Raw genomic sequence first — 57,204 nt, forward strand, 5'->3', positions numbered from 1 at the left:
CCGAGGATTACGTGCACCGCATCGGGCGTACCGGGCGGGCGGGTAACAAGGGCGAGGCTATCTCGCTGGTGTGTGCCGATGAAGTGCAGCTGCTGGCGGCGATCGAAGTGCTGACGCGGCAGACCCTGCCGCGTCATGAAGAGCCGGACTTCATCCCTGACCACCGGGTGCCGATGACCGACGCCAGTGGCCAGGTGATCAAGAAGCCGAAGAAACCCAAGAAGCCGAAGGAAAACAGCGCCAAGCGCGGGTTGGGGCGCTGGATGGACAGCGCTGAATCAGGCAGTGCGGAGCCGGCGGTGAAGGCAGTGCGCAAGGTGCCGAGCTTCAATGGTGGGGCGCGCAAGCGTAAGCCTTGATTGCCTGACCTGGCCTCATCGCCGGCAAGCCGGCTCCCACAGGTACTGCGCTGCTCTCAAGGCCACTGCTGTACCTGTGGGAGCTGGCTTGCCGGCGATGGGTTGCAAAGCAGCCCCGACAATCTGTCAGGAAACCCGCATAACCCAATTCGCCGCCGCCCGTCCGGCGCGCAAGCCGCTGGCAAAGCACGCTGTCAGCAGATACCCCCCAGTCGGCGCCTCCCAGTCCAGCATCTCGCCTGCACAGAACACCCCCGGCATCCCCTTGACCATCAAGCCTTCATCCAGCCCCTCGAAACGCACCCCACCCGCGCTGCTGATCGCTTCATCCAGCGGCCGCGTGCGTACCAGTGTTATCGGCAAGGCCTTGATCGCTTTCGCCAAGGCATCAGGGTTGGCAAAGGTCGCCTGATCGGTCAGCTCGCGCAGCAGCGCAGCCTTGACCCCATCGATACCCAGCTGGCTGTGCAGGTGCTTGGCCATGGAGCGCGAACCCCGTGGTTTGGCCAGCGCCTGGGCAATCTTGTCCACAGGCTTGTCCGGCAACAGGTCGAGCAGCAACACCCCGTGGCCCTCACGGTTGATGGCCTCGCGCACCGGCGCTGACCATGCATACACCAGGCTGCCTTCCACACCCTGCGCGGTGAGGATGAACTCGCCCTTGCGCGGCACGCTGCCAGGAACGCTAAGGGCAATGTTCTTCAACGGCGCACCGGCGAACTTGTCCTTGAGCAGCGCGCTCCAGCCTGCCACTTCAAACCCGCAGTTGCTGGGCTGCAAGGGCGAGATATCCACAGCCCGTTCGGCCAGCAGCGGCTGCCAACTACCGTCCGAGCCCAGTCGCGCCCAGCTGCCGCCACCCAGCGCCAGGACCACCGCGGCGGCCTTCACCAAGCGCTCGCCTTGTGGATAAGCAACCCGCAATGCACCTTCGGCATTCCAGCCCAGCCAGCGGTGACGGGTGTGGATAACTACTCCGTTGTCGCGCAGGCGCTTGAGCCAGGCGCGCAGCAGTGGCGCGGCTTTCATGTCGGTGGGGAACACCCGGCCCGAGGTGCCGACGAAGGTTTCGATGCCCAGGCCGTGAATCCACTGGCGCAAGGCGTCGGCATCGAAGTCGTGCAGCAGCGCGGCGATTTCGCCCTGGCGCTCGGCATAACGGCTGACGAATGCCGAGTAGGGCTCGGAATGGGTGATGTTCATGCCACCGACACCCGCCAGCAGGAACTTGCGACCCACCGAAGGCATGGCATCGAACACCTCGACCGCCAGGCCCGCCTGAGCCAGTGCTTCGGCGGCCATCAGGCCGGCTGGGCCGCCGCCAATGACGACTGCGAGGGGAGGGGAGGCGGGGCTCAGATCAGGCATGGTGGGCAGCAGGCTGTGGAAAAGAGGCGCATTCTAGCGCAGCGCGGCCTGTGGAAGCACTGCTCAAAAAATGATCAGAGCTTTGCAGGCCTTGCCTGTAAAGGGCTGCAGCGCCTTTCCCGCAGGTTATCCACAAGCGGTTCCACAGTCATTGTGAACAACCGATGACGCGTGCCGCGCTGTGATGAAGGATGCCATGGCGCCTGGCCAGGGCTGCGCGGTCCTTGCTGTAGCCACCGCCGATCACGCCCACCACCGGGATGTCGCGGCCCAGGCAGTGGCGCAGCACCGCTTCGTCACGGGCGGCAACGCCTGCATCGGTCAGTTGCAGATAGCCCAGGGCGTCGTCCTTGTGCACATCGACCCCGGCGTCGTACAGCACCAGGTCGGGTCGATAGAGTGGCAGCAGGTAGTTGAGGGCGTCGTCCACCACCTTCAGGTAGGCCATGTCGCCCATGCCGCGGGGCAGGGGGATGTCCCAATCGCTTTGCGCCTTGCGCGCCGGGAAGTTCTGTTCGCAGTGCAGCGAGACCGTGATGGCGTCTGGTGTGTCGTGCAGGATGCGCGCGGTGCCGTCACCCTGATGCACATCGCAGTCGAAGATCAGCACCCGGTGTACCCGGCCAGCCTCCAGCAGGTAGCGGCTGATCACGGCCAAGTCGTTGAAGATGCAGAAGCCGGCAGGGTGGTCGTAATGGGCGTGGTGGGTGCCGCCGGCAAGGTGGCAGGCGATGCCGTGCTGCAGCGCCATCTCGGCGCTCAGCAGCGAGCCGCCTACGGCGCGCACGGTACGCTGGGCCAGGGCCTCGCTCCAGGGCAGGCCGAGGCGGCGCTGGTCCTCGCGTGACAGGTCACCGTTCATGTAGCGCTCGATGTAGCTGCGGTCGTGGGCCAGGGCGAGGATGTCGTTGGGGCAGATGTCCGGGCGCAGCAGGGCTTGGTCGGTGGTCAGCCCGCTGTCGATCAAGTGGTCGTGCAGCAGGCGGAACTTGTCCATGGGGAAGCGGTGTTCGGCAGGGAACTCCGGGCTGTAGTCTTCGTGGTAGATCAGCGGCAACGGCATGGGTGGGGTCGCAATCGGGGCCAGTGCTGATCTTGCCATGAGCTTGCTGGCCGATCACGTGTAGGAGCAGCCTTGTGCTGCGAAAGGGCCGGCATGCAGGACAATGTTCTGTGGCGGCTATGGCCTCTTCGCAGCACAAGGCTGCTCCTGCACGGAGTAGCGACAACCTGGACGATTGGCGTGTTATTTCGTGGTACTGGCCAGCACCCGTTGCCAATCCGGCTCGTTCAGGCGGCCGAGGATGCGCGTCTTGCCATTGCCATCCACCGAAACGAACAGCGCACTGGCATAGCCGCTCTCACGCTCACCCCCCGCAACTTTCTGCTGGCGGGCAAAATGGTCGATGCAGCCGTTGTGGGTCACCAGCACCAGGTTATGCCCCGGTCGTTTGTGTGCCAGCGCTTCGCTGGCGAACTGGCTGTCACAGCTTTCCAGCCAGCCCTCACTGGCCACCGCCTGGCCAAGGATGAAATGCGCGGTTTGCCGTGTGCGCAGTTTCGGGCTGCTGAGCATATCGGCGGTGTTAAGGCCCAGCTGGTGCAGCCCTTGGCCAACACGTCCGGCGGCCTGGCTACCGGCCACGGTGATGCCGGTGGGGTCGCCCAGGCACGGGCCGGGGGCGCTGTCGCAGCGCTCGGCGTGGCGGATCATCACGATCACCGCACCGTCGGCCCAGTCCTGCAGCAGGCCGCTGTCACTCAATTGTCGTTCGTTGCCAAGGTCCACGATGTGCGTCCTCGTCGCCAGCCAGGTGCTCAACGCCGCCACGACCATGCACAGGCCAAGGGCGGCACCGAGGGCTTTGCGGGTCAGGCGTCGCTTGCGCCGGGCGTGGATGGCAGGGTGCCCCAGGGTGTTGCTCGATAGCATGCGTTGCTCCGTTGGCATGGTCGCGGCTGGCGCGGCGGTGTTGGCTGGCATCCTGCCAACAGGCCTGTCGGGGGGCGGTGAAGGGCGTGTGAAAATTGCATTCGGGCACGCCGGCTAGGTGAAACCTGCACCCGCGCCTACGCTGTAAACTGCAAGACGGTAAAACCGGAGCACGCCCGATGACCCCTATCCTGCAACTGGAAAGCGCGCGGCTGGTACTGCGCCAATGGCACGACGACGACCTGCGCGAGTTCGCCGCCCTGTGTGCCGACCCGCAGGTGATGCGCTACTTCCCGGCGCCGCTGACACGCCTGGAGGCAGCCGCGCTGATCGGCCGCGTGCGCGGGCATTTCAATGAGTACGGCTTTGGCCTGTGGGCCCTGGAGCGCAAGGACAGTGGTGCCTTCATCGGCATGACCGGGTTGTTGCACGTGGGCTTCGATGCCGATTTTGCGCCGGCGGTGGAGATCGGCTGGCGCCTGGCACGCCGCCACTGGGGCCTGGGTTTCGCCAGCGAGGCGGCGTGGACATGCCTGCGCTGTGCTTTCGCCCAATTGCGCCTGGAGGAAGTGGTGTCGTTCACTAGCGAGAGCAACCTGCCCTCGCAGAAGGTCATGCAGGCCATCGGTATGCAGCAGGACCTGAATGGCAGTTTCGAACACCCGCGCCTGCCCGTGGGCCATCCGCTGCGCCCGCATGTGCTGTACCGCATCGATCGAGCTCACTGGGAGCGTACCCTGCGCGCCTGAATGCATGGCCATGCCCGGCGCGAATGACAAACCCTGTATCATTTCCCTAATGGAGGGCGCTTGCCGCAAGATGTTCAGCGCCTATGAGATCGAGCGCCGCCTGGACGGCGCATCGCGAGCAAGACTCGCTCCTACGGAGAACCCCCGATGAGTCATGTGTTGGACGACCTGGTCGACCTGTTGAGCCTCGAGTCCATCGAGGAGAACCTGTTCCGTGGCCGCAGCCAGGACCTGGGCTTCCGCCAGCTGTACGGCGGGCAGGTACTGGGCCAATCGTTGTCGGCGGCCAGCCAGACGGTCGAGGATGCACGCCATGTGCATTCGTTGCACGGCTACTTCCTGCGCCCTGGCGATGCCAGCCTGCCGGTGGTGTATTCGGTGGACCGCGTGCGCGATGGCGGCAGCTTCAGCACCCGGCGGGTGACTGCGATTCAGAAGGGCCAGCCGATCTTCACCTGCAGCGCTTCGTTCCAGTACGACGAGGAAGGTTTCGAGCACCAGGCGCAGATGCCCGAGGTGGTCGGCCCGGAGAACCTGCCCACTGAAGTCGAGCTGGCCCGGGCCATGGCTGACCAGTTGCCTGAGCGCATTCGCGACAAGGTGCTGTGCGCCAAGCCGATCGAGATCCGCCCGGTCACCGAGCGCGACCCGTTCAACCCCCAGCCTGGCGACCCGGTGAAGTACGCCTGGTTCCGCGCCGACGGCAACCTGCCCGATATCCCCGCCCTGCACAAATACATGCTGGCCTACGCCTCGGACTTCGGCCTGCTGACCACTGCGTTGCTGCCCCATGGCAAATCGGTGTGGCAGCGTGACATGCAGATCGCCAGCCTCGACCATTCGCTGTGGTTCCATGGCAACCTGCGTGCCGACGAGTGGCTGCTGTACGCCACCGACAGCCCCTGGGCGGGCAATGCCCGTGGCTTCTGCCGCGGCAGCATCTTCAACCAGGCCGGGCAACTGGTGGCGTCGTCGTGCCAGGAAGGCCTGATTCGCCACCGCAAGGACTGGGCATGAGCCTGGGCGAGGTGCGCAACTGGGTGTTCGACATGGACGGCACCCTGACCGTGGCCGTGCATGATTTTGCCGCTATCCGCGTGGCGCTGGATATCCCGGCCGAGCACGACATCCTCACCCACCTGGCAGCCTTGCCGGCGGACGAGGCGGCGGCCAAGCATGCCTGGCTGCTGGAGCACGAGCGTGACCTGGCGATTGCCTCCACGGCGGCCACCGGGGCGGTGGAACTGGTGCGCGAGCTGGCCCAGCGTGGTTGCCGGCTGGGCATTCTGACCCGCAATGCCCGTGAGTTGGCGCATGTGACGCTGGAGGCCATCGGCCTGGCGGACTGCTTCCCGGTGGAGCACATTCTGGGGCGTGACGAAGCAGCGCCCAAGCCAAGCCCGGATGGGCTGCTGAAGATTGCCAATGCCTGGGGTGTGACACCGGGTGAGTTGGTGATGGTGGGGGATTACCGGTTTGATTTGGACTGTGGGCGTGCCGCAGGGGCGCGCACGGTGCTGGTGAACCTGCCGGACAATCCGTGGCCGGAGCTGGTGGATTGGCATGCGGCCGATTGCCGGGCGCTGAAGGTGATGCTGGGCTGAATCTTGTGTTGGGAATGTGGGCCCTATCGCCGGCAAGCCAGCTCCCACAGGGACACCACTAGAGCTGAGACTTGTGTAATACCTGTGGGAGCTTGCTTGCCGGCGATAGGGCCGGACCTGTCTATGCTGAACCCCAATCTTTTCCCTGAACGGAGACCTATCCATGACCAGCAAGGCCATCTACGTAAAACCCGGCGGCGGCTACGACAAGGTCGAGGTCGGTACCAGCGAGGCCTCTTCACCCGAGGCCGGCGAGATCACCGTGCGCCTGCACGCCAGCTCTCTCAACTACCACGATTTCGCCGTTGTCAGCGGCATGTGGGGCCCGAGCGAGCGGCGCATCCCCATGGCCGATGGCGCTGGCGAAGTGGTCGCGGTGGGGAGCGGCGTCACCGAGTTCCAGGTCGGCGACAATGTGGTCAGTACCTTCTTCCCCGACTGGCTCGACGGCCAGGCAAATGTGGAAGGCTTCGCCAAGGTGCCCGGCGACGGTATCGATGGTTACGCCCGTGAACAGGTCACTGCTCGTGCCAGCGCCTTCACCTTGGCGCCCAAGGGCTTCAGCCATGCCGAAGCTTCCACTCTGACCACGGCCGGTCTCACGGCTTGGCGCGCGCTGATGTGCGACGACCACCTCAAGCCCGGCGATACGGTGTTGGTGCAGGGCACCGGCGGTGTGTCGATCTTCGCCCTGCAGTTTGCCAAGCTGGCCGGCGCGACGGTGATCGCCACCTCTTCCAGCGACGCCAAGCTGGAGCGCCTGAAGGCCCTGGGTGCCGACCACCTGATCAACTACAAGAGCGTCCCGGCGTGGGGTGAGAAAGTGCGCGAGCTGACCGGCAACCGCGGCGTCGATCATGTGATCGAAGTGGGTGGCCCGGCGACGCTGGAGCAATCGATGATTGCCGCGCGCATTGGTGGGCACGTGTCGTTGATCGGCATCCTCACCGGCGTGGCCGGGCAGTTGCCGCTGGTGCAGGCGCTGGTGCGGCAGATACGCCTGCAAGGCGTGCTGGTGGGCAGCCGCGCCCAGCAGCAGGCGATGGTGCGGGCGATCGATGCCAACGGCCTGCGGCCGGTGGTGGACAAGCATTTCGAGCTGGAGCAGATCGTCGAGGCGTTCCGTTATCAGGAGAGCAACCGGCATTTCGGTAAGATCTGCCTGACCTGGTAATGGCTGGGGGCTGCTTTGCAGCCCATCGCCGGCAAGCCAGCTCCCACCTCGACCGCATCGGCCTCGAGCCATTCGCTACCCCTGTGGGAGCTGGCTTGCCGGCGATCGGGCCGCGTAGCGGCCCCTAGTCCGGCAACAACCGGTCGCGGCTATTGGACAGGTGCAGGCACACTGCCGCCCGCGCCGCGTCCGGGTCCTGCCGGCGGATGGCATTGAGGATCGCCTCATGCTCGAGGTTGGCCAGGTACGCCTGCCGCGCCAGCTTCGCCCCGCTGCGTTCGGCCAGGGCCATGCGGTTGCGCGGGATCAGGCCGTTGCCCAGCTGCAACAGCATTTCAGTGAAGTACAGGTTGCCAGTGGCCTCGGCAATCAACAGGTGAAAGCGCCGGTCGGCCTCGATGCAGCTGTCGCCAGCGGCGGCCAGGTCCTGGTAGTCATCCAGCGCCTGGCGCATGCGCCTCAGGTGCCCCTCATCACGACGTAGCGCGGCCAAGGCGGCGGCCTGGCCTTCCAGGCCGATGCGCAGCTCCAGCAGGTCGCGCACATTCGCCGCGCTTTCCGCAGCGATGCGCAGGCCGGCCTGGGCCTGGCGCTCCATCACGAACGTACCGATACCGTGGCGTGGCTCCACCAGCCCCGAGGCCTGCAATTTCGACAGGGCCTCGCGGACCACGGTGCGGCTGACCCCATGCTCGCGCACCAAGCTGTTTTCCGAGGGCAACTTGTCGCCTGGCTTGAAGGTACCCAGCAAGATCTGTTGGGTCAGGCTGGAGACCAGGTCATGGGCACGGCTGTGGCCGCGTTTGTGGGCTTGTTCGGTGGCCATGGTGTGATCCGATTGTTGTTGTACTTGTACGACAAGTTAATCGATAAAAATATTTTTTGCCGATTTTTCCTGCGGTCAAGCAAGCGAGTAGTTTGTATATTTTTGCAAGATCGGCGCATATAGGCTTTTCTTCAGCTTGTATTTTGTGATTTTGCCGATGTTGTTGATCTTGTCGTACAACTTCGCTGCGCATATGCTCCTCCCCACTGCCATGTCAGACAACCTCGACCCGCACAAAAACAATTAGTGGGAGATCCGCAAGTGAACGATACCCTCGCTCCGTCTGCCCGGAATGAAGGCGACGCCCTGGCCAGCGCCGTGGCCAAGGTCAAGCGCCACGTCCTGCCGCTGTTCGTCATCATGTTCATCGTCAACTACCTGGACCGCGTCAACATCGGCTTCGTCCGCCCCCATCTGGAAAGCGACCTGGGCATCAGCGCCGCGGCCTATGGCTTTGGCGCCGGCCTGTTCTTCATTGGCTACGCGTTGTTCGAAGTGCCCTCGAACATGCTGCTGCAGAAGGTCGGCGCAAGGCTGTGGCTGACCCGCATCATGTTCACCTGGGGGGTGGTGGCCACGGCCATGGCCTTCGTGCAGAACGAAACCCAGTTCTACGTGCTGCGCTTTCTGCTGGGGGTTGCCGAAGCGGGCTTCTTCCCCGGGGTGATCTACTACTTCACCCGCTGGCTGCCGGCCGCCGAGCGTGGCAAGGCGATTGCCATCTTCCTCAGCGGCTCGGCATTGGCGTCGCTGATTTCCGGGCCGCTGGCCGGCGCGCTGATGCAGATCCAGGGCCTGGGCATGCATGGCTGGCAGTGGATGCTGTTCATCGAAGGCATGGCCTCGGTGACGCTGTGCTTCTTCGTGTTCTTCTGGCTCGACTCCAGGCCGCAGGACGCCAAGTGGCTGAGCCAGGCCGAGCAGGAAGCACTGGTGGCCGCCATCGATCGCGAGCAACTTGAGCGCGAAGCGGTCGGCGCGGTCAGGCCATCGGCCTGGAGCCTGCTCAAGGACCGCCAGATCCTGCTGTTCTGCCTGATCTACTTCTGCATCCAGCTGACCATCTACGCCGCGACCTTCTGGCTGCCGAGCATCATCAAGCGCATGGGTGACCTCAGCGACCTGCAGGTCGGCTTCTTCAACTCGATCCCGTGGCTGATCTCGATCCTGGCCATGTATGCCTTCGCCGCCGGCTCGGCGCGCTGGAAGTTCCAGCAGGCCTGGGTCGCAGGTGCGCTGGTGATCGCTGCCATCGGCATGTTCATGTCCACCACGGGTGGGCCGGTGTTCGCCTTTGTCGCGGTGTGCTTCGCGGCCATCGGTTTCAAGTCGGCGTCGTCACTGTTCTGGCCGATCCCGCAGGGCTACCTGGATGCCCGCATCGCCGCAGCGGTGATCGCGTTGATCAACTCGGTCGGCAACCTCGGCGGCTTCGTCGCCCCCACCACCTTCGGCCTGCTGGAGCAGCAGACCGGTTCGATCCAGGGCGGCCTGTACGGCCTGGCGGTGACCTCGGTGCTGGCGGCCATTGCCATCTTCTTCGTACGCACTCGCCCAAAGGGCGTCCCTTCCGATGACCTCAAGGCCCCTTCGGCCCTGGGTCAGAGCCATTGATGACTGCGAGACAACAACCATGAACATGCAGACCCTTCACACCAGCACCCCCGTGGTCACTGATCTGCGCGTGATCCCCGTCGCCGGGCACGACAGCATGCTGCTCAACCTCAGTGGTGCCCATGGCCCGTTCTTCACCCGCAACGTAGTGGTGCTGCGTGACAGCGCCGGCAATACCGGGTTGGGCGAGGTGCCCGGCGGCGAGAAGATCCGCCAGACACTGGAGGACGCCCGCAGTCTGGTGGTCGGCCAGCCGATCGGCCATTACCAGCGCGTGCTCAATGCCATGCGCCAGACCTTCGCCAACCGTGACTCGGCTGGTCGCGGCCTGCAGACCTTCGACCTGCGCATCACCGTGCATGCGGTGACGGCCATCGAGTCGGCGCTGCTCGACCTGCTCGGCCAGCACCTGAACGTGCCGATGGCGGCACTGCTGGGCGAGGGGCAGCAGCGCGAGGCGGTGAAGATGCTCGGTTACCTGTTCTACATCGGCGACCGCCAGCAGACCGACCTTGCTTACCGCAACGAAGCCGATGCCGAGGATGACTGGTTCCGCCTGCGCCACGAAAAGGCCCTGACCCCGGACGCGGTGGTGCGCCTGGCCGAGGCCGCCAAGGCGCGCTATGGCTTCAGCGACTTCAAGCTCAAGGGCGGGGTGTTGCGCGGCGAGGAGGAGATGGAAGCGGTAACGGCGCTGGCCGAGCGCTTCCCCGAAGCCCGCATCACCCTCGACCCGAATGGTGCCTGGTCATTGAAGGAGGCCATTGCCCTGTGCCGCGACAAGCACGATGTGCTGGCCTACGCCGAAGACCCGTGCGGTGCCGAGAACGGCTACTCGGGCCGTGAGGTGATGGCCGAGTTCCGCCGCGCCACCGGCCTGCCCACCGCCACCAACATGATCGCTACCGACTGGCGGCAGATGGGCCATGCGATCCAGTTGCAGTCGGTGGACATTCCGCTGGCCGACCCGCACTTCTGGACCTTGCAGGGTTCGGTACGGGTGGCGCAGATGTGCAACGACTGGGGGCTGACCTGGGGTTCGCATTCCAACAACCACTTCGATATCTCGCTGGCAATGTTCACCCAGGTGGCGGCTGCGGCGCCGGGGGAAATCACTGCGATCGACACCCACTGGATCTGGCAGGACGGCCAGCGCCTGACCCGCGAGCCACTGCGCATCGTCGACGGGCATGTGCACGTGCCGGCGCGGCCGGGGCTTGGGGTGGAGCTGGATGAAGACCAGTTGGCCAAGGCGCATGAGTGCTACCGCAACATGGGGTTGGGCGCGCGGGATGACAGCGTGGCAATGCAGTTCCTGATTCCGGGGTGGAGCTTCGATAACAAGCGGCCTTGCCTGGTGCGTTGAGGCATAGGGCCCTTTCGCGATTCCTGTTGCTAGTCCGGTGCTTCGAGCGTACCGGGCAGGCGTAGGCAGACGCCTGGCAACAGAGGCCCCGGGAGACCGGGGCTTTTTTGTGGCTGGCAGAAAGTGGTGATGGCTGCACCGGCCCTTTCGCGGGCTTGCCCGCTCCCACAGGTACACCACAGGTTTGAGGGGCGTGGAGTAACTGTGGGAGCGGGCGAGCCCGCGAAAGGGCCCGTACAGCCACAACACACTCAAATGAAAAACAAAAGCTCCAGACGGCCTGGTGACGGGATCGGGTATGCCATTCGCGACTTCTGACGTTAATGGGGATGCCCTGTCGTGATCGAACAGTTCCGGGGCGTTCTCGTGTAATTTCACACAGCCCTGCGGGGCTTAAATGAAGCCCGACCTGCACTGACACCTTGCTTTGTGACGCGTACCAAATATCAACAACAGAGCGCGAGTAACGTGTCGACTTATTGATTTCAAAGGAGATATTTTCGCCTACACCTGCCCGTCCATCCTTGTGTCAGTAAAAAGAGAACAACATCAATGAACACCGTGGGATCTGATGGCAACCTTGCACAAGGTTTCAAGCCACGTCACGTAACGATGCTGTCCATCGCCGGCATCATCGGCGCCGGACTTTTCGTCGGCTCTGGCCACGCCATCGCGGCAGCCGGGCCAGCTACCATAATTTCCTATTTCGTGGCCGGGACCTTGGTGGTACTGGTCATGCGCATGCTCGGCGAAATGGCCGTGGCACACCCGGACACCGGATCGTTTTCCACCTACGCCGAGCAGGCCATCGGCCGCTGGGCCGGCTACACCATCGGTTGGCTGTACTGGTGGTTCTGGGTACTGGTAATCCCGATCGAAGCGCTGGCCGCCGGGCATGTGCTGAACGCCTGGTTCCCGCAGGTGGACAGCTGGATATTCGCCCTGGCTTCGGTGCTGTTGCTGGCTGGTACCAACCTGTTCAGCGTGGCCAAGTACGGTGAGTTCGAGTTCTGGTTCGCCATTCTCAAAGTCACGGCCATTCTCGGTTTCATCGGCCTGGGTTTCGCCGCACTGATGGGCTGGCTGCCCAACCGCGAGGTCAGTGGCCTGAGCAGCTTGATGGCCGAGCACGGCGGCTTCGCGCCGAAGGGCTGGTCGGCCGTGGTTGGTGCGTTCATCACCGTGATGTTCAGCTTCATCGGCACCGAAGCGGTGACCATCGCCGCGTCCGAATCGAGCGACCCGTCGCGCAACATCGCCAAGGCCACTCGCTCGGTGATCTGGCGCATCAGTACCTTCTACATCCTGTCGATCTTCGTGATCATTTCGGTGGTGCCGTGGAACGACCCGCAGCTGGCGGTGGTGGGCTCTTACCAGCGTGCGCTGGAGATCATGAACATCCCCAACGCGGCCTTCATGGTCGACCTGGTGGTGCTGGTGGCAGTGACCAGCTGCATGAACTCTTCGATCTACATTGCCTCGCGGATGATGTACTCGCTGGCCAAGCGCGGTGACGCACCGGCCATGCTCAACAAGACCTCCAAGGTCGGTGTGCCACGCGCTGCTGTATTCGGCAGCACGTTGATCGGCGCGGCCATTGCCATCCTCAACTACTTCGCGCCGAAGGGCGTGTTCGAGTTCCTGCTGGCCAGCTCCGGCGCCATTGCCTTGCTGGTGTACATGGTCATCGCCATTTCGCAGCTGCGCATGCGCCGTCGCCTGGAGCGGGAAAACACCGAGCTGAAGTTCCGCATGTGGCTGTTCCCGTACCTGACCTGGGCGGTGATCCTTTTCATTGGCGGGGCACTGGCGGTCATGATGTTCACGCCTGAACACCGGGCGGAAGTGAGCTCGACATTGGGCCTGGCGATCGTGATTTCCTTCCTGGGGATCGTGACCACGCGGGGCAATGCGCAGCCTGTGGGGGTGCGTTCGATGGGGTGATTGAGTTCACCTGGCGGTAGGGCAAAGGGCACCAGTGGATGGGTGCCCTTTGTTTTTTCAGCCTTTCATCATCTTGATGTATCTGATTGCCGCTGGCGCTTTCTCGAAGCGCCGGTGGATCAGGCTAAGCCACGAGCTGGCCTGGCAGTCGACAATACGGCGGTAGTTCACCTGCGGCAGGCTGATGCGCTGCACCACCGATTCCGGCACCACTGCGATGCCTTGGCCGAGTGACACCAGGGTGATCACCGCCACCAGGCTGCCCGGCTGGGGGCCGAGCCTCGGGACGAAACCACCTTGTGCTGCCACTTCCAGCGTGCCGGAGATCTGTTCGGGCAGGATGAAGGTTTCATTGACCAGGCGCGAGGCCGGGATCTGCGGCACTTCATTTATCCGTGAGCTGGCGGGCAGGGCGAGGACGAAACCTTCCTGGTGCAAGGCGATGGCTTCGAGTTCCTCGGGCAGCTCCATCGGTGAGCGCACATAGGCAAGGTCAAGCAGGCCGTCGCGGACCATGCCGGGCAGTTCGGCCATGGGCAGTTCGCGAATGTTCAGGCGTACGCGGGGGCAGGTTTCGCTGTAGCGGCTGACTTGCTGCTGGAGCATGCCCGAGTACGCGGCCGAAGCCACATAGCCCAGTTCGATGCGCCCGCTTTCGCCTCGGGCGGCCCGTTGCGCGCCCAGTTGTGCAGCATCGAACTGGCGCACGGCATGTTCGGCTTCGATCAACAGCGCCTGGCCCGCTGCGGTGAGGTTGACCTCGCGCTGGTTGCGCTCGAACAGGCGCACGCCCAGTTCGCGCTCCATGTCCTGGATCTGCCGGCTGAGAGTGGGCGGGGCGATGCCCAGCTGTTCGGCAGCACGGGTGAAATGACCGTGGCGGGCGACGCAGAGGAAGTAGCGGAAATGGCGGATTTCCATGAGTGTTACCTGCAGGGTAATGACGCGAGCCGCCGTGGCTAACAAGCCGGGGGGCTGGTGGCGTTATGGTGAGGCCAACACTACAAGGCTGGTGGCTTGGCGGCAAAGGCTGCCTGGGAATTGCAAGGGACCGCTTTGCGGTCCATCGCAGGCAAGGCAGCCCCGGCGATTTGACCAACCAGCCCTGCATCCGGAGCCTCACCATGCCCTCTGCGCGTTTCACCCTGCTCACCGCCTCCCTGGTCTGTGCCCTGATCATCCTCGACACCAACATCGTCGCGGTCAGCCTGCCCAGCATCGCCCGCGACCTGTCCGGCTCGTTTGCCGATATCGAATGGGTGGTCAGCGCCTACCTGCTGGCCTTTGCCGCCTGCCTGCTGCCCGCTGGCAGCCTGGCCGACCGCTTTGGCCGCCGCCGCATGCTGCTGCTCGGCCTGGCCCTGTTCGGCATCGCCTCGCTGGCCTGTGGCGCGGCGCCCAACCTGCTGTTCCTCGACCTGGCCAGGGCAGCCAAGGGCGTTGGCGCGGCATTGCTGCTGACCTCGGCCCTGGCCGCGATCGGCAACCGCTTCCACCAACCCCAGGAACGCATGCGCGCCTGGGCCTTCTGGGGCGCCTGCATGGGCGCCACCATCACCTTTGCGCCGCTGCTGGGCGGGTTGATCGCCAGCACCCTTGGCTGGCGCTGGATCTTCTACATCAACCTGCCGTTGGTGGCAGTGCTCGCAGTGATGGTGTTGCGCAGTGTCGAAGAGTCCCGCGACACCGCTGCGGCCCGGCTCGACCCATGGGGCAGCCTGACTTTCGCCGGCAGCCTGGGTTACCTGATCTGGGCAATGATCGATGCCAACCAGGTGGGCTGGGGCAGTGCGCAAACCCTGGGACGGCTGGTGATCAGCGCCTTCCTGTTCGGCCTGTTCGTCATGGTCGAGCGCAGCCAGGAACGGCCGATGATCGACCTGCGGCTGATGCGCAGCGGGCGCTTCGTTGGCGCCTTGCTGGGGATGTTTGCCTATGCTGCCTGCGCCCAGGTGATGATGACCCTGCTACCGCTTTACTTGCAGAACGGCCTGCAGCTGTCGGCCCTGGCCGCAGGGGCGGGCATGCTGCCGTTTGCCGTGGCCATGCTGCTGACGCCACGCCTGGGCATGCGTCTGGCTGCACACTTGAGCCCGGCGCAGGTGTTCGCGCTAGGCCTGGTATTGGTCGGGGCGGGTAACCTGCTGTGTGCCTGGGCAACGCAGCAGGGCGGTTACGGTGCATTCGCCCTGGCCAGCCTGGTGCTGGGTGCTGGCGCCGGGCTGCTGAATGGCGATACGCAGAAGAACATCATGGCTTGCGTGCCGCGTGAGCGCACCGGCATGGCTTCGGGGTTGAGTACAACCATGCGGTTCGGGGCGATTGTGCTGGCAATCGGAGGGCTGGGTGGTGTGCTGGCTTCGCGTAGTGGGCAGTTGCTGTATGAGTCAATGGCTGCGGTGGCGCCTGGGCAATCGGGCCAGGTTGCCGCGATGACTACGCGGGTTGCTGCGGGTGATTTGCAGGCGGCGTTGGCGTTGCTTGAGCCCAGGTTGCGGGAAACGCTGGCACCTTTGGCTCGCCAGGCGTTCGTCGGGGGCTTCGAAGCTGTGTTGCAGGTCGCCGGTGTGGCGGCGCTGCTGTTCGCGATGCTGGTTGGCGTGTTGCTGAGCCGGCCGCTGCCGGCCGTGCCGGAAGTGTTGCTGGCTGAGAGGCAATCATGAAGCTGGCGGCGGGCATCACGACCTGGCGACTGGGGCGACCAGCGCTTGCTGTCACTCAAGTGGTGGAAGCCGTGTTTGGGTTGAGAGACCGGTGAAGAGCAAACCGGCGCAGTGAGTATCTTTGAGAAACGCCCTATGCGGAAAAGCCTGATTCTGACTTTGTGGGCTCGCACAACCCAAAATCCAGGCACAAAAAAAGACGCCCGAGGGCGTCTTCTTCTTTGGAATTTGGTGGAGCCGGGGGGATTTGAACCCCCGTCCGCCAGTACTCCGCTGTCGGTACTACATGCTTAGCCGTGTCTACTGAGTTAATCCGCAGCCGCCCGACGGGCAGGGTGCTTTGGACGAGTTGGGTAAGTTTTAGTCGCTTTGCCCCCAACGTGCTACACGACGATCCTGTTCTGTATGACAATCATTTCGGGTTTACAGGCATCCCCTGATGATTGCTGGAGCCGAAGCTACCAGAAGGTCGGGCTCGGCTGCTTACGCAGCGAGAGCGTACTCCGCCTCGAAGTTTTCGTCATTGGCAACTATAGAAAGTTGCAACAGTGGATTTACGAGTTCTGTTACCAACTCGGCATGCACCTAGAGTTTCGCTACCGGCGTCGAATCCTGATCGGCCCCACACTAGCTCTAAGCTAACGCACCTTACGGTACGTGAGGCTGAGTATACGCCATTGCGCGGGCGACGTCGACAGCCGGTCCGGTCGCCCGCTTTTGGGCTCACGCGCCGCTACCGCCGCCGCTGGTGCCGCTGCCTTTCTCGGTTTTTTCCAGGCGCTCCAGGACTTTGCTGGTAATGGCGATGCATTCCTTGGTGTCGCCCGAGGCTTGGGCAGCCTTGGCTTTGTCGACGTGCTCGGTGATGGCCTTGTCCAGGCCTTCGGAGGTGGCGCCGGCGGTGGCCATGCTGTCGTCGATCTTTTGCAGGTTGGCGGTGCACAGGTCTTCGGCGGCGAACACCGGCGAAGCCAGCAGGGTGGCGGCCGCGAACAGGGCCGAAAGCGCGGTACCTTTCATGGGAGTCTCCTTCTGGGCCTCTGGAAGGTGGGCCTGTAAGGGTGGACTGTGGGGGAATGGTGGGGGTTCAATCGGGATGCTGGCGCGGGATGGCACCGGCTTTGCCGGTGTTCGCGGCTGAAGCCGCTCCCACAGGTGCTGCACATAGCTGCCCAGGCATGACTGGGGGTTGAGGTGGTGCATAGTGCATGCCTTGATTCTTTCTGCGCCAGTGAGATCGAGCGCCGCCCGCGCGGCGCTTCGCGGGACAAGCCCGCTCCCACATTTGTTGCAACGTACCGAACCTGTCAGGCCATGGTTGCCTGCCTTGGTGCATGTCTTGAGACTGGTGAGGCGGCGGCAGCGCCAGCCGAGAAATTGAGTCAAACCAACAAGGCTGACAACCATGGCCTAACAGACATGGCCACGTTGCAACAAATGTGGGAGCGGGCTTGTCCCGCGAAGCGCCGCGCGGGCGGCGCTCGATCTCACTGGCAACAAAGTTGTCACGACAAGAACATGCTTGCCAAAAACCATAGAATCTCCGACTGGGATTGCGATAGCCGTCAGAACTTGCCTTGAACGGTCATATGCTACGCGGCCGGGTGACGCGGTCCACCAGGTAGACCAGCCCGTGGTAGTCGATGCCGCTATGGCTGGACAGGCCGATCTCGCAGGTGCGGCTGGTGGAAATGCCTTCGCTGCAATACTGCACCGCATCCTTCAGGCTGCGCAGCGAGTGGGCGTTGAGCTCGGGGGTGGTGAAGCCTTTGTCACCGGCAAAGCCGCAGCAGTGTATGCCCTCCGGGATCACCACCTGTTTGCTGCACCGCCGCGCCAGGTCGATCAGCGCCTGGCTTTCGCCCAGGTGCTGGGTGCTGCAGGTCACATGCACGGCCACTGGTTCGTCCTGGGGGGTGAACTCCAGGCGCTCGAGCAGGTGGGTGCGGATGAAGCGCACTGGGTCGTACAGGTCCAGCCGGGTGTCGCCCAGGTCCTGCACCAGGCGCAGGGTGCAGGGGCTTGTATCGCAGTAGATAGGGTCGAGGCCGCCGCGGCTGGCGTGCAGCAGGGCGGCAAGCAGTTCCTGGCGTTTGTGTTCGGCCTGCTCGGGGTAGCCCTTCGAGGCGAACGGTTGGCCGCAGCACAGGCTGTCGGCGTTGTCAGGGAACACCACCTGGTAGCCGGCCTTTTCCAGCAGGGCGCGGGTCTTGTCCAGCAGCGAACTCTGCTCACGGTCGGCATAGGCCGGGCCCATCACCCGCGAGACGCAGGCAGCCAGGTACACCACGCGAGGGCGGGCGTCGTTGCTGGCCGGGCCGAAGTCCAGTGGGCGCAGTGGTTGTGGCATCGCCGGGGTCCACTTTGGCAGGCGGCCTTTGCTGGCTTTGTGCAGCGAGGCGCTCAGGCGGCCCAGGCGTGGGGCGCCGAGCAGCTTGCGTGCGGTATTGGCGGCGGTCAGGGTCAGGCGCGCGCCGCCCAGGGCGGTGTGGAAGTGTTCGGCCAGCCAGTCGGCGGTTTTTTCGTGTTCGGCGGCCTGGCTGCGCAGTTTCTTCACCAGTTCGCCGGTGTTGATGCCAACCGGGCAGCGCTGTGCGCACAGGCCGGTGGCGGCGCAGGTGTCGATGCCCTGGTACTGGTAGGTCTGGCGCAATTCCCGGGTGTCGATGCCGGCGCGCTGTTTGGCCTGGATGTCACGCCACATGACGATGCGCTGGCGTGGGCTGAGGGTCAGGCCTTTGGAAGGGCACACCGGTTCGCAGAAGCCGCACTCGATGCACTTGTCGACGATCTCGTCGGCAGCGGGCAGCGGCTTGAGGTTCTTCAGGTGAATGTCCGGATCTTCGCTCAGCACCACGTCGGGGTTGAGGATGCCGTTTGGGTCGAGCAGGCGCTTCAGCTTCCACATCAATTGGTAGGCGTCATGGCCCCATTCCAGCTCCACAAACGGTGCCATGTTGCGCCCGGTGCCGTGCTCGGCCTTGAGCGAGCCGCCGAACTCCACCGCCACCAGTTGCGCCACATCGTCCATGAAGGCCTGGTAGCGTGCGACTTCCTCGGCGCTGTTGAAACCCTGGGTGAAGACGAAGTGCAGGTTGCCTTCCAGGGCGTGGCCGAAAATGATCGCTTCATCGTAGCGATGCTTGTCGAACAGCTGGATCAGGCGGTTGACGCCTTCGGCCAGTTGCTCGATGGGGAAGGTGACGTCTTCGATGATGACGGTGGTGCCGGTCTGGCGTACGGCGCCGACGGCGGGGAAGGTGTCCTTGCGGATTTTCCACAGCTGGTTGTACACGGCGGGGTCTTCGCTGAAGTCCACCTGCTGTTCCAGTGGGAAGTCGGCGATCGAGGCCATCACCTGTTGCAGCTGTTCATGCAGCAGGCTCTGGCTGGCGGCACGGGACTCGATCAGCAGGGCGCAGGCGTTGTCCGACAGGCCTTTTACCCACAGTGGCATGCCAGGCATGTTCTGCACCGAGCGAAGGCTGCGGCGGTCGAGCAGTTCAACGGCCGAGACCGGCTGGCGCTTGAGCACGGTCACCGCGCGGCAGCAGCTTTCCACGCTGGGGAAAACCAGCAGTGCGCTGGCTTTGTGCGGGTGGTCGGGCACGGTGTCGTAGGTGACGGCACTGATGAAGCCCAGGGTACCTTCGGAGCCGACCAACAGGTGCTGCAGGATATCCAGTGGCTGGTCGTAGTCCACCAGTGCGTTCAGCGATAGGCCAGTGGTGTTCTTCAGCCGGTATTTGTGCCGGATGCGCTCGGCGAGTGCAGTGTTGGCGCGGGTCTCGCGGCCCAGGCGGGCCAGTGCTTCCAGCAGGCCGGCGTGGCTGGCCTCGAACGCGGCGACGCTGGCCGGGTCTTCGCTGTCCAGGCGCGTGCCGTCGGCCAGCACCAGGCGCAGGCCGGCCAGGGTGTGGTAGGTATTCTGCGCGGTGCCGCAGCACATGCCGCTGGCGTTGTTGGCGACGATGCCGCCGATCTTGCAGGCGTTGATCGACGCCGGGTCGGGGCCGATCTTGCGCCCGAAGGGAGCCAGCCAGGCATTGGCCTGGGCGCCGATGACGCCGGGCTGCAAGCGGATCTGCTCGCCTTGGCCGCGGATTTCGCGGCCGTTCCAGTTATCGCCCAGCACGATCAGCACCGAGTCACTGATGGCCTGGCCGGACAGGCTGGTGCCGGCGGCGCGGAAGGTGACCGGCACCCGCTCGCGCTGGGCCAGTTTGATCAGGCCGACCACTTCGTCTTCTGACTCGACGCGCACCACCAGCTTGGGGATCAGCCGGTAGAAGCTGGCATCGGTGCCGAAGGCCAGGGTGGAGGTGGGGTCGTCGAAGCGGCGTTCGGCGGGGATCAGGCGCTCGGCATCACGCAGGAACGCGGCGGGCAGGCTCATGCAGTCTCCTCGCGGGGCCGTGGCGTCTGTGCGCCACATGCCCCGGGTCAATCAGGCGGTCGTTCTTGCGGGCGGTCAGGCGCCCAGTTCGCGTACCAGCGAGTCGCGGGTGATCTCGCTAATCGACTTGGCGCCGGTCAGTACCATCGCTACGCGCATTTCCTTTTCGAACAGCTCCAGCAGGTTTTTCACCCCGGCCTGGCCGTGCACGGCAAGGGCGTAGAGGAAGGCGCGGCCGATCAGTACGGTATCGGCGCCCAGGGCGATCATACGCACCACGTCCAGGCCGCTGCGGATGCCGGAATCGGCGAGGATCTTCAGGTCACCTTTGACCGCATCGGCAATTGCCGGCAGGGCGCGGGCGCTGGACAGCACGCCGTCGAGCTGGCGGCCGCCGTGGTTGGACACGACGATGCCGTCGGCACCGAACCTGACCGCATCGCGGGCGTCATCGGCATCGAGAATGCCTTTGATGATCATCGGGCCGTCCCAGAACTCGCGGATCCACTCCAGGTCTTTCCAGGAGATCGACGGGTCGAAGTTGTTGGCCAGCCAGCCGATGTAGTCGGCAAGGCCGGTGGGGTTGCCACGGTAGGTGGAAATGTTGCCCAGGTCGTGTGGGCGCCCCATCACGCCGACATCCCATGCCCACTCGGGGTGGGTCATGGCTTGCAGCACGCGGCGCAGCGGGCCGTTCTTGCCGCTCATGCCAGAATGGGCGTCGCGGTAGCGGGCGCCGGGTGTCGGCATGTCGACAGTGAACACCAGGGTCTTGACCCCGGCGGCCTTGGCCCGCTCCAGGGCGTTGCGCATGAAGCCGCGGTCCTTGAGCACGTACAGCTGGAACCACATCGGCCGGTCGATGGCCGGGGCCACTTCTTCGATCGGGCACACCGACACCGTGGACATGGTGAACGGAATGCCGTGGGCCGCCGCCGCACGTGCCGCCTGCACTTCACCACGGCGGGCGTACATGCCGGTGAGGCCGACCGGGGCCAGGGCCACCGGCATGCTCAGGGTTTCGTCGAACAGCTTGGTCTGCAGGCTGAGCTCGGACATGTTCTTCAGCACGCGCTGACGCAGGGCAATGCTGGCCAGGTCCGAGACGTTGTGGCGCAGGGTGTGCTCGGCGTAGGCGCCGCCGTCGGCATAGTGGAACAGGAAGGGAGGCAGCTTGCGTTGGGCCGCGGCGCGATAGTCGGTAGAGGCAGAAATGATCATGGATTCTCGCAGCGTTGCGTGTGGGGATTGCCGGGCGCGCGACGGCGCCCGGCCCCTTTCACTTTAGTGATGAACCAGCATGCCGGTCAGCCAGTAGGCCTGGATCAGAGTGATCAGGCCGACGATGGTGGCGAAGAACAGGCTGTGCTTGACGGTGAAGCGGAACAGGTCGGATTCCTTGCCAACCAGGCCGGTGGCGGCGCAAGCCACGGCGATCGACTGCGGCGAGATCATCTTGCCGGTCACGCCGCCGCTGGTGTTGGCTGCTACCAGCAAAGTGTCGTTGACCCCGATCTGGTGCGCGGTGGTGGCCTGCAGCGAGCTGAACAGGGCGTTGGACGAGGTGTCGGAACCGGTCAGGAACACACCCAGCCAGCCGAGGAACGGCGAGAAGAACGGGAACGCGGCACCGGTACCGGCCAGCACCAGGGCCATGGTCGAGGACATGCCCGAGTAGTTGGTGACGAAGGCGAAGGCCAGCACCATGCCGATCGACAGGATTGGCCAGCGCAGCTCCCAGAAGGTTTCCTTGAAAGTGGTCAGACCAGTTTTGAAGTTGATCTTCAGCACGGCCATGGAGATCAGCGCCGAGAGGAAGATCGCGGTGCCGGTGGCAGAGATCGGGTCGAGCTTGAACACCGCTGGCATGGCGGTTGGCGCGGCGACGATCGGTGCGGTCTTGATCACCAGTTGGTCGAGGTGCGGGATGGCGAAGTTGAACACGAAGTTGTACATCGCGCCGCCCGGGGCGAAGGCCGCCTTGAACGGTTTCAGGGTCCAGATGGTGACCAGCACGGTGAGGATCAGGAACGGCGACCAGGCCTTGAAGATCTCGCCAAAGCTGTAGGGGCTTGGTTGGCTGCCGCTTGGCTGGACCACGGCGGCACCGACGCTGCCCTTGGCTTCGGCGAACGAACGCTTTGGCTGCCAGACTTTCAGGAACAGGGTCAGGGCGATCAGGCTGGCCAGGGCCGAGGTGATGTCCGGAAGCTCCGGGCCGATGAAGTTCGAGGTGAAGTACTGGGTGACGGCGAAGCTCAGGCCGGCGACCAGGGCGGCAGGCCAGGTTTCCTTCACGCCACGCAGGCCGTCCATCATGAATACCAGCCAGAACGGTACGAACAGCGACAGCAGCGGCAGCTGGCGACCGGTCATGGCGCCAATGTGGAAGGCGTCGATACCGGTGACCTGGCCGGCCACGATGATCGGGATGCCCAAGGCGCCAAAGGCCACTGGCGCGGTGTTGGCGATCAGGCACAGGCCGGCGGCGTACAGCGGGTTGAAGCCCAGGCCCACCAGCAGCGCGGCAGTGATTGCCACCGGTGCACCAAAGCCCGCCGCACCTTCCAGGAACGCACCGAAGCAGAAACCGATCAGCAGCACTTGCAGGCGCTGGTCGTCGGTAATCGACAGCACCGAACTGCGGATCACTTCGAACTGGCCGCTCTTGACCGTGAGTTTGTACAGGAACACCGCGGCAACGATGATCCAGGCAATCGGCCAGAGGCCGTAGAGGAAGCCATAACCTGCAGCGGCGAATGCCATGTCGACAGGCATCTGGAAGGCGAAGATCGCCACCAGGATCGACAATGCGAGGGTGATGCTGCCGGCCACGTGGCCTTTGAGGCGGAACACCGCGAGGGCAAGGAAGAAGAAGACGATGGGGATGACCGCCGCCAGTGCGGACAGGCCAAGACTACCAAGCGGACTATAGATTTGTTGCCAGGTTTGCATATGGGGTGGCCCCTAATTGTTGTTGGTCAGGCACTGGCATTGGATAATTGGTAAGACCAATTTACAATGGCTGGGCGCTAGGTTAAAAGCGTCTTCGTGGGTGTGTCAATTTGTCCCGTGCAAAACTTTGGTCGTGTGCCGATGAGTGGGCATCTGATGGGCGGGGAAAATCGTCGGCTGGTGGGTGTTTGCAAGGCCCGGATCGGCGAGAATAGGCGCCCCCTGAAATCTGCCGGGGGTTTGTGGAGAGCATGTGATGGTTTTTGATCAGGTCCGCCAACGGCGCCTGTCCGACGACATCGTCGATCGGTTGGAAGGGATGATTCTGGAAGGTACGCTGACCTCGGGTCAGCGGCTGCCGGCCGAGCGCGTCCTTGCCGAGCAGTTCGGCGTGTCCCGCCCATCACTGCGTGAGGCGATCCAGAAGCTGGTGGCCAAGGGGCTGCTGGTCAGCCGCCAGGGTGGGGGCAATTTTGTCGCCGAGTCTCTGGGGTCCACTTTCAGCGACCCATTGCTGCAACTGCTTGAGCACAGTGCCGAGGCGCAGCGTGACCTGCTCGAATTCCGCCATACCCTGGAGGCGTCCTGCGCCTACTACGCGGCCCAGCGCGCCACCCAGCCGGACCGGGCGCGCCTCAAGGCGGCCTTCGATGCGCTGCAGGACTGCTATGCCAGGGCCGACGAAGTGACCCGGGCGGAGGAAGGCGCGGCCGATGCGCGCTTCCACCTGGCGATTGCCGAGGCTAGCCATAATGCCGTGTTGCTGCACACCATTCGGGGCTTGTTCGACCTGCTCAAGCGCAACGTGGTGACCAACATCGGCGGCATGTACCAGCAACGGACCGAGACCCGGGACATGCTGATCAGCCAGCACCGGGAGCTGTACCTGGCGATAGTCGAGGGCAGGGCGGAGGATGCGCGGGAAGTGTCCAGCCGGCACATTCTGTATGTGCAGGAGGTGCTGGAAGAGGCGCATGAAGAAGCGCAGCGAGTGGCGCGGGCGGAGCGGCGTAGCGGGCGTTGAGATCGGTGTTGGATTCTTCGCGGGCTTGCCCGCTTCCACAGGATATGCGCCGGACCCGAAGGCGGCGCGATACCTGTGGGAGCGGGCGAGCCCGCGAAGAGGCCGGAGCAGGCTGAAGAAGAGGTATTACTCTTCCTTGCCCTTGTTCCGCACAGCCCGCTGCAGCTCGCGGTTGGAATCGCGCTCGCGCATGGTGTCGCGCTTGTCGAATTCCTTCTTGCCCTTGCCGAGTGCGATTTCGCACTTGATCAGGTGCTTGCTCCAGTACAGCGCCAGGGCCACGCAGGTGTAGCCTTTTTGCGCCACGGCCGCTTCCAGGCGCTCGAGCTCGCGCTTGTTCAGCAGCAGCTTGCGAGTGCGGATGGGGTCGGCTATGACGTGGGTGCTGGCCGTGGTCAGCGGGGTGATGTGGCTGCCGAACAGCCAGGCCTCACCGTCCTTCAGCAGCACGTAGCTGTCAGTCAGGTGCGCCTTGCCGGCTCGCAGGCTTTTTACTTCCCAGCCGGACAGGACCAGCCCGGCCTCGAACTTGTGTTCGATGAAGTAATCGTGTCGCGCCTTCTTGTTCTGCGCGATGGTCCCGGTCGGATGTTTCTTTTGTTTAGCCATAGGGGCGGCATTATAGGCAGTCGCCGCGTCGTCGGCTATGGGATTTCGGTGTGCTTGAGCCACTGCAATGAATACCGGACAATACAGCCCCTGTCTTTGCGACAGAACCTGTTTTCGGCACGCTGCGAAGCGCCGCCACCCAGCCTTGGAAGTGATGCCTGGATGACTACCCATATTCAACGCTCCGCCCTGCTGCCGTATCCCGCCCAGGCGCTCTACGATCTGGTCAACGATGTGGCCAGCTACCCGCAGTTTCTGCCTTGGTGCTCGGCCTCGACGGTGATCGAAGCCAGCGACACGCACATGCGTGCCAAGCTCGAAGTGGCCAAGGGCGGCATGAGCCAGCACTTCGTCACGCGCAATGTACTGGTGCCGGGGCAGTCTATCGAGATGAACCTGGAGGAGGGGCCGTTCACCCAGTTGCATGGCCTTTGGGTGTTCAAGCCGCTGGGTGAAAAGGCCTGCAAGATCAGCCTGGACCTTTCGTTCGACTATGCTGGCCCGCTGGTGCGCGCGACTTTGGGGCCGCTGTTCAACCAGGCGGCAAATACGCTGGTGGATGCGTTTTGCCAGCGTGCCAAGCAACTGAATGCCTGACTGAAACAGCGGCAACAAAAAGCCCGGACCAGGTCCGGGCTTTTTTGTATCTGCTCGCCGCTTATTGAGGCGAGGTTTCCAGCGGAGCCGGAGTCGGGACCGGGGTGGTCTCGATGGTGTCGATTTCACGCTGGATGGATTCTTCCACCGAGCCTGGCTTGGCCGGTTTTTCTTCAGGCTGCACGGTTGGCTGCTCTGGCTGGTTGGCCGGGCTGATCGTGGTGTCGCTGCTGCCGCCGAGGATTTCCTGGTCGCGGCTGACGCCTGGCATGAAGTCGCCGGACAGACTCACCAACTGGTCGCTTTCGTTGAAGAACACGCTCATGCGTTCTTGCTGGCGTTTGCCGCCGCCTGGCTGCAGGCTGTACAGGTAATCCCAACGGTTGGTGTTGAAGGTGTCCTGGATCAGCGGGTTACCCATGATAAACCTTACTTGCCGGCGGGTCATTCCGGGGCGCAATTGGTCTATCATGTCTTGCGTAACGACATTGCCCTGCTGGATGTCGATTTTGTAAACCCCGGGAAACGAGCAACCGGCGAGTGCGAGCAGTCCCACTAGGGTGAGGCTGGTTAGCAAGAGCTTGGTGTTTTGCATCGGTGGGCGACTTCCACTATCTTGGCTGGACAACGTAAACCCCGATCATACCCGTATTAAGAGAAGCTGCGAAGCAGCATCGGCGAGAAAGCTGACCATGGTTGAAAATAGCGAATTGCGCAAAGCCGGTCTCAAGGTGACCCTGCCTCGAGTCAAGATCCTTCAGATGCTCGACTCTACCGAGCAGCGTCACATGAGCGCCGAGGATGTCTACAAGGCGCTGATGGAGGCTGGCGAGGACGTAGGCCTGGCCACCGTCTACCGCGTACTGACCCAGTTCGAAGCGGCGGGTCTGGTGGTTCGCCATAACTTCGACGGCGGTCATGCGGTGTTCGAACTGGCCGATGGCGGTCATCACGACCATATGGTCAACGTGGAGACCAGTGAAGTCATCGAGTTCATGGATGCCGAGATCGAGAAACGCCAGCGCGAAATCGTGGCCGAGCATGGCTACGAGCTGGTGGATCACAATCTGGTCCTGTACGTACGTAAAAAGAAGTAACGATTTTTATCGTTATGAATGACAAAGGCGACCTTCGGGTCGCCTTTGTGCTTTCTGAGGCTGGAAGATGTGTTGTCGGTGCTGGCCTCTTCGCGGGCGTGCCCGCGAATTGTCCTGAAAAAAGACGGTTCAGGCCTTGCCGCTTACCACCATCTTGCGCGCATGCGCCAGGGATTCCTTGGTCAGGTCTATGCCGCCCAGCATCCTCGCCACTTCCTCGACCCGCTCGCGCTTGCCCAGATTGGCCACGGCGGTGTGGGTAGTGTCGCTATTGCGCACCTTGTGTACGAACAGGTGGTGATGACCTTGTGCTGCTACTTGCGGCAGGTGGGTTACGGTCAGCACCTGGCCTCGCTCGCCCAGGCGGCGCAGCAATTGGCCGACGATTTCGGCAGTAGGCCCGCCGATACCGACGTCGACTTCGTCGAACACCAGGGTGGGAATGCGCGAGGTCTGCGCGGTAATCACCTGGATCGCCAGGCTGATGCGGGACAGTTCACCGCCTGAGGCCACCTTGGCCAGGCCCTTGAGCGGTTGGCCAGGGTTGGCGCTGACCAGTAGCTCGATCTGCTCCAGGCCATGGGGCGAAAGGTCTGCTCCTTCATTGGGTGTAAGTGCGATACAGAAGCGCCCGCCAGGCATGCCCAGGCGCTGGATCTCCTGCTCGACGGCCACCGCCAACTGCTGGGCAGCCTGCTGGCGCAGCGCGCTGAGCTCGAGCGCCTTCTCTTTATAATGCTGGGCGAAAGCGGCCAGTTCTTCACCCAACCGCTCGATCGACTCGTCACTGGCGTTCAGGCCCTCCAGCTCTTCCATCAGTTGCTGCTGTAGGTGGGGCAGTTCGGTTGGGTGCACTCGGTGTTTGCGTGCCAGCGTATAGATAGTGTCGAGGCGTTCTTCCAGTGCCTGCAAGCGCATGGGGTCGGCGTCGAAGTTGTCGAGGAAACGGTTGAGCTCGCCCACGGCTTCCTCGACCTGAATCTGCGCGCTGGCGATCAGGTTGGCCGCTTCGCCCAGTGCCTTTGGCGAGTTGGGGGCGGCACCCAGGCGGTTGAGGCTGGAGGTGAGGGCGCTGAGCACGTTGCCCGAATCGCTTTCGCTGCACTGGTCGATGACCTGGCGGCAGATGCCGAACAAGGCTTCGGCGCTGGTCAGGTTCTTGTGTTCCTGCTCCAACTGCTCCAGTTCGTATTCACCCAGGCCGAGGTTGTCCAGTTCCTCCAACTGGTAGCTCAGCAGCTGATGGCGGGCGCGCTGCTCATCGCCGGAGTTGGACAGGCGCTCCAGCTCCAGGCGGGTCTGGTTCCAGCGCTTGGCCGCCAGCTGTACCTGACGGGCCAGGTCGACGGCGCCGGCGTACTCGTCGAGCAGGCGGCGATGGGTGTCGGTCTTGAGTAGTGACTGGTGCTCGTGCTGGCTGTGGATATCGATCAGTAGCTCGCCCAGTGCCTTGAGGTCGCCGAGCGGGCAGGGGGTGCCATTGATGTAGCCGCGGCTGCGGCCTTCGGCGGTGATCACCCGGCGCAGGATGCACAGGCCGTCGTTGTCCAGGTCACGCTCGGCCAGCCAGGCATGCGCCTCGGGGATGTCCACCAGGTCGAAGGTGGCGAGGATGTCTGCCTTGTCCGTGCCGGGGCGCACCACGCCACTGTCGGCCCGGTCGCCCAGGGCCAGACCGAGGGCATCAAGCATGATCGATTTGCCTGCACCGGTCTCACCGGTGATGACGGACATGCCTCGGGCGATCTCGAGGTCGAGGTGCTCGACGATGGCGTAGTTGTGAATGGACAGGTGCACCAGCATGGGGCGGCTCCCGAAAGTCAGGTCTGGTTATTTATACAGTACTTTTTTCAGGCCTGCCAATGCCCCTTGGCAGATTCTGTTGCAGCCGGGAAAACGACCTTGCCCCTTGAAGCTGGTTTTTCCGGCCCCATATAGCCGACATCAAAGGCGAGCCTGGCTCGCAGTCCACAAAATTGCGCAGGAGAGACCCCATGGCTGACGAACAGCTGAACGAGAAAGACCTTAACGTCGAAGAGACCGGTGCAGGTAATGCTGCCGATGCCCGCGTCCTGGAACTCGAGGAGCAGCTGGCCGCCGCCAAGGACCAGGCGCTGCGCGCCGTTGCCGACGTGCAGAACGCTCGTCGTCGTGCCGAGCAGGATGTCGAGAAAGCCCACAAGTTTGCCCTCGAGAAGTTCTCGGGCGACCTGCTGCCGGTGATCGACAGCCTGGAACTGGCCCTGGCGCACTCCAGTGCCGACGATGAGCACGTCAAGCAGATCCGCGAGGGTGTCGAGCTGACCCTGAAGATGTTCCAGGACACTCTCAAGCGCTACAACCTCGAAGCAGTCGACCCGCACGGCCAGCCGTTCAACCCAGAGCACCACCAGGCCATGGCCATGCAGGAAAACGCCGAAGTGGAGCCGAACAGCGTGCTGAACGTGTTCCAGAAGGGCTATCTGCTCAACGGTCGTCTGCTGCGCCCCGCCATGGTGGTGGTCAGCAAGGCGCCAAGCGCGGCGCAACCCTCGATCAATGAAAAGGCTTGAAATCCATCCGGGCATCCCCATCTAGGTGTCAAGCCTTCAAGTATTACCGCAGTTGGCCAAAGTAGTCGCTGCTACCAAATTCAAGTTTCGGGAGAGTTAACATGGGTAAAATCATCGGTATCGACCTGGGGACCACCAACTCGTGCGTCTCTGTTCTGGAAAACGGTAACGTCAAGGTCATCGAAAACGCCGAAGGTGCGCGTACCACCCCTTCGATTGTGGCCTATGCCAATGACGGCGAAATCCTGGTTGGTCAGTCGGCCAAGCGTCAGGCGGTCACCAACCCGCACAACACTCTGTTCGCAGTGAAGCGCCTGATCGGCCGCCGCTTCGAAGAAGATGTTGTACAGAAAGACATCAAGCTGGTGCCTTACAAGATCGTCAAGGCCAGCAATGGCGACGCCTGGGTGCAGGCCAGTGGCAAGGACATGGCTCCGCCGCAGATCAGCGCCGAAGTCCTGAAAAAAATGAAGAAAACCGCCGAAGACTACCTCGGCGAGCCAGTTACCGAAGCGGTCATCACCGTTCCGGCCTACTTCAATGACAGTCAGCGTCAGGCCACCAAGGATGCCGGTCGCATCGCTGGTCTGGATGTAAAACGCATCATCAACGAGCCGACTGCCGCTGCACTGGCTTACGGCATGGACAAGGCCAAGGGCGACCACACCGTCATCGTTTATGACCTGGGTGGTGGTACCTTCGACGTTTCGGTCATCGAGATTGCCGAAGTCGACGGTGAGCACCAGTTCGAAGTACTGGCTACCAACGGCGACACCTTCCTGGGTGGCGAAGACTTCGACATGCGCCTGATCGACTACCTCGTCGACGAGTTCAAGAAAGAGTCCGGCATGGACCTGAAGAACGATCCGCTGGCACTGCAGCGTCTGAAAGAAGCCGCTGAAAAGGCCAAGATCGAACTGTCCTCCGCTCAGTCGACCGACGTAAACCTGCCGTACATCACTGCAGACGCTACCGGTCCGAAGCACCTGAACGTGAAGATTTCCCGCGCCAAGCTGGAATCGCTGGTCGAAGACCTGGTTGCCCGTACCATCGAGCCTTGCCGTATCGCCCTGAAGGACGCCGGTATCGATGCAAGCAAGATCGACGACGTGATCCTGGTCGGTGGCCAGACCCGTATGCCGCTGGTGCAGAAAGCCGTTGCCGACTTCTTCGGTAAAGAAGCGCGCAAGGACGTCAACCCGGACGAAGCCGTGGCCATGGGTGCTGCCATCCAGGGCGCGGTGCTGGCTGGTGACGTCAAGGACGTACTGCTGCTGGACGTCAGCCCGCTGACCCTTGGTATCGAAACCATGGGTGGCGTGATGACTTCGCTGATCGAGAAGAACACCACCATCCCGACCAAGAAGTCGCAGGTGTTCTCGACTGCCGACGACAACCAGGGTGCCGTGACCATTCACGTGCTGCAGGGTGAGCGCAAGCAGGCTGCACAGAACAAGTCGCTGGGCAAGTTCGACCTGGCTGACATTCCGCCGGCTCCACGTGGCGTTCCGCAGATCGAAGTAACCTTCGACATCGACGCCAACGGCATCCTGCACGTCAGTGCCAAGGACAAGGCTACCGGCAAGTCGCAGTCGATCGTGATCAAGGCCAACTCCGGCCTGTCGGACGAAGAGATCGAGCGCATGGTGCGTGACGCCGAGGCCAACGCTGAGGAAGACCGCAAGTTCGAAGAGCTGGCCGCTGCCCGTAACCAGGGTGATGCGCTGGTTCACTCGACCCGCAAGATGGTCGCTGACGCTGGTGACAAGGTTACCGCTGAAGAGAAAGCCGCCATCGAGGCTGCCGTTGTTGCCCTGGAAGCCGCTGTCAAAGGCGACGACAAGGCTGCCATCGACGCCAAGGTCGAGGAGCTGTCCAAGGTTTCGGCGCCGGTTGCCCAGAAGATGTACGCCGAGCAGTCGGCCGAACAGCCTCAGGGCGGCGCACAGCAGGCCGAGCCGGAAGCCAAGCACGATGACGTGGTTGACGCTGAGTTCGAAGAAGTGAAAGACAACAACAAGCAGTAATCCCTGCATGTTGTCGGCCAGTTCACCGCCGTTTGGTGGTGAGCTGGTAGGATGTCGCCGCGCGGGGGCTTGCTCCCGCGTTGGCGTATCTGGAATTCGAGAATTTTTACAGCATCTGTCGGTGGCCCTGGTGGGCAAAGGGCGGGTGCTGATGGCGCGGCGTAGATGCCAGACGCCCAACAAGGTGCAAATGACCTATGTCCAAGCGTGATTATTATGAGGTATTGGGTGTCGAGCGCGGCGCCAGCGAATCAGACCTCAAGAAGGCTTACCGTCGCCTGGCGATGAAGTACCATCCGGACCGCAACCCAGGCGACAAAGAGTCGGAAGACAAGTTCAAGGAGGCCAACGAGGCCTACGAAGTGCTGTCTGACGCCAGCAAGCGTGCTGCGTTCGACCAGTACGGTCATGCGGGTGTGGACCCGAGCATGGGTGGTGGTGGCGCAGGTTTCGGTGGTGCCAACTTCTCCGACATCTTCGGCGATGTGTTCAGCGACTTCTTCGGGGGTGGCCGCGGCGGCTCGCGTGGTGGTGCCCAGCGCGGCAGTGACCTGCGCTACACACTGGAACTGAACCTGGAAGAAGCGGTACGTGGCACCACGGTCAGCATCCGTGTGCCCACGCTGGTCAACTGCCAGCCGTGCGACGGCTCCGGTGCCAAGAAGGGCTCGACCCCGTCTACCTGTCCGACTTGTGGCGGTATCGGCCAGGTGCGCATGCAGCAAGGCTTCTTCTCGGTGCAGCAGACCTGCCCGCGCTGCCATGGCCAGGGCAAGATCATTACCGATCCATGCACCTCGTGCCACGGCGAAGGCCGTGTCGAGGAGTACAAGACGCTGTCGGTCAAGGTGCCGGCAGGTGTCGATACTGGCGACCGCATCCGCCTCTCGGGCGAGGGCGAGGCTGGTACCCATGGTGGCCCGACCGGCGATCTGTATGTAGTGATCAACGTGCGTGAGCACGAGATCTTCCAGCGTGATGGCAAGCACCTGTACTGCGAAGTGCCAATCAGCTACACCGATGCTGCCTTGGGTGGCGAACTGGAGGTGCCGACCCTCGATGGTCGGGTGAAGCTGAAGATCCCGGAGGGTACCCAGACCGGCAAGCAGTTCCGCCTGCGCGGCAAGGGTGTTGCCCCGGTGCGCGGTGGTGGTGCGGGCGACCTGCTGTGTCGTGTGGCGGTGGAAACCCCGGTCAATCTCAGCCGTCGTCAGCGCGAGTTGCTCGAAGAGCTGCGTGATTCGCTGGAAGGCGATAGCTCTCACTCGCCCAAGGCCAGTGGCTGGTTCGATGGCGTGAAGCGCTTCTTCGGCGATCTCTGACAAGGAAATGGCTATGCGACGTATTGCAGTGATGGGTGCGGCAGGGCGGATGGGCAAGACCCTCGTCGAGGCCGTGCAGCAACAGGCCCCCCAGGCGGGCCTGACGGCGGCGATAGACCGCCCGGACAGCTCGCTGGTTGGGGCTGATGCTGGTGAGTTGGCGGCCTTGGGCCGTATTGGTGTGCCGATTTCCGACGACTTGTCCAAGGTGGTCGACGAGTTCGACGTGCTGATCGATTTCACTCACCCTTCGGTGACCCTGAAGAACCTGGCGTTCTGCCGCAAGGCGGGCAAGGCCATGGTCATTGGCACTACTGGCTTCACGCCGGAAGAGAAGCAGCTGCTGGCCGAGGCTGGCAAGGAAATCCCGATCGTTTTTGCCGCCAACTTCAGCGTCGGCGTCAACCTGTGCCTTAAGCTGCTGGATACCGCAGCGCGCGTGCTGGGTGACGATGTGGATATCGAAATCCTCGAAGCGCACCACCGGCACAAGGTCGATGCGCCGTCGGGCACCGCGCTGCGCATGGGTGAAGTGGTTGCCCAGGCGCTGGGTCGCAACCTGCAGGAAGTGGCCGTGTATGGCCGTGAAGGGCAGACCGGTGCACGTGAGCGTCAGACCATCGGCTTCGCCACCGTGCGTGCTGGAGATGTGGTGGGTGACCATACCGTGCTGTTCGCAGCCGAAGGCGAGCGCGTGGAGATCACCCACAAGGCTTCCAGCCGCATGACCTTCGCCAAGGGTGCCGTACGTGCGGCGCTGTGGCTGGACGGGCGTGAGCCTGGCCTGTATGACATGCAGGATGTGCTCGAGCTGCGTTAAGCAGTTGGAGCCGTGCTGGCTTCTTCGCGGGGTTACCCGCGAATGAAGCCAGCACAGATGTCAGCCTGTCGCATTGATGTGTTTTAGAGGCACATCCGCGGTAGACCGAAAACGCACTTTTCTGTAAGCTACAGCTTTAGTGTGTCCACTAAAAGCGCGCAGCGAATTGAATTCAGCACATGAAAGCGGGGTGACGTGTCCATACGTCACTCCGCTTTTTTGCAACCTGCGATCGCCCTTTCATGCTTGATTTACGGGAGGTCTTCTTGACAAAGCCAGCCATACTCGCCCTTGCCGACGGCAGTATTTTCCGCGGTGAAGCTATCGGTGCCGACGGTCAGACCGTTGGTGAGGTGGTATTCAACACCGCTATGACCGGCTACCAGGAAATCCTTACAGACCCTTCCTATGCGCAGCAAATCGTTACCCTGACCTACCCGCACATCGGCAATACCGGTACTACCCCGGAAGACGCCGAGTCGAACCGCGTCTGGTCCGCTGGCCTGGTCATTCGTGACCTGCCGCTGCTGGCCAGCAACTGGCGTAACACCCAGTCGCTGCCTGAGTACCTCAAGGCCAACAACGTCGTCGCCATCGCCGGCATCGACACCCGTCGCCTGACCCGAATCCTGCGTGAAAAGGGCGCTCAGAACGGTTGCATCCTCGCCGGTGACAACATCAGCGAAGAAGCCGCCATCGCCGCTGCCCGCGCTTTCCCGGGCCTGAAGGGCATGGACCTGGCCAAGGTCGTTTCCACCAAGGAACGCTACGAGTGGCGCTCCAGCGTGTGGGAACTGAAGACCGACAGCCACCCGACCATCGAAGCCGCTGACCTGCCTTACCACGTGGTCGCCTTCGACTACGGCGTCAAGCTGAACATCCTGCGCATGCTGGTTGCCCGTGGCTGCCGCGTGACCGTGGTGCCGGCCCAGACTCCGGCCAGCGAAGTGCTGGCACTCAACCCGGACGGCGTGTTCCTGTCCAACGGCCCTGGTGACCCCGAGCCTTGCGACTACGCCATACAGGCGATCAAGGAAATCCTCGAGACCGAGATCCCGGTATTCGGTATCTGCCTGGGCCACCAGCTGCTGGCCCTGGCTTCTGGCGCCAAGACCGTGAAAATGGGTCATGGCCACCACGGTGCCAACCACCCGGTCCAGGATCTGGACACCGGTGTGGTCATGATCACCAGCCAGAACCACGGCTTTGCCGTTGACGAGGCCACCCTGCCGGGCAACGTCCGCGCCATCCACAAGTCGCTGTTCGACGGCACCCTGCAGGGTATCGAGCGTACCGACAAGAGCGCGTTCAGCTTCCAGGGCCACCCTGAAGCGAGCCCAGGCCCGACCGACGTCGCGCCACTGTTCGATCGTTTCATCGATGCCATGGCCAAGCGCCGCTGAGCATCCTGCTTCAAGGCCCCGGGCCGGCTTGCGCCGCGCCCGGAAGCGCCTGACCCAGATTGTTCAAAGCGGCTTGCCGACTGACCCCGGATTTGAGTGACAACCATGCCAAAACGTACAGATATCAAAAGCATCCTGATTCTCGGCGCTGGCCCGATCGTGATCGGCCAGGCCTGCGAATTCGACTACTCCGGCGCCCAGGCCTGTAAAGCCCTGCGCGAGGAAGGTTTCCGCGTCATCCTGGTGAACTCCAACCCAGCCACCATCATGACCGACCCGGCCATGGCCGACGCCACCTACATCGAGCCGATCAAGTGGCAGTCGGTGGCCAAGATCATCGAGAAAGAGCGCCCGGACGCACTGCTGCCGACCATGGGTGGCCAGACTGCACTGAACTGCGCCCTGGACCTGGAGCGCCACGGCGTTCTGGAAAAGTTCGGCGTGGAAATGATCGGTGCCAATGCCGACACCATCGACAAGGCCGAAGACCGCTCGCGCTTCGACAAGGCCATGAAAGACATCGGCCTGGAGTGCCCGCGCTCCGGTATCGCCCACAGCATGGAAGAAGCCAACGCCGTCCTCGAGCGCCTGGGCTTCCCGTGCATCATCCGTCCGTCGTTCACCATGGGCGGCACCGGTGGTGGTATCGCCTACAACCGTGAAGAATTCGAAGAAATCTGCGCCCGTGGCCTGGACCTGTCGCCGACCAAGGAACTGCTGATCGACGAATCGCTGATCGGCTGGAAGGAATACGAGATGGAGGTTGTCCGCGACAAGAAGGACAACTGCATCATCGTCTGCTCGATCGAGAACTTCGATCCGATGGGCGTGCACACCGGTGACTCGATCACTGTCGCCCCGGCACAGACCCTGACTGACAAGGAATACCAGATCATGCGCAACGCCTCCCTGGCGGTGCTGCGTGAAATCGGTGTTGAAACCGGCGGTTCCAACGTGCAGTTCGGTATCTGCCCGAACACAGGCCGCATGGTCGTGATCGAGATGAACCCGCGCGTTTCGCGTTCCTCGGCGCTGGCCTCCAAGGCCACTGGCTTCCCGATCGCCAAGATCGCTGCCAAGCTGGCTGTCGGCTACACCCTCGACGAACTGCAGAACGACATCACCGGCGGCCGCACCCCGGCGTCCTTCGAGCCGTCGATCGACTACGTCGTCACCAAGCTGCCGCGCTTCGCCTTCGAGAAATTCCCGAAAGCCGACGCCCGTCTGACCACCCAGATGAAGTCCGTGGGTGAAGTCATGGCCATCGGCCGTACCTTCCAGGAGTCTCTGCAGAAAGCTCTGCGCGGCCTGGAAGTCGGCGCCTGCGGCCTCGACCCGAAAGTCGACCTGGCCAACCCCGAAGCCAGCAGCATCCTCAAGCGCGAGCTGACCGTACCGGGCGCCGAGCGTATCTGGTACGTGGCTGACGCCATGCGTGCCGGCATGACCTGCGAGCAGATCTTCGACCTGACCGGCATCGACATGTGGTTCCTGGTGCAGATGGAAGACCTGATCAAGGAAGAAGAGAAGGTCAAGACCCTGGCCCTGTCGTCGATCGACAAGGACTACATGCTGCGCCTCAAGCGCAAGGGCTTCTCTGACCAGCGCCTGGCCAAGCTGTTGGGTATCACCGACAAGAACCTGCGCCGTCACCGCCACAAGCTGGAAGTGTTCCCGGTGTACAAGCGCGTCGACACCTGCGCTGCCGAATTCGCTACCGACACCGCCTACCTGTACTCCACCTATGAGGAAGAGTGCGAGGCCAGCCCGTCGACCCGCGACAAGATCATGATCCTGGGTGGCGGCCCTAACCGTATCGGCCAGGGTATCGAGTTCGACTACTGCTGCGTACACGCCGCACTGGCGCTGCGTGAAGACGGTTACGAGACCATCATGGTCAACTGCAACCCGGAAACCGTCTCCACCGACTACGACACATCCGACCGCCTGTACTTCGAGCCGCTGACCCTGGAGGACGTGCTGGAAGTGTGCCGTGTCGAGAAGCCGAAAGGCGTGATCGTCCACTACGGTGGCCAGACACCGCTGAAACTGGCCCGCGCCCTGGAAGAAGCCGGCGTACCGATTATCGGTACCAGCCCGGATGCCATCGACCGCGCTGAAGACCGCGAGCGCTTCCAGCAGATGGTTCAGCGCCTGAACCTGCTGCAGCCGCCAAACGCCACCGTGCGCAGCGAAGAAGAAGCCATCAGCGCTGCTGGCGGCATCGGCTATCCGCTGGTAGTGCGCCCGTCCTACGTACTGGGCGGCCGTGCCATGGAAATCGTCTACGAGCTGGACGAGCTCAAGCGCTACCTGCGCGAAGCCGTGCAGGTGTCCAACGACAGCCCGGTACTGCTCGACCACTTCCTCAACTGCGCCATCGAGATGGACGTGGATGCGGTGTGCGACGGCACCGATGTGGTGATCGGCGCCATCATGCAGCACATCGAGCAGGCCGGCGTTCACTCCGGTGACTCGGCGTGCTCGCTGCCACCTTACTCGCTGAGCAAGGAAGTGCAGGACGAAGTCCGCGTACAGGTCAAGAAAATGGCCCTGGAACTGGGCGTGGTCGGCCTGATGAACGTGCAGCTGGCCCTGCAGGGCGACAAGATCTACGTGATCGAAGTCAACCCGCGCGCTTCGCGTACCGTGCCGTTCGTCTCCAAGTGCATCGGCACCTCCCTGGCGATGATCGCGGCCCGCGTCATGGCCGGCAAAACCCTGAAAGAGCTGGGCTTCACCCAGGAAATCATCCCGAACTTCTACAGCGTCAAGGAAGCCGTCTTCCCGTTCGCCAAGTTCCCGGGGGTTGACCCGATCCTCGGCCCTGAGATGAAATCGACCGGTGAAGTCATGGGTGTCGGTGACAGCTTCGGTGAAGCCTTCGCCAAAGCCCAGATGGGTGCCAGCGAAGTACTGCCGACCGGCGGTACCGCATTCATCAGCGTGCGTGACGACGACAAGCCGCAAGTGGCTGGCGTTGCCCGCGACCTGATTGCCCTGGGCTTCGAAGTGGTCGCCACTGCCGGCACCGCCAAGGTTATCGAGGCGGCCGGCCTTAAAGTGCGCCGTGTGAACAAGGTGACCGAGGGTCGCCCGCACGTGGTCGACATGATCAAGAACGACGAGGTGTCGCTGATCATCAACACCACCGAAGGCCGCCAGTCGATCGCCGATTCCTACTCGATTCGTCGCAATGCGCTGCAGCACAAAATTTACTGCACCACCACCATTGCGGCCGGTGAAGCCATCTGCGAGGCGCTGAAATTTGGTCCGGAAAAGACCGTTCGCCGCCTGCAGGATCTGCATGCAGGACTGAAAGCATGAGCATTACCAAGTACCCGATGACCGTCCAGGGCGCTCGCGCCCTGGAAGAGGAGCTGCTCTTCCTGAGCAAGACCGAGCGCCCGCGCCTGAGCCAGGCCATTGGTGAAGCGCGCGAACTGGGTGACCTGAAGGAAAATGCCGAGTACCACGCTGCTCGTGAAGAGCAGGGCATGGTCGAGGCGCGTATCCGCGATATCGAAGGTCGCCTGCAGAACTCGGTGGTGATCGATGTGACCACCATCCCTCACACCGGCAAGGTGATTTTCGGTACCACCGTGGTACTGGCCAACACCGAAACCGATGAAGAGGTGTCCTACCAGATCGTCGGCGAGGATGAAGCCGACGTGAAACAGGGCAAGCTCTCGAGCGGAGCGCCGATTGCCCGTGCCATCATCGGCAAGGAAGAAGGTGATACTGTCGTCGTCAAGACGCCTAGCGGCACGGTCGAGTACGAGATTGTCGAAGTCAAGCACATCTGACCGGCGCCTGCGGGCGCCATCCCTCGAGGGGATCCTCTGGCAGCTGGCCCAGGTTTTCTGGGTCGGCGGCTTGTGGGTGTTTCACGTGGGGTTGGTGCCCGCGCTCAAGGTCAGTGGCCTGGCGCCGCTGCTGGTGCAGGATGTCGCCGGGCAGATCGACCGCTGGTTGATCGGCGTGGCGCTGCTTGGCTTGTTGACCCAGCTGGCAGTGCTGGCAAGGGTGGACGGCCTGTCGGCCTGGTGGCGGCAGTTCCGCGGCCAGATGCTGCTGCTCGGCTTCGGTGCCTGCGTGGGGTATTACACCTTGCGCTACGGTATTTCCGTTGGCGAGCGTTGGCAGCTGCTCTGTTTCCTGGTACTGGGCTTTTCCGGCATCGTGCTGGTGGCCCAGCCGGTTCCGGTCAAGGTGCGCCGCTAAACGGCTCGAGATCGCTGGGGCCGCTTCGCGGCCCATTGCCGGCAAGCCGGCTCCCACACCGACCGCATCGAATTCAGGCCATGCGCCGTACCTGTGGGAGCTGGCTTGCCGGCGATGGGCTGCGCAGCAGCCCCTTTGCCGTTACTTGTAACGGTGGATATTGGACAGTTGCTTGTTCGGCTGTGGGTTCTTGCGGTAGATCAGCGCTTTCTTGCCGATGGTCTGCACCAGTTCGGCACGGCCGGCCTTGCACAGTTCGGCAATGGTCTCGGCGCGCTCTTCGCGGTCTTCCGAGCGAATTTCGACCTTGATCAGCTCATGGTCGACCAAGGCGCGCTCCAGTTCGGCGATGACGCCTTCATTCAAACCGTTGCCAGCGACGATCAGGACCGGCTTCAGGTCATGACCAATGGACTTGTATTGCTTCTTCTGCTCGTTATTGAGCGGCATAATCTGACCCTTTCCGTCTGATTCTGTAAAATTGACCGGCATTTTACCCGAGGGCCACCGGCTCCGCCCAGTCAATCACGACGCATATCATCGAGGTGCCCCGTGGTACAACGTTCCAAAAGCAGCGCAAACTGGCTGCGAGAGCATTTCAACGATCCTTTTGTGAAACAGGCACAAAAGGACGGCTACCGCTCGCGTGCGAGCTACAAACTGCTGGAGATCCAGGAAAAGGACCGGCTGATCCGCCCAGGTATGAGCGTGATCGATCTCGGCGCTGCTCCTGGTGGCTGGTCGCAGGTGACCAGTCGTCTGATTGGTGGCCAGGGCCGCCTGATCGCGTCCGACATCCTGGAGATGGACTCGATCCCCGATGTGACCTTCATCCAGGGCGATTTCACCCAGGATGAAGTGCTGCAGCGCATTCTCGAGGCCGTCGGCGATTCGCACGTAGACCTTGTGATTTCCGACATGGCCCCCAATATGAGTGGTACGCCTGCGGTGGACATGCCGCGTGCCATGTTCCTCTGCGAGCTGGCCCTCGATCTGGCAACCCGCGTGCTAAAGCCCGGCGGCGATTTCCTGATCAAGATTTTCCAGGGCGAAGGTTTTGACGTGTACCTCAAGGACGTGCGCAGCAAGTTCGACAAGGTACAGATGCGCAAGCCGTCGTCGTCGCGTGACCGTTCCCGCGAGCAGTACCTGCTGGGCAGGGGTTTCAAAGGGGCATGAAAGGCGTGAAGCGTGGTCGCCGATAGTTATTTCCAATCGGCCGCCGCGTCAGGATCGTCCGAACTTCGTGTAGTCTAGCTTTCACAAAGGGTTACAGACGGTGCCTGCGGCTGCGTAGGTAATGTAGTAAGTTAGGGCGATGAATATCATGCGAGGAACGGCTGCGTCGTGCGCCGACCTCAGAGGGTAGCGAATTGAACGACATGGCAAAGAATCTGATCCTGTGGTTGATCATCGCAGCTGTCCTGGTGACAGTGATGAACAACTTCTCCAGCCCTAACGAGCCGCAGACCCTCAACTATTCCGACTTCATCCAGCAGGTCAAGGATGGCAAGGTCGAGCGTGTGACCGTCGACGGCTACATCATCACCGGCAAGCGCGCCGATGGCGACAATTTCAAGACCGTGCGTCCGGCCATTACCGACAACGGCCTGATTGGCGACCTGGTCGACAATCACGTCATCATCGAAGGCAAGCAGCCTGAGCAGCAGAGCATCTGGACACAGCTGCTGGTAGCGAGCTTCCCGATCCTGGTGATCATCGCCGTGTTCATGTTCTTCATGCGCCAGATGCAGGGCGGAGCGGGGGGCAAGGGCGGGCCGATGAGCTTCGGCAAGAGCAAGGCGCGCCTGTTGTCTGAAGACCAGGTCAAGACCACCCTGGCCGACGTTGCAGGTTGCGACGAAGCCAAGGAAGAAGTCGGCGAGCTGGTCGAGTTCCTGCGCGACCCGGGCAAGTTCCAGCGCCTGGGCGGTCGTATCCCGCGCGGCGTGCTGATGGTCGGCCCGCCCGGTACCGGTAAGACCTTGCTTGCCAAGGCCATCGCCGGCGAAGCGAAGGTGCCATTCTTCACCATTTCCGGTTCGGACTTCGTGGAAATGTTCGTCGGTGTCGGTGCCAGCCGTGTGCGCGACATGTTCGAACAGGCCAAGAAACACGCCCCATGCATCATCTTCATCGACGAGATCGACGCCGTTGGTCGGCACCGTGGCGCAGGCATGGGTGGCGGTCACGACGAACGTGAGCAAACCCTCAACCAGTTGCTGGTGGAGATGGACGGCTTCGAGATGAACGATGGCATCATCGTCATCGCCGCTACCAACCGTCCGGACGTGCTCGACCCGGCGCTGCTGCGCCCCGGCCGCTTCGACCGTCAGGTGGTGGTGGGCCTCCCGGACATTCGTGGTCGCGAACAGATCCTCAAGGTACACATGCGCAAGGTGCCGGTCGGCGAGAACGTCAACCCGGCGGTCATTGCCCGTGGTACCCCTGGCTTCTCCGGTGCGGACCTGGCCAACCTGGTCAACGAGGCCTCGCTGTTTGCCGCGCGCGCCAACAAGCGCCTGGTCGAAATGAAAGAGTTCGAACTGGCCAAGGACAAGATCATGATGGGCGCCGAGCGCAAGACCATGGTCATGTCCGAGAAAGAAAAGCAGAACACTGCCTACCACGAGGCTGGTCACGCCATTGTCGGTCGCCTGGTGCCTGAGCACGATCCGGTCTACAAGGTTTCGATCATTCCGCGTGGCCGTGCCTTGGGCGTGACCATGTTCCTGCCGGAAGAAGACCGCTACAGCCTGTCCAAGCGCGCACTGATCAGCCAGATCTGCTCGCTGTACGGCGGCCGTATCGCCGAGGAAATGACCTTGGGCTTCGACGGCGTCACTACCGGTGCGTCCAACGACATCATGCGTGCCAGCCAGATCGCCCGCAACATGGTGACCAAGTGGGGCCTTTCCGAAAAACTCGGGCCGCTGATGTACGCCGAGGAAGAAGGCGAGGTGTTCCTGGGTCGCAGTGCTGCGAGCCAGCACGCCAGCGTTTCCGGCGAAACCGCCAAGCTGATCGACTCGGAAGTGCGCAGCATCATCGACCAGTGCTACGCCACGGCCAAGCAGCTGCTCACCGACAACCGTGACAAGCTCGATGCCATGGCCGAAGCGCTGATGAAGTACGAGACCATCGACGCCGAGCAGATTGACGATATCATGGCTGGCCGTACCCCCCGCGAACCGCGCGACTGGGATGATGACTCGGCTTCGGGCAAACCAGCTGCCCAGGGTGATCGCCCGGAATCGCCGATCGGCGGTCCAGCGGCTCAACACTAAGGGCATCTATGAGCTCAGTGCAGTACCCGACCCGGTTGCCTTGCGGCAACCGGGTTCTTGATTTGTCGCGTACCCATGTCATGGGTATTCTCAATATCACCCCTGATTCCTTCTCCGATGGCGGGCGCTTCAACCAGCGTGATGAGGCGTTGCGTCATGCCGAAGCTATGGTTGCCGCAGGTGCCACGCTGATCGACATCGGCGGAGAGTCCACGCGGCCGGGTGCGCGCGCGGTATCGGTGACCGAGGAGCTGGAGCGGGTGGCCCCCATGGTCGAGGCGATCAACAGCCGACTCGACGTGGTCATCTCGGTCGATACCTCCACGCCAGCCGTCATGCGTGAATCGGCACGCCTCGGTGCAGGGTTGATCAACGACGTGCGTGCCCTGGAGCGCGATGGCGCCCTGGACGCAGCCGCGGATACCGGCCTGCCGGTGTGCCTCATGCACATGCGTGGCGAGCCGGGTAACATGCAGGACGACCCGCATTACGAAGATGTGACCGCCGACGTTACGCGCTACCTTGAACAGCGAATGGTCGCCTGCGCCGCGGCGGGCATCGACGCAAACAGAATCATCCTTGATCCGGGCTTCGGTTTCGCCAAGACACTGTCGCACAATCTGAGCCTGTTCAAGCACATGGAAGCGCTCTATCGCCTTGGGCGCCCGCTGCTGGTGGGTGTTTCACGCAAGAGCATGATCGGCCTGACGCTGGAACGTCCGGTCGGCGAGCGGTTGTATGGCAGCCTTGCGCTGGCGGCGTTGGCCATGACCAAGGGGGCGAGCATCCTTCGTGTCCATGACGTGGCCGAAACCGTTGATGTGGTGCGCATGATCGCTGCGGTGCAAAACGCCGAATAAGAACATTGGAGTCCCTATGAGCAGAAAATACTTTGGTACCGACGGCATTCGTGGCCGCGTCGGCGAATACCCGATCACGCCTGACTTCATGCTGAAGCTTGGCTGGGCGGCCGGCATGGCCTTCCGCAAGCAAGGCCACTGCCGAGTGCTGGTTGGCAAGGACACGCGTATCTCCGGCTACATGTTCGAGTCCGCACTCGAAGCCGGCCTGTCCGCGGCAGGTGCCGATGTGATGCTGCTCGGGCCGATGCCTACGCCGGCCATCGCCTACCTGACGCGTACCTTCCACGCCGAGGCCGGCATCGTCATCAGCGCCTCGCACAACCCGCACGATGACAATGGCATCAAGTTCTTCTCGGGCCAAGGGACCAAGCTGCCGGACGAAGTCGAGTTGATGATCGAGGAATTGCTCGATCAGCCGATGACCGTTGTCGAGTCGGGCAAGCTGGGCAAGGTTTCGCGCATCAACGATGCAGCCGGCCGCTACATCGAGTTCTGCAAGAGCAGTGTGCCGACCAGCACCAGCTTCGACGGCCTCAAGCTGGTTGTCGATTGCGCCCACGGTGCCACCTACAAGGTCGCGCCAAGCGTTTTCCGCGAGCTGGGTGCCGAAGTGACCGTGCTGCATGCCCAGCCAGACGGCCTTAACATCAACGAAGGCTGTGGCTCGACTCACATCGAATCGCTTCAGGCTGCCGTGCTGGTAGGCCATGCCGACCTGGGCATTGCCTTTGACGGTGATGGCGACCGCGTGCTGATGGTCGACCACACCGGCGCCATCGTTGATGGTGACGAACTGCTGTTCATCATTGCTCGCGACCTGCAGGAGCGTGGCAAGCTGCAGGGCGGGGTGGTGGGCACGCTGATGAGCAACCTGGGCCTGGAGCTTGCGCTGAAGGAACTGGATATCCCGTTCGTGCGGGCCAAGGTCGGTGACCGTTACGTCATGGCTGAGTTGCTGGAGCGTGAGTGGCTGGTCGGTGGTGAAAACTCCGGTCACGTCGTGTGCTGCAATCACACCACCACTGGTGACGCGATCATCGCTGCGCTGCAGGTGCTGATGGCACTCAAGCGCCGTGGCGAAACCCTGGCCCAGGCTCGTCAGGCCCTGCGCAAGTGCCCGCAGGTGCTTATCAACGTGCGCTATGGCGCCAGCAAGGTCGACCCGCTGGAGCACCCGGCGGTCAAGGAGGCCAGTGCCAAGGTGACCGAGGCCTTGGCAGGCCGCGGCCGCGTGCTGCTGCGAAAATCCGGTACCGAGCCGTTGGTGCGGGTGATGGTCGAGGGCGAGGACGAAAGCCAGGTGCGTGCGCACGCAGAAGCGTTGGCCAAACTGGTCGGCGAAGTTTGTGTCTGAAGGCGCTTGCCAGCGCAGATAGGGTTGGGTACTATCTGCGCCCACTTTGACCGACGAGGTAAAGCATGCGTCGCCCTATGGTAGCTGGTAACTGGAAGATGCACGGTACCCGCGCTAGCGTCGCTGAGCTGACCGAAGGCTTGAGAAATCTGGCCTTGCCGAGCGGAGTGGAAGTCGTTGTATTTCCACCGGCCTTGTTCATCAATCAAGTGATCGATGGCCTGGCAGGTAAGGAAATTACTGTCGGCGCACAGAATTCTGCAGTACAACCCGAACAGGGTGCGCTGACCGGAGAAGTTGCTCCGGAACAGCTGGTTGAAGCAGGCTGCAAGTTGGTGTTGATTGGTCATTCGGAGCGTCGCCAGGTCATTGGTGAAACCGACGAAGTGCTCAATCGCAAGTTTGCAGCGGCCCAGGCCAAAGGTTTGAAACCAGTGCTTTGCATCGGGGAAACCCTTGAAGAGCGCGAGGCTGGCAAAACGCTCGAAGTTGTCGGGCGTCAACTAAGCAGTATCATCGAGGCATTCGGTGTTAAGGCTTTTGCCAATGCAGTAATTGCCTATGAGCCTGTATGGGCCATCGGTACCGGCCTTACGGCCACGCCACAGCAGGCTCAGGATGTGCACGCAGCCATTCGTAGCCAGTTGGCGGCAAAAGATGCTGAAGTGGCTGCGAAGGTGCAGTTGCTGTACGGCGGCAGCGTGAAGGCGGCCAATGCGGCCGAACTGTTCGGCATGCCGGATATCGATGGGGGGCTCATTGGTGGAGCTTCCCTGAACGCAGACGAATTCGGTGCAATTTGTCGCGCCGCAGGAAACTGAACAAATGCTGGAAACAGTCATCGTTGTTTTTCATCTGTTGGCAGCGCTGTCGCTTGTAGTGCTGGTTCTGTTGCAACAGGGTAAAGGTGCGGAAGCAGGTGCATCTTTCGGCGCGGGTGCTTCAAATACCGTGTTCGGGAGCCAGGGTTCTGCAACGTTTCTGAGTAAATTAACTGCTATACTCGCTGCCACTTTCTTTTTGACAGCACTTGGGTTAGGATACTTCGCGAAGCAACAAGCTCACCAGCTTAGCCAAGCAGGTCTTCCAGATCCAGCAGTGCTAGAAGTGAAAGAGCCGCAGAAACCGGCAGTTAATGATGATGTACCGGTGCTCCAGCAGCAGAAGAGCGAAACCACTCCTAACACGGGTGATGTACCTCCTCCGGCACAAGAGCAGAAGTAACGGGTTTCAAGTAGTAGTATTGCCGAGGTGGTGGAATTGGTAGACACGCAACCTTGAGGTGGTTGTGCCCATAGGGTGTAGGGGTTCGAGTCCCCTTCTCGGTACCAATTAAAGCTTGAGAGCCCGCTTTAGCGGGCTTTCTTGCAGGTGAAGGTTCGGATTTGACCCTCAAGAGGGTTCGGTCTTATACTTTTGCCCCAGCTTTGTCGCGGGGTGGAGCAGCTTGGTAGCTCGTCGGGCTCATAACCCGAAGGTCGTTGGTTCAAATCCAGCCCCCGCAACCAGCTTCAGCGGAGCCCCTTTTCAGGGGCTTTTTGCTAACCGAACAGTTTTCGGCGTCGTTGTCCAACGGCGCTTTCAGGGATGGGCGCTTCGCCCATTTTTTATTTGCACAGCATGCACGAGGGGGTTCAGGTGTCGAGCAAGCTAGAACAGTTGCAGGCCTTGTTGGCCCCGGTTGTCGAGGGTCTGGGCTATCAATGCTGGGGGATCGAATACGTTTCCCAGGGTAAGCATTCGGTACTGCGCATCTACATCGACAAGGAAGGCGGCATCCTGGTGGACGACTGCGAAGCGGTCAGCCGTCAGGCCAGCGCAATTCTCGATGTGGAAGATCCGATCAGCAGTGAATACACCCTCGAGGTGTCTTCTCCAGGCATGGATCGCCCACTGTTCACTCTGGAACAGTTTGCCTCGCATGCCGGCGAACAAGTGAAGATCAAGCTGCGCTCACCCTTCGAGGGTCGTCGTAACTTCCAGGGCCTTCTCCGCGGTGTGGAGGAGCAGGATGTGGTGGTCCAGGTGGACAATCAAGAATTCCTGTTGCCGATCGACTCGATCGACAAGGCCAATATTATTCCCAGTTTTGACTGAGACGTGCCGGGCCCGGCGGACTATCCGGGCCCAATGGCTTGCGCAAGGCGAGGCGTACGATGAGCAAAGAAGTACTGCTGGTTGTTGAATCGGTATCCAACGAAAAAGGTGTACCGCCCGGCGTCATTTTCGAAGCGCTGGAAGTGGCACTGGCCACTGCAACCAAAAAACGTTTTGAAGACGAAGTCGACCTGCGTGTGGAAATCAACCGCCACACCGGTAGCTACGAGACCTTCCGTCGCTGGACCGTGGTCGACGAAGCCGATCTTGATGATCCGGCGATCGAGACCTGGTTGAGCAAGATTCACGAAACCCACCCTGAAGCCAAGGTTGGTGACGTGATCGAAGAGAAGATCGAGTCCATCGAATTCGGTCGTATTGCCGCCCAGACCGCCAAGCAGGTCATCGTGCAGAAGGTCCGTGAGGCCGAGCGTGCCCAGGTGGTCGATGCCTACCGCGAGCGCGTTGGCGAGATCATCTCCGGTACCGTCAAAAAGGTTACCCGCGACAACGTCATCGTTGACCTGGGCAACAACGCCGAGGCCCTGCTGGCCCGCGAAGACATCATTCCGCGCGAGACCTTCCGTGTTGGCGTGCGCCTGCGTGCGCTGCTCAAGGAAATTCGCACCGAGAACCGTGGCCCACAGCTGATCCTGTCGCGCACCGCGCCACAGATGCTGATCGAGCTTTTCCGCATCGAAGTGCCGGAAATTGCCGAGGGCCTCATCGAAGTCATGGCTGCATCCCGTGATCCGGGTTCGCGAGCCAAGATCGCCGTCCGCTCCAAGGACAAGCGCATCGACCCGCAAGGCGCCTGTATCGGCATGCGTGGTTCGCGCGTCCAGGCCGTATCCGGGGAGTTGGGTGGTGAGCGTGTGGATATCGTCCTGTGGGACGATAACCCGGCGCAGTTCGTCATCAACGCCATGTCGCCGGCTGAAGTCGCGGCGATCATCGTTGATGAAGATGCCCATGCCATGGACATCGCCGTTGCCGAGGACAACCTGGCCCAGGCCATTGGTCGTGGCGGTCAGAACGTTCGCCTGGCCAGTCAGCTGACCGGCTGGACCCTGAACGTGATGACCGAGAAGGACATCCAGGCCAAGCAGCAGGCCGAAACCGGTGACATCCTGCGCAATTTCATCGATGAACTGGAAGTCGACGAGGAGCTGGCCCAAGTGCTGGTCGACGAAGGCTTCACCAGCCTCGAAGAAATTGCCTACGTACCGTTGGAAGAAATGCTCAACATCGATGGCTTTGACGAAGATATCGTCAACGAGCTCCGCGCTCGAGCCAAGGACCGTTTGTTGACCAAGGCCATCGCTACCGAAGAAAAACTGGCAGACGCCCATCCGGCTGACGACCTGCTCTCCCTCGAGGGTATGGACAAGGACCTGGCGGCGGAACTGGCGGTGCGCGGCGTGGTTAACCGCGAAGACCTGGCCGAGCAGTCGATCGACGATCTGCTCGACATCGACGGCATCGACGAAGAGCGTGCCGGCAAGTTGATCATGGCCGCCCGAGCCCACTGGTTCGAGTAATTAGGCGCGGCCTGAGGAGAGAAGTGCATGACGCAAGTCACGGTGAAAGAACTGGCCCAAGAGGTCGAGGCACCGGTAGAGCGCCTGCTGCAGCAGATGCGTGAGGCAGGTCTGCCGCACACCGACGCCGGTCAGGTAGTGACCGACAATGAGAAGCAGACCTTGCTGACTCATTTGAAGAGCAGCCACAAGAGCAAGGCGGAAGAGCCGCGCAAGATTACCTTGCAGCGCAAAACCACCAGCACCCTGCGTGTCGCCGGTAGCAAGAGCATCAGCGTAGAAGTACGCAAGAAGAAAGTATTCGTGCAGCGCAGCCCGGAAGAAATCCAGGCTGAGCAGAAGCGTGAGCTGGAAGAGCGCCGCGCGGCTGAAAACGCCGCTCGCGACAAGGTCGAGGCCGAAGTTCGCCAGCGCAACGAAGAGCAGGCTCGCCGTCAGGCCGCCGAAACCGCTGCTGCAGCCCCTGCGCCTGCCGCCAAGCCAGAGGCGGCACCTGCCGCTGCCCCGGCCCCGGTAGTTGCCGACGCCCCGGCGTCCGAAGACGCCGCAGCCCGTGCTGCCGAGCGCAAGAAGGACGAAGCCCGTCGCAACGAAGGCCGCACCCGTGACGAAGACCGTCGTGGTGGCGAGCGTCGTGGCGAGGCCCCGCGCGTGTCGATCAAGGTCAAGGTCAAGGAGAAGGAAAAGGCTCCGACTCCTCGCGCCGCACCGCGCACCACCGATGAAGAGAGCGATGGCGTACGCCGTGGCCGCGGTGGCAAGAGCAAGCTGAAGAAGCGCAACCAGCACGGCTTCCAGAACCCGACCGGTCCAGTCATCCGTGACGTGACCATCGGCGAGACCATCACCGTCTCGGAACTGGCCCAACAGATGTCGGTCAAGGCCGCTGAAGTGGTCAAGTTCATGTTCAAGCTGGGTACCCCGGTCACCATCAACCAGGTGCTCGACCAGGAAACCGCTCAGCTGGTCGCCGAAGAACTGGGCCACAAAGTGACCCTCGTCAGCGATACCGCCCTGGAAGACTCCCTGGCCGAATCGCTGAAGTTCGAAGGTGAAGTCGAATCGCGTGCGCCGGTCGTTACCGTCATGGGTCACGTTGACCACGGTAAGACCTCGCTGCTCGACTACATCCGTCGTGCCAAGGTTGCCGCTGGCGAAGCCGGTGGTATTACCCAGCACATCGGTGCCTACCACGTGGAAACCGACCGCGGCATGGTCACCTTCCTCGATACCCCAGGCCACGCTGCGTTCACCGCAATGCGTGCCCGTGGTGCCAAGGCTACCGACATCGTCATCCTGGTGGTGGCAGCGGACGACGGCGTGATGCCGCAAACCCGCGAAGCCGTTCAGCATGCCAAGGCAGCTGGCGTTCCGCTGGTGGTTGCAGTGAACAAGATCGACAAGCCGGGTGCCGATATCGATCGCATCCGCAACGAGCTTGCTGTCGAAGGCGTGACCTCCGAGGACTGGGGTGGTGATACTCCGTTCGTCAAGGTTTCGGCCAAGATGGGTACCGGCGTCGACGAACTGCTCGAGGCTGTCCTGCTGCAGGCCGAGATCCTGGAACTGACCGCTACCCCGACCGCTCCAGGTCGTGGTGTGGTTGTCGAATCACGCCTGGACAAGGGCCGTGGCCCGGTCGCGACCATCCTGGTTCAGGACGGTACCCTGCGTCAGGGCGACATGGTCCTGTGCGGTTCCAACTATGGCCGCGTGCGCGCCATGCTCGACGAGAACGGCAAGCCTGTGAAGGAAGCCGGCCCGTCGATCCCGGTCGAAATCCTCGGCCTTGACGGTACCCCGGAAGCCGGTGACGAGCTGTCCGTGGTTGCCGACGAGAAGAAGGCTCGTGAAGTTGCCCTGTTCCGTCAAGGCAAGTACCGCGAGGTCAAGCTGGCCCGTGCTCACGCTGGCAAGCTGGAAAACATCTTCGAGACCATGGGTCAGGAAGAGAAGAAGACCCTCAACATCGTCCTCAAGACCGACGTGCGTGGTTCCCTGGAAGCACTGCAGGGTTCGCTGTCGGGCCTGGGCAACGACGAAGTTCAGGTGCGCGTGATCGGTGGCGGCGTCGGTGGTATCACCGAAAGCGACGCCAACCTGGCGCTGGCTTCGAATGCAGTACTGTTCGGCTTCAACGTGCGTGCCGACGCCGGCGCGCGCAAGATCGTCGAGCAGGAAGGTCTGGATATGCGTTACTACAACGTGATCTACGACATCATCGAAGACGTCAAGAAGGCCCTGACCGGCATGCTCGGCAGCGATGTTCGCGAGAACATCCTGGGTGTCGCCGAAGTACGTGACGTGTTCCGTTCGCCGAAGTTCGGCGCCATCGCTGGCTGTATGGTCATCGAGGGTACCGTGTACCGCAACCGTCCGATCCGCGTACTGCGCGAAGACGTTGTGATCTTCGAAGGCGAACTGGAGTCGCTGCGTCGCTTCAAGGACGACGCCTCCGAAGTGCGTAACGGCATGGAGTGCGGTATTGGCGTGAAGAGCTACAACGACGTCAAGGTCGGCGACAAGATCGAAGTCTTCGAGAAAGTCCAGGTTGCTCGTACCCTTTAAGGGTGAGCAGGGCGCCAGCCCCCGCCGCAGGGCGGTGGGCAGTGCCTCAGTAGGTAGCGCCCGGTCAGGCTTCAGCCTGACCGGGCGTTTGCCGCTTTAAGTTACAGGTAGCAAGAATGGCAAAAGAATATAGCCGTACCCAACGCATCGGCGACCAGATGCAGCGCGAGCTGTCGGAGCTGATCCGCCGTGAAGTCAAAGACCCGCGCGTCGGCCTGGTGACCATCACGGCCGTCGATGTCAGCCGTGATCTTGGCCACGCCAAGGTGTTCATCACCGTGATGGGCCAGGACGGCGCCGACGCCGTACCGCAGACCCTCAAGGCCCTGACCAGCGCCGCGAGCTTCCTGCGCCTGCACCTGGGCCGTGTGATGCAACTGCGCAGCGTGCCGCAACTGCACTTCCACTTCGACGAAAGCGTCAGCCGTGGTGCCCACCTGTCGGCACTGATCGAGCGCGCGGTCGCCGAAGACCGTCTGCACAAGGATGGCGACAAGCTGGACGCCGAGGAGTAAGCGGTGGCCCAGGTCAAACGTATCCGCCGCAACGTCAGCGGCATCATCCTGCTCGACAAGCCGCTGGGCTTCACCTCCAACGCCGCTCTGCAAAAGGTGCGCTGGCTGCTCAATGCGGAAAAGGCCGGGCACACCGGCAGCCTCGATCCGCTGGCAACCGGCGTGCTGCCGCTGTGCTTTGGCGAAGCGACCAAGTTTTCGCAGTACCTGCTCGATTCCGACAAGGGCTACGAAACGGTCATGCAGATGGGGCAGACTACCAACACCGGCGATGCCGAAGGTGAAGTGCTGCAGACCCGTGAGGTGACCGTTGGTCGCGCCGACATCGAGGCCCTGCTGCCGCGTTTTCGTGGCCAGATCAGCCAGATACCGCCGATGTACTCGGCGCTCAAGCGTGATGGCCAGCCGCTTTACAAGCTGGCACGTGCAGGAGAGGTAGTGGAGCGCGAGGCGCGTTCTGTTACTATTGGCCGCTTGGAGTTGCTCGAGTGCGAAGGCACCCGTGCACGGCTGAGCGTAGGATGCAGCAAAGGCACCTATATCCGCACCCTGGTGGAGGATATCGGTGAGGCCCTTGGCTGCGGCGCCTATGTCGCCGAGCTGCGCAGGACCCAGGCCGGGCCTTTCGCGCTGGCACAGACGGTCACCCTCGAGGAACTCGAACAGGCCCACGCCGAAGGTGGCAACGAAGCGCTCGACCGCTTCCTGATGCCTTCGGACAGCGGCCTGCAGGACTGGCCACTGGTGTGCCTGTCCGAGCACAGTGCGTTCTACTGGCTGCATGGGCAGGCGGTACGCGCGCCGGACGCGCCGCAATTTGGCATGGTCCGGGTACAGGATCACAATGCGCGCTTCATCGGTATCGGTGAAGTGAGCGAAGACGGGCGCATTGCGCCGCGTCGGCTGATTCGGTCGGAATGACCGAAACCGCGGGGTCGGGCAATTGCCAGGCCCCACGGCACCAAGGGTGGCTGTCAGTAGGCACGGTCACACCTTTTTTATTAATACAGGGATTTGTCCCTGGCCTATTGGACCCCGCATGCGGGATCCGTTATCAGGAGAAGCCAAATGGCCCTCAGCGTTGAAGAAAAAGCTCAGATCGTTGCCGAATACCAGCAAGCCGCCGGCGATACCGGTAGCCCGGAAGTGCAGGTTGCTCTGCTGACCGCCAACATCAACAAGCTGCAAGGCCACTTCAAGGCCAACGACAAAGACCACCACTCCCGTCGTGGTCTGATCCGTATGGTCAACCAGCGTCGTAAGCTGCTGGACTACCTGAAGGGCAAAGACACCACTCGTTACAGCGCCCTGATCGGTCGCCTGGGTCTGCGTCGCTAATAGCGGCTTGGCCAGTGGTGTGCATGGCGTGTCGCAGGCTTCGGCAGGGCTGTTTTGCAGTGCTGCCGTTGGACACGCCACGCGTATCTCCGAGGTTGGCAGCCTGGCAATGCTGAGCGGATTTTCCGCTTGGTGCCAGGCTCCCAGCCTCGTGTTGTATCTGGACGGTCAATGGGGCCGATTCCCCGTTCTGCCCAAGAATTCGCAAGAAACCAGTTCCCCCAGAGCCACTGAAAAAAGGTAGGAAACCGTGAACCCGGTAATCAAGACATTCCAGTTCGGTCAGTCGACCGTTACTCTCGAAACGGGCCGTATTGCCCGTCAGGCAACCGGCGCCGTGCTGGTTACCGTCGACAACGACGTCACCGTGCTGGTGACCGTGGTCGGTGCCAAACAGGCCGATCCAGGCAAGGGCTTCTTCCCGCTGTCGGTCCACTACCAGGAAAAGACCTACGCCGCCGGCAAGATCCCGGGTGGCTTCTTCAAGCGTGAAGGCCGTCCTTCCGAGAAAGAGACCCTGACCTCGCGCCTGATCGACCGTCCGATCCGTCCGCTGTTCCCGGAAGGCTTCATGAACGAAGTGCAGGTTGTCTGCACCGTGGTTTCCACCAGCAAGAAGACCGACCCGGACATCGCTGCGATGATCGGTACCTCGGCCGCCCTGGCCATCTCCGGCATTCCGTTCGAAGGCCCGATCGGCGCCGCTCGCGTTGCCTTCCACGAAAGCACCGGCTACCTGCTGAACCCGACCTACGAGCAACTGGCTGCCTCGAGCCTGGACATGGTCGTTGCCGGTACCGAATCGGCTGTACTGATGGTTGAGTCGGAAGCCAAAGAGCTGACCGAAGACCAGATGCTGGGCGCCGTGCTGTTCGCCCACGACGAATTCCAGGCCGTGATCCAGGCCGTCAAGGAACTGGCTGCCGAAGCCGGCAAGCCGACCTGGGACTGGCAGCCAGCCCCGGCCAACGTCGAGCTGATGAACCTGGTACGCGCCGAGTTCGGCGAAGCCGTTTCGCAGGCCTACACCATCATTCAGAAGGCTGACCGCTACAACCGCCTGGGCCAGCTGCGCGACGAGGCTGTTGCCCGTCTGAGCAACGAAGAGACCGGCCCGTCCGCCGGCGCCATCAAGGAAATCTTCGGCGAGCTGGAATACCGCACCGTCCGTGAGAACATCGTCAACGGCAAACCGCGTATCGACGGTCGTGACACCCGCACCGTGCGCCCGCTGAACATCGAAGTCGGCGTATTGCCGAAGACTCACGGTTCGGCGCTGTTCACCCGTGGCGAAACCCAGGCCCTGGTCGTTGCGACCCTGGGTACTGCCCGTGACGCCCAGCTGCTGGACACCCTGGAAGGCGAGAAAAAAGACCCGTTCATGCTGCACTACAACTTCCCGCCATTCTCGGTGGGTGAGTGCGGTCGCATGGGCGGCGCTGGCCGTCGTGAAATCGGCCACGGCCGTCTGGCCCGTCGTGGCGTGCAGGCCATGCTGCCGAGCGACAGCGAGTTCCCGTACACCATCCGCGTGGTATCGGAAATCACCGAATCCAACGGTTCCAGCTCCATGGCTTCGGTCTGTGGTGCTTCCCTGGCCCTGATGGACGCTGGTGTACCGATGAAGGCACCGGTTGCCGGTATCGCCATGGGCCTGGTCAAGGAAGGTGACAAGTTCGCCGTCCTGACCGACATCCTGGGTGACGAAGACCACCTGGGCGACATGGACTTCAAGGTAGCCGGTACCGCCAAGGGTGTTACCGCGCTGCAGATGGACATCAAGATCAACGGTATCACCGAAGAGATCATGGAGATCGCCCTGGGCCAGGCCCTGGAAGCGCGCCTGAATATCCTCGGCCAGATGAACCAGATCATCGCCCAGTCGCGTAGCGAGCTGTCGGCCAACGCCCCGACCATGATCGCGATGAAGATCGACACCGACAAGATCCGTGACGTCATCGGTAAAGGCGGCGCCACCATTCGCGCCATCTGCGAAGAGACCAAGGCTTCGATCGACATCGAAGACGATGGCTCGATCAAGATCTTCGGCGAAACCAAGGAAGCGGCAGATGCTGCCAAGCAACGCATCCTGGGCATTACCGCCGAAGCCGAGATTGGCAAGATCTACGTCGGCAAGGTCGAGCGCATCGTCGACTTCGGTGCGTTCGTAAACATCCTGCCTGGCAAGGACGGCCTGGTGCACATCTCCATGCTGAGCGATGCTCGCGTCGAGAAAGTCACCGACATCCTGAAAGAAGGCCAGGAAGTCGAAGTACTGGTACTGGACGTGGACAACCGCGGCCGTATCAAGCTGTCGATCAAAGACGTTGCCGCGGCCAAGGCCTCGGGCGTCTGATGATTGCCTCGTAGTAGAAAGAAAGGCCCCGCAAGGGGCCTTTTTTTATGGCTGTACGGAACCTTTTGCGGACTTGCATCTTGCAAGCAGTTTTATCGTGCGGATTGCAGAATGCACGACATCGGCCAAATCTAAATTTGGCTAACTTGTTGATTTAAAAGGAAACAAGCGAGACGGAAAAGCTGGCACAGCGCATGCAACTACCTCCATATCTGACGCCAGGACATACGGCGCAGAACCCTTCGAAAAAACAGGAGTGACTCACATGAAGAAGTTCGCCATTGCTGCCGCTACTGCTACCGCCCTGACCCTGACCATGGCTAACGGCGCATTCGCTGCGGAGCCAACCCAGGCTCCAGTCATGTTGGCTGCCAACACCGTGGATAACGCCAAGCAGGAAGGTTCCGACACCTGGATCACTACCAAGGTGAAAGCGGACCTGCTGACTGAAAAAGGTATTCCAGGCAGCGACATCAAAGTCGAGACCAGCCAAGGCGTCGTCTCGCTGTCGTCTGACGTGGCGATCACTCAATCCCAGAAAGAAGAAGCAGTACGCATCACCAAGAACATCAAAGGCGTGAAAAGCGTCATGTCTGACGGCCTGAAAGCCGAATAAGGAATGTCCCGTCGGCCAAACGGATTTGGCCACCTTCGCTCCGAGCCCCGGCTATTTGCCGGGGCTTTTCATTGGCGGCTAGTACACCGGGTTACGCGCGATCACATCGCTCTCGAAGCATTCTTGCTCGACGATCAGCGGCTCGACCAATGGCCGGCTATCGCGAAAGTGCGCGGTTTGGGTATGCGCTTCATAGGCTGCATCGTCGCGGTAGATCTCGTACAGGTAGATCACCTCCGGGTCGACCCGGTCCTGCGACACATCGAACACCAGGCAGCCAGGTTCGGTGGCGACAGAAGCTGCGGCATTGACCTTGATCGCAGTCAGAAAATCCTCGGCGCAACCGGGCTTCACTCGGGTCTTGATGAACAGGCTATACACAAGGCTCTCCTTTTGTTTTAAATTCTATTCTGAATTGTATACAAAAATGGAGCCTCGCCAATGTCCGAATTGCCTGCACGCCCTGGCCGCCTGAACGGCCTGCGTCATATTGCCTTGTTGGTGCCCAACCTGGAGGAGTGTGAGCGCTTCTACGTCGATGTGCTGGGCATGGAAGTGCTGAACCGCGCCAACGAAGACCTGGTGTATCTCACTTGTGGTAACGACAACCTGTCGCTGGGGCGCGGGGCAGGGGCGGCCAATGGTTTGCAGACCCTGGACCACTATGGGTTCATCGTCGATAGCGTGGAGGAGCTGGAGGCCTGGTACCAGTATTTCAAGGCCCATGGAGTGACCCTGCTGGACCGGCCGTTCAACCATGGTGACGGGGCGCGTAGCTTCCACCTGCTGGACCCGGCAGGGAACAAGGTGCAGCCGTTGTACCACCCGGCGGTGTCGGGGCAGCGGTTGGTGTGAAGCCTGTACCGGCCTCTTCGCGGGCTTGCCCGCTCCCACAGGGACCGTACACAGTTCAAGGCCGGTGCAGTACCAGTGGGAGCGGGCAAGCCCGCGAAGAGGCCAGACCTGCTAGTAGAAGTTATTCGGCATCCAGATGCATCGGCGTCACCACCCGACCATCGCTCTCGGCCTGGCCCAGACTGGTATCGATGAAGTACACCCGGTCATCTTCCAGCTGGCCTTTGTCCACCAGGTAATCCTTGATGCTGCTGGCCCGCTCCTGGCCAAGTGTGCGCAGCAGCGCAGTACTTTCGGCCCAGGACTTGATCACCGCCTCGCGCAGCTTGGCGGTGCGCTCGTCGCGGCCCAGTTGCTCCCATTCCGCAGGCGGCTGTTGCTTCAGGCGGTTACGGTAGATGCCTTCGAGCATCGCCGGTTTTTCGCTGTCGTCGACCACCAGCATCGAGGCATTGGCCGGCACCTTGTCACCGCGGCGCTGCAGGATCTTGTACCAGGTGGCCTGGTACTCACGCTCCAGGCGCTGCTGGGCGATCAGCGGGCCGTCGCTGGCCTGGGCGCTGGTGCCTTCGATTTCCAGGCGCAGCTCCGGGCGTTCCTTCAGGGCCGACGCCAATTTGTCCAGCGATGCCTGGGCGTCGCCACTAAGCTCGCTGGAGCCCGGGGCGAAGGACACATTGCCCAGATCTTCCGAGCCACCGCCGGCAACCAGCCCGCCAATGAACTTGAACGGCGCCTGCGCCGCACGCAACACCAGGTTGCGCAGGGTTTGCCAGACGATCGGCATCACGCTGAACTGCGGGTTGTTGAGGTCTCCGGATACCGGCAGCTCGATCGAGATCTTGCCTTCTGTATCCTTCAGCAGTGCCACCGCCAGGCGGATAGGAAGGTCCACTGCGTCCGGGCTGTCGACCTTCTCGCCCAACTGCAACTGCTCAACCACCACCTTGTTCTCGGCCTTCAGCTGGCCATTGGTGATCAGGTAATGCAGGTCGAGGTTGAGCCGGCCTTTGCGGATACGGAAGCCGGCGAACTTGCCGGAGTAGGGGGTGAGTGTGGTCAGCTCGACCCGCTTGAAGCTGGTGGCGATGTCCAGGCTGGCCAGCGGGTTGAACGGGTTGAGGGCGCCTTTGATGGTGACCGGCGCGTAGCGGTCGACCTTGCCCTTGACGTCGACCTTGGCCGGCA

General features: G+C 62.2%; 50 protein-coding genes, 2 tRNA genes and 1 other RNA gene (2 of these 53 only partly in view). 37 read left to right on the forward strand and 16 right to left on the reverse strand.

Annotation, left to right across the window (positions count from 1 at the left end):
• Positions 1–359, forward strand: partial view of a DEAD/DEAH box helicase gene (locus CAG18_RS12200; protein ID WP_013974320.1) — the 3' end only. The gene continues 973 nt to the left of window position 1, outside the view; the window shows 359 of its 1,332 coding nt (coding positions 974–1,332); its start codon lies beyond the left edge, outside the window; it ends in the stop codon at positions 357–359.
• Positions 360–485: 126 nt separating this feature from the next.
• Here the strand turns inward: CAG18_RS12200 and CAG18_RS12205 are convergent, their stop codons facing one another.
• From CAG18_RS12205 to CAG18_RS12215, 3 genes are all read right to left on the reverse strand, one after another.
• Complete coding sequence (locus CAG18_RS12205; protein ID WP_085720955.1) at positions 486–1,727, reverse strand: TIGR03862 family flavoprotein; 1,242 nt, start codon at positions 1,725–1,727, stop codon at positions 486–488.
• Positions 1,728–1,875: 148 nt separating this feature from the next.
• Positions 1,876–2,790, reverse strand: coding sequence for a histone deacetylase (locus CAG18_RS12210; protein ID WP_054573607.1), 915 nt, complete (start codon positions 2,788–2,790; stop codon positions 1,876–1,878).
• Between the two features lie 183 nt (positions 2,791–2,973).
• Entirely contained in the window at positions 2,974–3,660 is a 687-nt protein-coding gene (locus tag CAG18_RS12215) for an Ais protein (protein ID WP_054573608.1), read from the reverse strand.
• Positions 3,661–3,839: 179 nt separating this feature from the next.
• On the opposite strand from CAG18_RS12215, the gene CAG18_RS12220 reads away from it, so the two are divergent.
• The 4 genes from CAG18_RS12220 (at position 3,840) to CAG18_RS12235 (ending at position 7,187) form a co-directional block, all read left to right on the forward strand.
• Positions 3,840–4,409 carry a GNAT family N-acetyltransferase gene (locus tag CAG18_RS12220; RefSeq protein WP_013974316.1) on the forward strand — a complete coding sequence of 190 codons (570 nt, stop codon included), beginning with the start codon at positions 3,840–3,842 and terminating at the stop codon, positions 4,407–4,409.
• 147 nt (positions 4,410–4,556) lie between these two features.
• The gene (gene tesB / locus CAG18_RS12225; RefSeq protein WP_025340733.1) at positions 4,557–5,426 is read left to right on the forward strand and encodes an acyl-CoA thioesterase II; all 870 of its coding nucleotides are present in this window, start codon (positions 4,557–4,559) and stop codon (positions 5,424–5,426) included.
• Positions 5,423–6,013: an HAD family hydrolase gene (locus CAG18_RS12230; protein ID WP_013974314.1), complete on the forward strand. Its 591-nt coding sequence runs from the start codon at positions 5,423–5,425 to the stop codon at positions 6,011–6,013. Before tesB ends, CAG18_RS12230 begins: the two co-directional genes overlap by 4 nt.
• Positions 6,014–6,176: 163 nt before the next feature.
• Positions 6,177–7,187: an NAD(P)-dependent alcohol dehydrogenase gene (locus tag CAG18_RS12235; protein WP_085720956.1), complete on the forward strand. Its 1,011-nt coding sequence runs from the start codon at positions 6,177–6,179 to the stop codon at positions 7,185–7,187.
• 124 nt (positions 7,188–7,311) lie between these two features.
• Here the strand turns inward: CAG18_RS12235 and CAG18_RS12240 are convergent, their stop codons facing one another.
• Positions 7,312–8,013: a FadR/GntR family transcriptional regulator gene (locus CAG18_RS12240; protein WP_061551844.1), complete on the reverse strand. Its 702-nt coding sequence runs from the start codon at positions 8,011–8,013 to the stop codon at positions 7,312–7,314.
• A gap of 261 nt (positions 8,014–8,274) precedes the next feature.
• Between CAG18_RS12240 and CAG18_RS12245 the strand changes: the two genes are divergently transcribed.
• From CAG18_RS12245 to gabP, 3 genes are all read left to right on the forward strand, one after another.
• Positions 8,275–9,627, forward strand: a complete 1,353-nt coding sequence (locus CAG18_RS12245; protein ID WP_015271909.1) for an MFS transporter — start codon at positions 8,275–8,277, stop codon at positions 9,625–9,627.
• A 19-nt stretch (positions 9,628–9,646) separates the two neighbouring features.
• Entirely contained in the window at positions 9,647–10,993 is a 1,347-nt protein-coding gene (gudD, locus tag CAG18_RS12250; RefSeq protein ID WP_015271908.1) for a glucarate dehydratase, read from the forward strand.
• Positions 10,994–11,545: 552 nt separating this feature from the next.
• Positions 11,546–12,937 (forward strand): GABA permease, encoded by a 1,392-nt coding sequence (gabP, locus tag CAG18_RS12255; protein WP_003258117.1) that lies wholly within the window; start codon positions 11,546–11,548, stop codon positions 12,935–12,937.
• Between the two features lie 57 nt (positions 12,938–12,994).
• Here the strand turns inward: gabP and CAG18_RS12260 are convergent, their stop codons facing one another.
• The gene (locus CAG18_RS12260; RefSeq protein WP_085720957.1) at positions 12,995–13,858 is read right to left on the reverse strand and encodes a LysR family transcriptional regulator; all 864 of its coding nucleotides are present in this window, start codon (positions 13,856–13,858) and stop codon (positions 12,995–12,997) included.
• Between the two features lie 203 nt (positions 13,859–14,061).
• Here CAG18_RS12260 and CAG18_RS12265 point away from each other — a divergent pair, with 203 nt between their 5' ends.
• Positions 14,062–15,600 (forward strand): MFS transporter, encoded by a 1,539-nt coding sequence (locus CAG18_RS12265; protein ID WP_085720958.1) that lies wholly within the window; start codon positions 14,062–14,064, stop codon positions 15,598–15,600.
• Positions 15,601–15,829: 229 nt separating this feature from the next.
• Here CAG18_RS12265 and ssrA read toward each other — a convergent pair.
• The 5 genes from ssrA to CAG18_RS12290 form a co-directional block, all read right to left on the reverse strand.
• Positions 15,830–16,224: a transfer-messenger RNA gene (gene ssrA / locus CAG18_RS12270) on the reverse strand.
• Positions 16,225–16,323: 99 nt separating this feature from the next.
• A complete protein-coding gene (locus tag CAG18_RS12275) occupies positions 16,324–16,620 on the reverse strand; it encodes a hypothetical protein (RefSeq protein ID WP_013974305.1) in 297 nt (98 codons plus the stop codon).
• Between the two features lie 565 nt (positions 16,621–17,185).
• Positions 17,186–19,996: an FAD-binding and (Fe-S)-binding domain-containing protein gene (locus CAG18_RS12280; protein WP_085720959.1), complete on the reverse strand. Its 2,811-nt coding sequence runs from the start codon at positions 19,994–19,996 to the stop codon at positions 17,186–17,188.
• 75 nt (positions 19,997–20,071) lie between these two features.
• Positions 20,072–21,217 (reverse strand): FMN-dependent L-lactate dehydrogenase LldD, encoded by a 1,146-nt coding sequence (gene lldD / locus CAG18_RS12285; protein ID WP_013974303.1) that lies wholly within the window; start codon positions 21,215–21,217, stop codon positions 20,072–20,074.
• Between the two features lie 63 nt (positions 21,218–21,280).
• Positions 21,281–22,951, reverse strand: coding sequence for a lactate permease LctP family transporter (locus CAG18_RS12290; protein ID WP_015271872.1), 1,671 nt, complete (start codon positions 22,949–22,951; stop codon positions 21,281–21,283).
• Between the two features lie 256 nt (positions 22,952–23,207).
• On the opposite strand from CAG18_RS12290, the gene CAG18_RS12295 reads away from it, so the two are divergent.
• A complete protein-coding gene (locus CAG18_RS12295; protein WP_013974301.1) occupies positions 23,208–23,975 on the forward strand; it encodes an FCD domain-containing protein in 768 nt (255 codons plus the stop codon).
• 126 nt (positions 23,976–24,101) lie between these two features.
• On the opposite strand, the gene smpB is transcribed toward CAG18_RS12295, so the two are convergent.
• Positions 24,102–24,584, reverse strand: a complete 483-nt coding sequence (gene smpB / locus CAG18_RS12300; protein WP_013974300.1) for an SsrA-binding protein SmpB — start codon at positions 24,582–24,584, stop codon at positions 24,102–24,104.
• A 162-nt stretch (positions 24,585–24,746) separates the two neighbouring features.
• Between smpB and CAG18_RS12305 the strand changes: the two genes are divergently transcribed.
• On the forward strand, positions 24,747–25,181 hold the full coding sequence (locus CAG18_RS12305) for a type II toxin-antitoxin system RatA family toxin (RefSeq protein ID WP_003258078.1): 435 nt from the start codon (positions 24,747–24,749) through the stop codon (positions 25,179–25,181).
• Positions 25,182–25,242: 61 nt separating this feature from the next.
• Here the strand turns inward: CAG18_RS12305 and CAG18_RS12310 are convergent, their stop codons facing one another.
• Positions 25,243–25,776, reverse strand: a complete 534-nt coding sequence (locus CAG18_RS12310; RefSeq protein ID WP_085720960.1) for an outer membrane protein assembly factor BamE — start codon at positions 25,774–25,776, stop codon at positions 25,243–25,245.
• Positions 25,777–25,873: 97 nt separating this feature from the next.
• Here CAG18_RS12310 and fur point away from each other — a divergent pair, with 97 nt between their 5' ends.
• The gene (fur, locus tag CAG18_RS12315; RefSeq protein ID WP_015271870.1) at positions 25,874–26,278 is read left to right on the forward strand and encodes a ferric iron uptake transcriptional regulator; all 405 of its coding nucleotides are present in this window, start codon (positions 25,874–25,876) and stop codon (positions 26,276–26,278) included.
• Between the two features lie 129 nt (positions 26,279–26,407).
• Here the strand turns inward: fur and recN are convergent, their stop codons facing one another.
• Positions 26,408–28,081: a DNA repair protein RecN gene (recN, locus tag CAG18_RS12320; RefSeq protein ID WP_061551376.1), complete on the reverse strand. Its 1,674-nt coding sequence runs from the start codon at positions 28,079–28,081 to the stop codon at positions 26,408–26,410.
• A 191-nt stretch (positions 28,082–28,272) separates the two neighbouring features.
• Here recN and grpE point away from each other — a divergent pair, with 191 nt between their 5' ends.
• The 8 genes from grpE (at position 28,273) to CAG18_RS12360 (ending at position 38,626) form a co-directional block, all read left to right on the forward strand.
• The gene (gene grpE / locus CAG18_RS12325; RefSeq protein WP_003258073.1) at positions 28,273–28,830 is read left to right on the forward strand and encodes a nucleotide exchange factor GrpE; all 558 of its coding nucleotides are present in this window, start codon (positions 28,273–28,275) and stop codon (positions 28,828–28,830) included.
• Positions 28,831–28,931: 101 nt separating this feature from the next.
• Positions 28,932–30,857 (forward strand): molecular chaperone DnaK, encoded by a 1,926-nt coding sequence (gene dnaK / locus CAG18_RS12330; protein WP_015271867.1) that lies wholly within the window; start codon positions 28,932–28,934, stop codon positions 30,855–30,857.
• Between the two features lie 197 nt (positions 30,858–31,054).
• On the forward strand, positions 31,055–32,179 hold the full coding sequence (gene dnaJ / locus CAG18_RS12335) for a molecular chaperone DnaJ (RefSeq protein WP_013974296.1): 1,125 nt from the start codon (positions 31,055–31,057) through the stop codon (positions 32,177–32,179).
• Positions 32,180–32,192: 13 nt separating this feature from the next.
• The gene (gene dapB, locus CAG18_RS12340; RefSeq protein WP_015271866.1) at positions 32,193–32,999 is read left to right on the forward strand and encodes a 4-hydroxy-tetrahydrodipicolinate reductase; all 807 of its coding nucleotides are present in this window, start codon (positions 32,193–32,195) and stop codon (positions 32,997–32,999) included.
• A gap of 266 nt (positions 33,000–33,265) precedes the next feature.
• The gene (carA, locus tag CAG18_RS12345) at positions 33,266–34,402 is read left to right on the forward strand and encodes a glutamine-hydrolyzing carbamoyl-phosphate synthase small subunit (protein WP_013974294.1); all 1,137 of its coding nucleotides are present in this window, start codon (positions 33,266–33,268) and stop codon (positions 34,400–34,402) included.
• A gap of 105 nt (positions 34,403–34,507) precedes the next feature.
• Positions 34,508–37,729 carry a carbamoyl-phosphate synthase large subunit gene (gene carB / locus CAG18_RS12350; protein WP_085720961.1) on the forward strand — a complete coding sequence of 1,074 codons (3,222 nt, stop codon included), beginning with the start codon at positions 34,508–34,510 and terminating at the stop codon, positions 37,727–37,729.
• The gene (greA, locus tag CAG18_RS12355; RefSeq protein ID WP_170976259.1) at positions 37,726–38,208 is read left to right on the forward strand and encodes a transcription elongation factor GreA; all 483 of its coding nucleotides are present in this window, start codon (positions 37,726–37,728) and stop codon (positions 38,206–38,208) included. The genes carB and greA overlap by 4 nt, the downstream gene beginning before the upstream one ends.
• Positions 38,186–38,626 carry a hypothetical protein gene (locus CAG18_RS12360; protein WP_052261053.1) on the forward strand — a complete coding sequence of 147 codons (441 nt, stop codon included), beginning with the start codon at positions 38,186–38,188 and terminating at the stop codon, positions 38,624–38,626. The genes greA and CAG18_RS12360 overlap by 23 nt, the downstream gene beginning before the upstream one ends.
• Before the next feature lie 141 nt (positions 38,627–38,767).
• On the opposite strand, the gene yhbY is transcribed toward CAG18_RS12360, so the two are convergent.
• The gene (yhbY, locus tag CAG18_RS12365) at positions 38,768–39,076 is read right to left on the reverse strand and encodes a ribosome assembly RNA-binding protein YhbY (RefSeq protein WP_003249945.1); all 309 of its coding nucleotides are present in this window, start codon (positions 39,074–39,076) and stop codon (positions 38,768–38,770) included.
• 102 nt (positions 39,077–39,178) lie between these two features.
• Between yhbY and rlmE the strand changes: the two genes are divergently transcribed.
• From rlmE to CAG18_RS12450, 16 genes are all read left to right on the forward strand, one after another.
• On the forward strand, positions 39,179–39,805 hold the full coding sequence (gene rlmE, locus CAG18_RS12370; protein WP_015271862.1) for a 23S rRNA (uridine(2552)-2'-O)-methyltransferase RlmE: 627 nt from the start codon (positions 39,179–39,181) through the stop codon (positions 39,803–39,805).
• 203 nt (positions 39,806–40,008) lie between these two features.
• Positions 40,009–41,913 (forward strand): ATP-dependent zinc metalloprotease FtsH, encoded by a 1,905-nt coding sequence (gene ftsH / locus CAG18_RS12375; protein WP_015271861.1) that lies wholly within the window; start codon positions 40,009–40,011, stop codon positions 41,911–41,913.
• A gap of 8 nt (positions 41,914–41,921) precedes the next feature.
• On the forward strand, positions 41,922–42,773 hold the full coding sequence (gene folP, locus CAG18_RS12380) for a dihydropteroate synthase (protein WP_015271860.1): 852 nt from the start codon (positions 41,922–41,924) through the stop codon (positions 42,771–42,773).
• A gap of 16 nt (positions 42,774–42,789) precedes the next feature.
• Positions 42,790–44,130: a phosphoglucosamine mutase gene (glmM, locus tag CAG18_RS12385; RefSeq protein ID WP_061551381.1), complete on the forward strand. Its 1,341-nt coding sequence runs from the start codon at positions 42,790–42,792 to the stop codon at positions 44,128–44,130.
• 65 nt (positions 44,131–44,195) lie between these two features.
• Positions 44,196–44,951 (forward strand): triose-phosphate isomerase, encoded by a 756-nt coding sequence (gene tpiA, locus CAG18_RS12390; RefSeq protein WP_015271858.1) that lies wholly within the window; start codon positions 44,196–44,198, stop codon positions 44,949–44,951.
• A 4-nt stretch (positions 44,952–44,955) separates the two neighbouring features.
• On the forward strand, positions 44,956–45,354 hold the full coding sequence (gene secG, locus CAG18_RS12395; protein WP_015271857.1) for a preprotein translocase subunit SecG: 399 nt from the start codon (positions 44,956–44,958) through the stop codon (positions 45,352–45,354).
• A gap of 21 nt (positions 45,355–45,375) precedes the next feature.
• Positions 45,376–45,461: transfer RNA gene (locus CAG18_RS12400), tRNA-Leu, on the forward strand.
• Positions 45,462–45,561: 100 nt separating this feature from the next.
• A tRNA-Met gene (locus CAG18_RS12405) sits at positions 45,562–45,638 on the forward strand.
• 130 nt (positions 45,639–45,768) lie between these two features.
• Positions 45,769–46,227 (forward strand): ribosome maturation factor RimP, encoded by a 459-nt coding sequence (rimP, locus tag CAG18_RS12410; RefSeq protein WP_003249960.1) that lies wholly within the window; start codon positions 45,769–45,771, stop codon positions 46,225–46,227.
• A 59-nt stretch (positions 46,228–46,286) separates the two neighbouring features.
• Entirely contained in the window at positions 46,287–47,768 is a 1,482-nt protein-coding gene (gene nusA / locus CAG18_RS12415; RefSeq protein WP_003258062.1) for a transcription termination factor NusA, read from the forward strand.
• A gap of 27 nt (positions 47,769–47,795) precedes the next feature.
• Entirely contained in the window at positions 47,796–50,336 is a 2,541-nt protein-coding gene (gene infB, locus CAG18_RS12420) for a translation initiation factor IF-2 (RefSeq protein ID WP_015271856.1), read from the forward strand.
• Between the two features lie 116 nt (positions 50,337–50,452).
• The gene (gene rbfA / locus CAG18_RS12425; protein WP_015271855.1) at positions 50,453–50,851 is read left to right on the forward strand and encodes a 30S ribosome-binding factor RbfA; all 399 of its coding nucleotides are present in this window, start codon (positions 50,453–50,455) and stop codon (positions 50,849–50,851) included.
• A gap of 3 nt (positions 50,852–50,854) precedes the next feature.
• Positions 50,855–51,772 (forward strand): tRNA pseudouridine(55) synthase TruB, encoded by a 918-nt coding sequence (gene truB / locus CAG18_RS12430; protein ID WP_013974284.1) that lies wholly within the window; start codon positions 50,855–50,857, stop codon positions 51,770–51,772.
• 147 nt (positions 51,773–51,919) lie between these two features.
• The gene (gene rpsO / locus CAG18_RS12435) at positions 51,920–52,189 is read left to right on the forward strand and encodes a 30S ribosomal protein S15 (protein WP_003249971.1); all 270 of its coding nucleotides are present in this window, start codon (positions 51,920–51,922) and stop codon (positions 52,187–52,189) included.
• 250 nt (positions 52,190–52,439) lie between these two features.
• A complete protein-coding gene (gene pnp, locus CAG18_RS12445; RefSeq protein WP_054573643.1) occupies positions 52,440–54,545 on the forward strand; it encodes a polyribonucleotide nucleotidyltransferase in 2,106 nt (701 codons plus the stop codon).
• 265 nt (positions 54,546–54,810) lie between these two features.
• A complete protein-coding gene (locus CAG18_RS12450; RefSeq protein WP_013974282.1) occupies positions 54,811–55,161 on the forward strand; it encodes a BON domain-containing protein in 351 nt (116 codons plus the stop codon).
• A 78-nt stretch (positions 55,162–55,239) separates the two neighbouring features.
• Here the strand turns inward: CAG18_RS12450 and CAG18_RS12455 are convergent, their stop codons facing one another.
• Positions 55,240–55,542 carry a putative quinol monooxygenase gene (locus tag CAG18_RS12455; protein ID WP_039613589.1) on the reverse strand — a complete coding sequence of 101 codons (303 nt, stop codon included), beginning with the start codon at positions 55,540–55,542 and terminating at the stop codon, positions 55,240–55,242.
• 60 nt (positions 55,543–55,602) lie between these two features.
• On the opposite strand from CAG18_RS12455, the gene CAG18_RS12460 reads away from it, so the two are divergent.
• The gene (locus CAG18_RS12460) at positions 55,603–56,016 is read left to right on the forward strand and encodes a VOC family protein (RefSeq protein WP_010955354.1); all 414 of its coding nucleotides are present in this window, start codon (positions 55,603–55,605) and stop codon (positions 56,014–56,016) included.
• Positions 56,017–56,137: 121 nt separating this feature from the next.
• On the opposite strand, the gene CAG18_RS12465 is transcribed toward CAG18_RS12460, so the two are convergent.
• A protein-coding gene (locus CAG18_RS12465; protein WP_085720962.1) for a DUF748 domain-containing protein crosses the window boundary here: on the reverse strand, positions 56,138–57,204 show its final stretch. Its footprint extends 1,870 nt past the window's final position; 1,067 of the gene's 2,937 nt are visible here — the last part of the coding sequence; its start codon lies off the right edge, out of view; the stop codon is at positions 56,138–56,140.

It is taken from the genome of Pseudomonas sp. B22(2017) (assembly GCF_002113105.1).
In the GTDB taxonomy this organism is placed as follows: domain Bacteria; phylum Pseudomonadota; class Gammaproteobacteria; order Pseudomonadales; family Pseudomonadaceae; genus Aquipseudomonas; species Aquipseudomonas asiatica.

Excerpts from the sequence above, each read along its gene's own strand:
- CAG18_RS12205 (WP_085720955.1), bottom strand. The coding sequence starts at position 1,727 with ATGCCTGATCTGAGCCCCGCCTCCCCTCCCCTCGCAGTCGTCATTGGC.
- CAG18_RS12210 (WP_054573607.1), bottom strand. The coding sequence starts at position 2,790 with ATGCCGTTGCCGCTGATCTACCACGAAGACTACAGCCCGGAGTTCCCT.
- CAG18_RS12215 (WP_054573608.1), bottom strand. The coding sequence starts at position 3,660 with ATGCTATCGAGCAACACCCTGGGGCACCCTGCCATCCACGCCCGGCGC.
- CAG18_RS12220 (WP_013974316.1), top strand. The coding sequence starts at position 3,840 with ATGACCCCTATCCTGCAACTGGAAAGCGCGCGGCTGGTACTGCGCCAA.
- tesB (WP_025340733.1), top strand. The coding sequence starts at position 4,557 with ATGAGTCATGTGTTGGACGACCTGGTCGACCTGTTGAGCCTCGAGTCC.
- CAG18_RS12230 (WP_013974314.1), top strand. The coding sequence starts at position 5,423 with ATGAGCCTGGGCGAGGTGCGCAACTGGGTGTTCGACATGGACGGCACC.
- CAG18_RS12235 (WP_085720956.1), top strand. The coding sequence starts at position 6,177 with ATGACCAGCAAGGCCATCTACGTAAAACCCGGCGGCGGCTACGACAAG.
- CAG18_RS12240 (WP_061551844.1), bottom strand. The coding sequence starts at position 8,013 with ATGGCCACCGAACAAGCCCACAAACGCGGCCACAGCCGTGCCCATGAC.
- gudD (WP_015271908.1), top strand. The coding sequence starts at position 9,647 with ATGAACATGCAGACCCTTCACACCAGCACCCCCGTGGTCACTGATCTG.
- gabP (WP_003258117.1), top strand. The coding sequence starts at position 11,546 with ATGAACACCGTGGGATCTGATGGCAACCTTGCACAAGGTTTCAAGCCA.
- CAG18_RS12260 (WP_085720957.1), bottom strand. The coding sequence starts at position 13,858 with ATGGAAATCCGCCATTTCCGCTACTTCCTCTGCGTCGCCCGCCACGGT.
- CAG18_RS12265 (WP_085720958.1), top strand. The coding sequence starts at position 14,062 with ATGCCCTCTGCGCGTTTCACCCTGCTCACCGCCTCCCTGGTCTGTGCC.
- CAG18_RS12275 (WP_013974305.1), bottom strand. The coding sequence starts at position 16,620 with ATGAAAGGTACCGCGCTTTCGGCCCTGTTCGCGGCCGCCACCCTGCTG.
- CAG18_RS12280 (WP_085720959.1), bottom strand. The coding sequence starts at position 19,996 with ATGAGCCTGCCCGCCGCGTTCCTGCGTGATGCCGAGCGCCTGATCCCC.
- lldD (WP_013974303.1), bottom strand. The coding sequence starts at position 21,217 with ATGATCATTTCTGCCTCTACCGACTATCGCGCCGCGGCCCAACGCAAG.
- CAG18_RS12290 (WP_015271872.1), bottom strand. The coding sequence starts at position 22,951 with ATGCAAACCTGGCAACAAATCTATAGTCCGCTTGGTAGTCTTGGCCTG.
- CAG18_RS12295 (WP_013974301.1), top strand. The coding sequence starts at position 23,208 with ATGGTTTTTGATCAGGTCCGCCAACGGCGCCTGTCCGACGACATCGTC.
- smpB (WP_013974300.1), bottom strand. The coding sequence starts at position 24,584 with ATGGCTAAACAAAAGAAACATCCGACCGGGACCATCGCGCAGAACAAG.
- CAG18_RS12305 (WP_003258078.1), top strand. The coding sequence starts at position 24,747 with ATGACTACCCATATTCAACGCTCCGCCCTGCTGCCGTATCCCGCCCAG.
- CAG18_RS12310 (WP_085720960.1), bottom strand. The coding sequence starts at position 25,776 with ATGCAAAACACCAAGCTCTTGCTAACCAGCCTCACCCTAGTGGGACTG.
- fur (WP_015271870.1), top strand. The coding sequence starts at position 25,874 with ATGGTTGAAAATAGCGAATTGCGCAAAGCCGGTCTCAAGGTGACCCTG.
- recN (WP_061551376.1), bottom strand. The coding sequence starts at position 28,081 with ATGCTGGTGCACCTGTCCATTCACAACTACGCCATCGTCGAGCACCTC.
- grpE (WP_003258073.1), top strand. The coding sequence starts at position 28,273 with ATGGCTGACGAACAGCTGAACGAGAAAGACCTTAACGTCGAAGAGACC.
- dnaK (WP_015271867.1), top strand. The coding sequence starts at position 28,932 with ATGGGTAAAATCATCGGTATCGACCTGGGGACCACCAACTCGTGCGTC.
- dnaJ (WP_013974296.1), top strand. The coding sequence starts at position 31,055 with ATGTCCAAGCGTGATTATTATGAGGTATTGGGTGTCGAGCGCGGCGCC.
- dapB (WP_015271866.1), top strand. The coding sequence starts at position 32,193 with ATGCGACGTATTGCAGTGATGGGTGCGGCAGGGCGGATGGGCAAGACC.
- carB (WP_085720961.1), top strand. The coding sequence starts at position 34,508 with ATGCCAAAACGTACAGATATCAAAAGCATCCTGATTCTCGGCGCTGGC.
- greA (WP_170976259.1), top strand. The coding sequence starts at position 37,726 with ATGAGCATTACCAAGTACCCGATGACCGTCCAGGGCGCTCGCGCCCTG.
- yhbY (WP_003249945.1), bottom strand. The coding sequence starts at position 39,076 with ATGCCGCTCAATAACGAGCAGAAGAAGCAATACAAGTCCATTGGTCAT.
- ftsH (WP_015271861.1), top strand. The coding sequence starts at position 40,009 with ATGGCAAAGAATCTGATCCTGTGGTTGATCATCGCAGCTGTCCTGGTG.
- folP (WP_015271860.1), top strand. The coding sequence starts at position 41,922 with ATGAGCTCAGTGCAGTACCCGACCCGGTTGCCTTGCGGCAACCGGGTT.
- glmM (WP_061551381.1), top strand. The coding sequence starts at position 42,790 with ATGAGCAGAAAATACTTTGGTACCGACGGCATTCGTGGCCGCGTCGGC.
- tpiA (WP_015271858.1), top strand. The coding sequence starts at position 44,196 with ATGCGTCGCCCTATGGTAGCTGGTAACTGGAAGATGCACGGTACCCGC.
- secG (WP_015271857.1), top strand. The coding sequence starts at position 44,956 with ATGCTGGAAACAGTCATCGTTGTTTTTCATCTGTTGGCAGCGCTGTCG.
- nusA (WP_003258062.1), top strand. The coding sequence starts at position 46,287 with ATGAGCAAAGAAGTACTGCTGGTTGTTGAATCGGTATCCAACGAAAAA.
- infB (WP_015271856.1), top strand. The coding sequence starts at position 47,796 with ATGACGCAAGTCACGGTGAAAGAACTGGCCCAAGAGGTCGAGGCACCG.
- rbfA (WP_015271855.1), top strand. The coding sequence starts at position 50,453 with ATGGCAAAAGAATATAGCCGTACCCAACGCATCGGCGACCAGATGCAG.
- rpsO (WP_003249971.1), top strand. The coding sequence starts at position 51,920 with ATGGCCCTCAGCGTTGAAGAAAAAGCTCAGATCGTTGCCGAATACCAG.
- CAG18_RS12450 (WP_013974282.1), top strand. The coding sequence starts at position 54,811 with ATGAAGAAGTTCGCCATTGCTGCCGCTACTGCTACCGCCCTGACCCTG.
- CAG18_RS12460 (WP_010955354.1), top strand. The coding sequence starts at position 55,603 with ATGTCCGAATTGCCTGCACGCCCTGGCCGCCTGAACGGCCTGCGTCAT.